Origin of the sequence: Shewanella sp. KX20019, from assembly GCF_016757755.1 — a bacterium.
GTDB lineage: Bacteria > Pseudomonadota > Gammaproteobacteria > Enterobacterales > Shewanellaceae > Shewanella.
Window position 1 is genome coordinate 3,171,928 of record NZ_CP068437.1, and the last position, 57,671, is coordinate 3,229,598.

Below are 57,671 nucleotides of genomic sequence, written 5' to 3' on the forward strand. Positions count from 1 at the left end.
TAACGCAAAATAACGCATCAACCACAGAACCAACCTCCTCCGCGTCGACCGGCCTGCCTCACTTTATGGTGCAGAACTTGGCTGTCGTTGATGCTGACTTACGCTTTATCGACAATATGACTCAAGGGAAACTGCTCTACCCACAAGTTAATCTCAATATTAAGTCCTTTGATTCTCAAAATGCCATTGAAGTATCAATGCAGTCCCAAAAGGGAGAGCAAAGTAATCACTATGCTATCCATCTTGTCGGTAATAACGGCGGAGAAATTGCGACTCAGGGTATCGTTCAATTAGAACCGCTATCAGTTGTAGGTGATATTCAATTAACCAATATCCAACTGCCGCAGTTTTGGTCATTTGTAGATAAGTTATTCATTGCCAATCTCGCGACAGGTAAACTCAGTGTTGACAGCCAATATCGACTCGAAGAAAAAGCCGATTATTTTCAAGTAACAACGAGTAATGGGGTGATAAAACTCGAAGATATCAGCCTTAAAAATAGTGATGACATTATTGCAACTCTGCCCATTTTTGCTATTGAAGGCATTAACTTTGATCTACACAAGCAAACAGTAACAGCCGAAAAAATACGTTCTCAAGGCTTGGTTGTTAACACGACGCTCGACCAAAAGGGCAGTAATCTACAAAGGCTATTACAACCAAAGCTAGCTCAAATATCAACGACGACTAACAGTACTATTGATAGCAGCAACGAAAACTTACCTTGGACAGCCATTTTAAATGCTATTGAGCTAGATAATTACCGAGTCAATCTTACCGAGAAAATAATCACCCAGGGAACCTTGTGGCAAATAAGCGATATTAAGCTGCTTACCGATAAAATTAGTGCCGACCTAGCAAGCCCGATAGATTACCAACTCTCGCTCAATATTAATCAGCAAGGGGCATTATCATCACGTGGCAGCATCGATATTAAGCAGCAAAAATCGGTGAATCAGCTAGCACTGACAGCGCTGGGCTTAAGTCAGTTCCAAAACTACCTCAGCCCCTACCTCAATATTGACTTAAAACAGGGCCAACTCTCGACCCAAGGGACTCTTCAGCTCAACAATGAAGCCGAGCAGCTTAGCTATAATGGCGCGCTCAACATTGACAACTTGCTCATTAAAGATACAGTGCAAAAGAAGACGCTGCTGAAGTGGAAAAGTGTCGATATAAACCAATTTGGCTTCGATAAAGTAGCCAATAGCATTGAAATTGATCATATTGCACTAAAGCAGCCCTATGGCCGTATCATTATCGCTGAAGACAAAAGCACCAACTTTGGTGAGTTAATGATCGGTAACAGCAAGCAAATTATTGCCACTGATATGGCCAAAAAAACGCTAGCTGAACAAAAAACATCAGCGCAATTAACCAGCGAAATAGATAAAGCTAAACCCGCTTCAATGGCGATAAGCATCAATAAAATCAGTATCGAAGATGGTTCTACCTTCTTTGCCGATAACTCATTGACCCCTAATTTCGCCGCCAGTATCGAGCAAGTAGATGGGCAAATTACTAAGCTATCATCATCGAGTAAACAGGCAGCATCAGTTGATATAAAAGGTAAGATTGATCGCTATGCTCCCGTCACATTAAAAGGCGATATTAACCCCTTGCTAGAACAACCATTTTTAGATTTAGCACTGGGTTTCAAACATGTAGAGCTCACCTCAGTAAACCCTTATTCAGGAACTTACGCTGGTTACTATATTGATAAAGGCCAATTATCGTTAGAACTTAAATACCGACTCGAGAACAACCAATTGGTAGGCGAGAATCACTTAGTGGTTGATCAACTGCAACTGGGTAAGCCAAGCAACAGCAGTCTTGCGACCACCCTACCTGTCACTCTCGCCATCGCCCTCTTACAAGATAGGCATGGCGTTATTGATTTAGGCTTGCAAGTATCGGGAGATTTAGACGAGCCAAGTTTCAGTATCGGCAGTATTGTGATGACCGCATTTACTAACATCATCACTAAAGCAGTTACCGCGCCCTTCTCGCTATTAGCCAACTTATTGGGTGGCGATGATGATGAACTCGATAAAGTGAACTTCTCAGCAGGTACCGCTGAGCTAGATGCCAGCGCCAAAAAGACCTTAGAGATGCTTGCAAAGGGTTTAGCCGATAGACCGATGCTAAAATTGAATGTGGAAGGCGCCGTTAACGTCGCTGAAGATAATCGTGCATTGGCCGAAATGCAATTACGACAGAAGCTCGCGCATTTAGCCCAAATAGAGGTTGACCAGATGCCAGTGGCATTAACCGCCAGTACATACCCAACATCAGGCGCATTATCTGATGCGCTAAAATTACTTTATGAAACTGAAATTGCCAGTCCGGCCATGGATGTAAAAATAGCAATTGCAGCCGAGCACCAAGGTGATAATGCTCTGACCGCCGAGGAGTTAGAGACCCGTTGGCATATTGCATTGTACAATTTCAGCTTAGGCGGTCAGCGGATCTCTAATGATGCATTAGGCGATCTAGCACAGCAGCGAGCCACGGCAGTGAAGACCTTCTTAGCAGACAATAAAACCGTTGCCCCTGAAAGAGTCTTTTTGCTCGATAGCAAAGTCAATCTAAATACCGGCGCTAGCCAAGCGTTAATGACGTTAACGGCCAACTAGTGCAGATAAGAACTTAACTGCAACACATATCAAATAAGGCTTCTAAGCTCAGGAACTTGAGTTTAGGGGCCTTTTTATTCGGATTATCAAAATCAACTCAAAACCAACAATAGCGAATCTAGCAGTAACTTAATAAACATTGATGACTACAAATAGACGACTATTCCTTTTCCCCTCTAGCTGAGTTAGTGTTTTACCTTATATTTAATGGACTCTTTTAATGGGATAGTGCGATGCTCCTCGCTCTTTTAAGTCAGCCTACTTCGTCAAATGCACGCTTGGTCATCAGTGAATTACTGTCAAGGCTAGCCACTGCCACCCCGAAAATTGGCTACATCGCATCAATGCCTGATCCGCAGCGCGAATATTATCAACAAAGCCAACAACTTTATGCTGAGCTCAATGTCGAGATGACGGTTTATTTAGAGCTTGAGTCAGAGTTTACTCAGCAAGCGCTTGATACCTTATTAACCTGTGATGTTATTCATCTTTCGGGAGGCGATACACAGCGATTTCTCAACGCGATAAAGCGGCGGCAACTCATTGCACCTCTCACAAAATTTGCCGTGAATGGCGGTGCAATAGTGGGGGTAAGCGCTGGCGCAATGGTGTTAACGCCGTCGATCGCCTGCGCCGTACTTTGCGGTGACCAAATAAAAGGGTCGCACGCCGAGCTAACAGCATTAAACCTGATCCCCTTTCAATTCGTACCACATTTTGAAATAGCTCAATTAAAAGATGCCAACTTTAACCAACAGCTTAAAACACTTAAAAGTGCTGCCTACCTCTGTGGTGACGATGATGCGTTGTTACTCTCAGCAGAGCAACTAGTGATATTTGGCGAACCGCGGTTAGTTAACAACTAGTGTTAAATAAACGATTTCTAATCAAGGCTGTTAACCCAGCACCGCATGGGGTAAAATCTTCGCGGATCAAAACACATTAAGGGCAGTAAATGTTTGTTATTCGTTGGGTGCTAGGCCGGATCATTTTGTTTTTTAACTTTATTTTCACTCCAAAAAAGCTTAAGCGTCCTATCGCTGAACAGCAAAAAGTAGATGATGCCACAAAGAATATGACTATCTACGAGTACAAAGCTTGTCCTTTTTGTGTGAAAGTGCGCCGCTCACTGCGCCGTCAAGGGCTTAACATTGTCACGCTTGATGCAAAACAGGAGCCCCATAAAAGTACTCTACTTACCGAGGGTGGTAAATTGCAGGTACCTTGCATGAAAGTTGAAGATGCAGGCCAAGCTATTTGGATGTATGAGTCATCAGAGATCATCGGCTTCTTAGATAAGAAGTTTGCTTAAGCGCCAAAGCGTTTAGCCAGTGAAATTAAAAAGGTAGCTTATGAGCTACCTTTTTTTGTTTGGTTATTGCCCGTTGCATTAACTAAAGCCCATATAGTGAGCAGTTATAACCATCACACAAAACACACAAAACAGCGCGACCATAAAACGCCAAATAAATTTCAGCCACAGGCCCCAATCTACTCCGCACACACCTAGAGTCGCCATCAAAGATGCTGATGTTGGCACTAACACATTGGTAAAGCCATCACCTAATTGAAATACTAGCATGACGAACTATTCCAAGTACAAAACCAACAATTGCTATTAAAGGCTGCACCAACAAGCCTCTCTTTAGAGGTTACCTACTACATCCTCCTAACCGTCAACAATCACTATGGCTATATTACTGACCGTAGCATTAGTAAATTGGGTTCCTATAATTTATTAAACCTACCTTTTAGCCCGAACTATGCTGCACTAACCTTTCAATTATTATTGATAAAACTCTACATTCAGAACGGTTACTTGGGTCATTAATACCTACGAGAGAAGTAAGTTTACTGTTAATTCATTATCAACAGTAAGATTGGAAATAATAATCACAACTATTATGATTACTTGCGCCGTAGTGAAACTTTTAATCCACTACAAGCCAAACTTAGCGAGAAAAATGTAGCTAACCCCACAAACAAATTAGCTATTTAACTCTGAAAAAAATAACTCTAGTCCTAGTAAGTCATAAATAAAAGTGCACGTAACACCATATACGTGCAACAAAGCCATAATAACAACGGCTATAGGTGCGTGATTCAGCTCACGATTATCATTATTTATTTACCAATTAAAAACTTTTAAATACCCATCAACGTTACATGTTCGTTAATTATTATCGCGAACCGCGTTCACACCTATCACCATAATTAGCAACGCAAATACAACAACTGAGTAATTTGTAGTTTATTAATTAACCCCAGGTTACCAATATTACGCACCACAAACTTAAAGGTAAACAAAATGTAATTGCATTGATAATTATTATGTATTAAGAATAACTTCCCCAGCTGACACTAAACCTAATAATTCTGTAACAAGCATGTTGCCATAGTTATTTAATTATGGTCTTATCCGCCCGAGAGGCATCTTTTTATTTACACTTGAGTTACCTTAAAAAGACATTGCTAATTAAAATAAAACATATAATTAAATATAAGTTTCAAGGGAGTAATAATATGCAGGTTAATTCATTATTGGCTAAAGCAGTCCGCTTTGCGCTAATTGGCGGTGCAGCAACTGCAGCGCTTACCGCACCAGTAGTTCTTGCCGCTGATGCCGAAATTGCTGACAACGTTGAACGAATTCAAGTTACCGGTTCTCGCATTAAAAGAACCGATATGGAAACGGCGACCCCTGTTACAGTACTAAGTGCTGATGATATGGCAAAGCAAGGTTTTAACAATGTCCAAGAAGCACTACAAAGTTTAACCTCAACCACGAGTGCAATGACAACTCAGTCGGTTCACGGTTTTACTCCTGCAGCCTCTTCAATTAGTTTACGCGGTGCAGGGGCAAACAGAACGTTAACCTTGATTAATGGTAAGCGCCTTAACCAATATCCAAAACCAGCTGGTGGCACAGATAACTTCGTTGATACTGCAAATTTACCTATGGAAGCCGTGGCCCGTATTGAAGTACTTCAATCTGGTGGCTCAGCTATCTATGGTGCTGATGCAGTTGGTGGTGTAATCAACATTATTCTGAAAAGAGATTTTGAAGGTGCTGCAATAAAGTATCGTCACGGAGATACCACTGAAGGTGGTGGAGCTAACGATAGACTGACGTTATCACTAGGTTCAAGTTCAGAACGCGGTAATGTATCAACCTTTTTAGAGTATTCAAGCGATGAACAGATAACAGCTTCTCAGCGTGAAGCATTTGGTTTGCATACTGATCTAGTACCTACAAGTAACTTTGGCTCATACAGTTCATATGGCGCAAGAATTGCGAAATATGATGACACAAAAGAAAGGTATATCACAGCTGATACATTAAATGAACAAGACTGTGGAGCGCGCGGCTTTAAATGGACAGGCAGTATTTGCGGATTTGACCGTTCAGAATACCGAGATTTATCACCTGAATCGCGTCGCTTTAGTAGTATCACAAATTTTAATTACTCATTAACTGATGACATGTCTTTTGTAGGTCGTTTAGATGTTGCTAATGCAAAATCTACAACCAACATCGAACCTTCAGCAATAGACCAAGATGATATGGGTATTTCTATTAGCGGAAATAGCATCACCCTATCAGATGGTACTCATAGCAAAACATTTGCAGATAAAAGCACTGCTTTTGGTGGTGATTTTAGTGACTTTGGGGATGGTAAATATGGCTATGTCCGCCGCCTACATGAAATAGGTAACCGAGTTACTGAGACAGAAACCAATAATTACTTTTTCAGTTCCGGTTTAGAAGGCATCCTTGCTGACGAATATGCTTGGGATGCTTCAATCAACTACGGTAGAACTGACGTAAAAGTATTTAACGGTGGTGCAACTACTTATTCAAAGCTATTCGATATGATGAGTGCTGGTGATGGTAAATCACTATATGAAAACCTAACAAATGAAGAAGCTGATGCTATTCATTACACGGGGTTTGAGCGTTCACAATCAACACAAAAGAATATTCAAGCATCTATCGCTGGCTATGCTTTTGAATTAGACGCAGGCGATGCACAGTTTGCATTCGGCGCGGAGTATACAGAACAAGATTATAAAGTTGCATCTGACGCTGAAACTATGGCTGGTAATGTTGTAGGTAAAGGTGGTTCATCAGGACAAGGCGACCGTTCATATTGGGCAACATTTGCTGAATTAGAAATACCTATCCACGAAGACGTAACCATTAACACTGCACTTCGCTATGACCGTTACAGTGATTTTGGTGGTAATTTTTCACCACAACTCACCGTTGAATACCGCCCTATGGGAGAGCTATTAGTACGTTCATCTATCAATAGTGTATTCAGAGCCCCGGATATGCATCGAGTATATGGAGATGCAACCCAGGGATTTAATAGCGTCATTGATTTCAAAAAGTGTCAGGAGATAGGCGGTACACCAGGAGAAGGTGCTGATAACTCTCCTTGTAATTCGTTACAAGTAGACACTACTGTCGGTGCAAACTCTGAATTAGAGGCTGAAACTGGCTACACTGCCAATATCGGTGCGGTTTGGGGCGGCGATCAACTAAATGCTTCTATCGATCTATGGGAATGGAAACTTGATGACATGGTGAGCAACCTTGGCGCATCAACCATCGCCCAAAAATACGATATTTATGAAGAGTATATAACTCGTGATACATCCGGCACTATCACTCATATTAATGCTCAAGCACAAAACTTGTCATACCAACAAACACGCGGTCTGGATATCACAGCCGGATATTCTTGGGACTTGGCAAATTTTGGTGATTTAAAACTAGATTTTAATGGCTCATTACTTCTGTTGTCTGAAGGTCAATCAGACCCTACCGCCGAAGTTATTGATGATTTAGAAGATGGTGGCGTTCCAGAGTACAAAGCCAACCTAATTCTTGGTTGGTTCTACGAAGACTTTGAAACAACAATTGGTGCATATCATACGGCTCGTTCTAAAGGTATTTACTATAGCGCCTATAAGCAATCAGCTGAAGATAACGATCTTGAATTTAACGGCGAGGACTATGAAGTTGCTTCACAAACTAAATGGAACCTAACTGCAGCTTACATGATTAGTGATGCCATTAGCGTCAAAGGTGGTGTTGTAAACCTATTTAATGCAGGCCCGAATTTCGATCCTACTTATGGAGCATGGCCACACTACAACCGCAGCATTTTTAATGCTCGTGGACGTGAGTGGTTTGTTGAAGGTGAAGTGAAATTCTAAGCTAATCCCGCTGGACTACACCTAGAAGTATACCCAATACTTCTTTCCAGTAAAAACGGCATCATATGATGCCGTTTTTTTGTTTAATAATAGGGTATAAGCATCTGCTAAATAGCGTTAACTAAATCCTAAATAGTGAGCAGTTATAACGATCACACTAGACACACAAAACAGCGCGACCATAAAACGCCAAATAAACTTCAGCCACTGACCCCAATCGACTCTGCACACACCTAGAGTCGCCATCAAAGATGCTGATGTTGGCACTAACACATTGGTAAAGCCATCACCTAATTGAAATGCGAGCACGGCGACTTGACGGGTAACGCCAACAATATCAGCTAAAGGCGCCATCAAAGGCATAGTCAAGGCGGCTTGACCTGAACCTGAGGTCACAAAAAAGTTAAACACCGATTGAAATAGCAACATAAACCACGCCGACATCACGCTCGGTAATTGACCGATAAACTCACCTGACGCACTCAAAATAGTGTTCAACACACTAGGATTAGCGGCATTACTGCCCCCTAACAACAGTAATATCCCTGAGGCGCACCCCACTAATACTGCGGGTTCCAACATTGTCGCAGCACCTTGCTTAAAGCTAGCTGCAACCTTATTAACACTCATATTGTTAAGCTTAAACACCACCCCGATGGTACCGACTATTATTCCCATGGTAAAAAACTGACTGGCAATTTCAGGAATAAACCACGCTTTAGCGATCACCCCCCAGATTATCCACGCTATCGTCGCTACAATCGTCAAGAGCACCAATACATCACCCACATTAAAACGGCTATCCAGCTTTGACTCACTGGCATTATCACGAAAATATTGGTCACTACTATGACTGTAAGAAAGCGTAGGCTTAGCTTTAATCTTGGCGGCATAACGCATAGTGAAAATCAGGCCCATTAGTGTGAAACCTAACCACATCACGACGCGCATGCTTGAGCCCGATAATACCGGCACATCTGCTATGCCTTGTGCAATCGCAACACTAAAAGGGTTCATCCAGGAGCTGGCAAAACCAATTTGGGTCGCCACATAGGTCACCATCACAGTGGTAATGCCGTCATAGCCCAGCCTTATCATTAATGGGCAAATAATTATCGCGAAAGCGATGGCCTCCTCTCCCATGCCAAAAACAGCGCCGCCTAAGGAAAATAGGCTGAATATCACTGGAATAAACAGGGTTTCGTTGCCACGAGTTTTATCGATTAACTTTAAGATCCCGTTATCAATGGTGCCCGTCGCCATCACGATGCCAAAAGCACCGCCGATAACGAGCATAAACATGATGACGCCAATCGCGCTGCCCCATTTGGATCCGGACACCAGCCCCTCGAACGCAAAATTAAAAAAGCCCGCACCGCCGCCTCCTTCGAATAAACTGACAGGTTGAAGGATAGGGTCACCGCTTTCATCAACTTCATATGCAAATGAGCTTGGGTCGATAACGCTACGGCTCTTCTCCACGCCATCAATAACGTAGCTAACCTCTTGGGTTTGAAACGAACCAACGGGGATAAAATAGGTCAGCAGCGCCGCAGCAAGTGCCACAAAGAAAATAATGACTAGCGTATCTGGCATCTGCCAAGATTTGTTCAGCGTATGATCACTACTGTTATTAAGCTCTGATGCGTGTGCGGGAATGGGATTGCCTTGGTTCGACGAAGAAACTGGATTCATTTTGCTGCCATATTATTGTTATATGGCAGCAAATATAAACCAATGTTGGGGCTTTATCTATGTATCTGTAGCGTAGTTATCTGTGATCGGCCAATACATATCATGCCGTTGAATGCGTTTGCGCAAAATAGCGGGATAACTGTTGGACTATTAGCATGCAAACTAATGAACATAACAAAGCCGGCACTATCGGATGGATCTGATATGGCAAGGGCGTTTGGCTGTGCAATAAGAGATAGCTAAACATGCCACTCACCATTGCAGCAAGTGCACTGTTCCCAGTGATTGCGGGCCAATACAACCCTGCGATAATCGGCCACAAAAATACTGCTTGCAAGGCACCAAACGCCGCTAAGTTAATCCAAACAATCATATCGGGTGGGCTCAATGCAAAGTAACAAGCACTCAGGGTGATAATAAGCATTACTAATCGAGTCAACCAGACTTGTTTAGACCCGGTCAGACTTGGCAACACTTTAACCACTCCATCGCGAACAATACTGCTTGCAGATTGCAGTAACATCGAGTCAACTGACGACATCACTGCAGCAATGGGTGCGGCCAGCAACGTTCCAGCTAATAACGGCGGTAATAAACCCGACATGAGCATTGGCATTATCTTATCTGGTACGCTCAAATCGGGAAACAGAGCGCGGCCAAGCACGCCACATAAATGCGGTATAAGTGTCATTAAAAAGCAGATGAGTGTCCCCCAAATAATACCGGTTTTTAGTGAGGCTTTGTCTTTAACGGCCAACAGACGCACCACGGTATGAGGCAAGCCCATAGTACCAAAACAGATTAACAGCCAAAACGACAGCATCATTGGCCAAGATAAAAAGTCATCAATGCTGTGCGGACTAAATAGCGCTGGAGTTTGCTGCGATAGTCGCTGCATCCTCTCGGCTAGTTCGGGTTGCGATAATATCACCAACAACAAAATAAACAGCCCTAACAACATGACAACACCTTGCAAGGCGTCGGTTAATACTACCGCCCGAAATCCGCCCGTTAGTGTATAGGCCAATACCGTACCGACAAAAATAGCTAAGCCAAGCTCATAGCTTATTCCCGTTACCCCTGAGAGTAACCTTGCTCCGCCAATGAATTGAACGGATATCATGGCAATGAAACCGACCACTAAGCTCACCATGGCAAAAGTACTTAACCACCGGTTTTGAAAACGCGCATCCAACCACTCAATGAGCGTTGCATGTTGATGCCGCCTTATCGCCAAAAAGCGACTCCCCAGCACACCTAAGGTTAATAGCACCACAGGCACTTGGATCAGTGCAAGCCACACCCAACCTAGGCCATATTTATAAGCAGCGCCAGAGCCACCAATAAATGAACCCGCACTGGTATAAGTGGCCACTAATGTTAACGCTAGCAGCGGCCCGCCGAGAAATGTGCCACCAATAAAAAAACGCTTAGCCTTGTCAGTATGCAGTCCATGACTCCCATCTGTTCTACGTGATTGATGAGCACTCCAAAGACGCGTCATTATTAAGCTTAGTGCTAGGTAGAGCAAAACGGGGAATAAGCTAGTCATTGGTAGCACCTAATACTCTTACTAAAACAGTAATGAGTAGCGCAGGCGCCAGGATGCAGGAAAACCAAAACCAAATAGGTAAGCTGAACCAGTAGCCTTGGTCTGCTAACAACACAGGTCCTAGGCACCATAAAACAAAATAACCAAGGGTCAATAACAATGCAGTGGTTGATAACGATCTCATGAAAGCACAGCCTGAGTTAACGATAAGATAGGGGATAATACTAAAAGCAGCTGATGCCAATTCTAATCAATATTGGCTATCGACACCAGTCGAATAGACGAGTTAGTAAACCAAGATTTTGATAAATATCAAAACCGATAACCGGATCCACCCCAAAGCGCAAAAAGTACAATGGGCTAACTTTCCTTATCAACAACTCACACTAAATTATTCAAGCAGATCTATTTCGGTGCACACTATATATAGAAAAGTGAGCAGCCTCTAAGTTCTTCTATTGGTTAGCCAACTTTACTTGTTTAGCCAAAGATCCCCGCCTAAAATCCCCTTTATAAACCATCAATTAAATTGATAGTTTCCATTTAGCGTTTTTTTGGTTAGGGAAAACAATACACATAATGAAGTACTCTCTTAAGCAGATCATGGTTTTTGATGCCGTTGCCAGTTTAGAAAGCGTCAGCGCGGCTGCAAGAAAGTTGTCTATGACACAATCGGCTGTGAGTATGTCGCTGGGACAATTAGAGAATTTGCTTGATCGGCCACTCTTCATTCGCCAAGGGAACCGGCTTACCTTAAGCCATTGGGGCAACTGGCTCAGGCCTAAGGCCCGTCGTTTATTGCAAGACGCCCAACAGATAGAATTAGGCCTTCACGAACAGCACCTTATCAGTGGAAGATTTCGAATTTGTTCGAGTCAAACAGCTGCCGAGCATCTGCTTCCTAAGCTTATCAGTAAAATTGATGCGGATTTCCCAGAGCTCCGAATTGACTTAACAGTTGAGAACACCGAAAACGTGATCGAAGGCCTGCTTAATTACGAATACGATTTTGGCATAATCGAAGGTCGAAACGATGATAGTCGACTCCATCAAGAGCAATGGTTAGATGATCACCTAGTGGTAGTTTCATCGCCACATCATCCTTACGCCAAATCCAAATCCGCAAGCTTAGCGCAACTAGAACAAGCCAAATGGGTGCTTCGCGAACAAGGTGCCGGTACTCGCCGTATATTCGAAGGCGCTATTCATGGGATTATAGAGAAACTGCATGTGTGGAAGGAGTATGAATATGTGTCAGTACTCAAAGCACTGGTTAAAAATGGCCCATATTTAAGCAGTTTGCCCTACTTAGATGTAGAAAAAGAGATTGCTAATGGGGAACTGGTTGTTCTATTAACACCAGAATTAAACATGCAGCGTCATCTGTCCTTTGTTTGGCGCAATGATTCTGGGGAAAACCCCTTAAGGGATTGCGTGATAACTGAAGCTAGACGCCTAAGCCGTCACAAAATAAATTCTAAAAATGGTCGTTAACGACTAACAGGTGCAATGCCACATTGCACCTGTTAACCAGTGCCGACTTAGAACTTATACAGGTCACATATTTTTTGGCTGATATCTTCTCGTGTGATAACCCCGCATAACACGCCCTCATCTACAACCGGGAAAACACTCGGCTTGCTGGCATTCGCCCCGCGCAGACGCTCTTCATAGCTCTTAAAGGTATTTCCTATCAACATACCACTATCACTCACAGGAAATAGCTTATTTCTATCTACCACCATTAACTCAATCAAATCAGCGACAGCATCCAATGGCGAGACAGTTAATACTTGCGTTTGCATCAAGTCACCTACTTTATAGCTAATGCCGCGAACAAACTCCTCAGACCACAAACTGCGTAATAGGTCCTGCTGTGAAATAAACCCTAGTAGCTGCTGCTTGTTGTTTACCACTGGCGCGCCGCGACTAGCGGCGTCTGACAGTTGTTTAAGCCCTTCATATACTGAGAGATCTGCAGTAAGTGTAAATGGAGTTGGATTCATCAGTTCGCTTACGTTAAGTCTTTGAATTGTTTTTGGCATTGTTTTTACTCCGGGAAAAGGTTGAGAACGGCTATTGTTCTGAATAAGTGAAGCTTGAGGATCTATTTGCTTTGCTAATGGGGTGTCTATTTGAGTATCGAGAGTCGATAAAGGAATGACTTCCGCCAGACAGCCATCCCCCTTTAAAAGTGCTTTCTTTTGGTACGCAGCTGGCTTAGCTTTTTCTATTAACCAATATCCCAAACCTACAAATAGACCACCACCAACAATATTTCCCAGCGTGACTGGAATTAGGTTATTGATAACAAAATGACTTATCGTAAGATCTGCAAATTGGTTTTGCGTCACATTCAGTGTTTCAAACCAGCTAGGATCAGAGAATTGAGCAATCACGATGCCTAACGGCACCATAAACAGGTTCGCAATGCTGTGTTCAAAGCCACTACTGACAAACATGGCAACAGGCAACATCAACAAAATTGCTTTAGTTAATGCGTCTTTACTGGCGAATGTCATCCAAACGCCAAGGCAAACCAGCATGTTACACAACATACCCAGTACAAATGCTTGCCACCAACCGTGGTGTAGCTTGTGTTGCGCAATATTAAGGGCGTTGAGTCCCCATTGCCCGCCGTCTAAATGTTGCATGCCGGCAATGACGATCATGGCCAACATCAGCATCGCTCCGACAAAGTTTCCCGCGTAAACTCGTAGCCAGCATTTAAGCAGCTCCTTAGTTGAGACTTTTCTCTGAGCCCAGGCCACACTGCTCAACACTGTACTGGTAAATAGCTCACCACCACAGATCACCACCAGCATTAAACCAAGGCTAAAAGCCAGTCCCCCAGCGAGCCTAATAAGCCCCCACGGACCACTGTTCCCAGTTGTGACCGTAATATAGAATACAAACGCCAACGCAATAAATGCACCAGCAAATATTGCCAACCCAAAGGATTGCCAAGTCGCTTTGATCACTTTTTCCGTACCGTACCCCTCAGCCTGCTGGTACAAACTCGGCATTGCAGCATTTATGGGCCCTGCTGTTTGCTCCGTTTGTCGGGTTAAAGGGATGAGGTTCGGTTGACTACGTCCAGTCATTCTTCCCCCTCGCCTTTATGTTACTAAGCTTAATACGCCCTACATTCATTAAATTCTCCTGATAGTCGATAACTGCGCTCGCTCTAACAGCAAAATTAACCCATCTTCCAAGTCAATAAAATCTGATAATAATGATGGGGCACATCATTATTAATGATACTTAAAAACAAAAAAATAGAGTTGTTAAATTTAGAAGGTGAACAGGCAAGCCATTGTAATAGAGCGAATTAATTCCAGTTTTATTCATTTTACCGTTGTTTTTTAGAGGCTGATAAAAATCAACTACAACGGAGAAGAGATTTCGCAACCGATGATTATCGATTAACAAAGGGATAAAAAAATGGCTAAGCAGCACTATCAATTCACTTGATTCGAGTTAATTGATAGTGCACATATAAGTGATTTGGCTACAACAGTGACCTACTTAAGCACTTCCGCTGCGGCAAACAAAAAGACCCAGATCACACTAAGCTTTAAGTTTGGTGTGACAATCGCCCCATTATTGTGATCAGGGATGCAACAGCAAAGCAGAAGTTTACTAGTGGTCATAAATGAAACGTTTTTATCGCGTTTATTGATCTAGACACTAAGGCAAATTACATGCCTATTATTAGATTATTTAGTCATCACTGTATAAGTTGTTAAGTTGATCTCAAATTATCTAAACAGCACATTCAATAACTTTGATACTTGATGTTGTACCTTAGTGACTATGTTAATATCTTTAAGGTAAATTGGTCAGACCAATTTACGAAAGGTAATGGAATACTACTGCAACCGGCACTTAGCGGCAGAAATGGCTAATAATTTACGGTTACAGAAGCGTTAACAATGGCTTGAAGTCGACTACACTTATTGCGACACAAGTTGTTAATTCACAGGGAACACCCAAAAGCTGTCACGAATTCCGATGAATCACCTAAATTCTTTTCGGAGAATGAGAAATTATGCCTGAAACAGTAAAGAATGAAGTAGAGGGCTCTGATCAGAGCTATCAAGCACTTCACCGCCCAGCATCTGAGTTCAATACCCGTGAGGAGTATTTGGATAACGAGCTGAAAATCATGAAGCCAAAACGTTGGGGACTCAACCTCCCTGGTAGAGACTTTAGATTCGAATGGGAAGACTTAGTCCCTGCCATCGCGGGTACCATAGGTATCACTGTGATGTATTCAGCGGTCATGGCTGCTTGGGCCTCTGGACTATCTGAACGTTGGGAACATGTAAACTTGGGGGCAGAGTTTGCAATCCAAGTAGTGCGTGTTGAGATGCTAATTCCCGCCCTGCTCTTTTGTATTATTAGTTCCGGATTCATTAATCCTCGAGCAAACCTCGGCGGTAACCATGGACCAATGATCCCGCTGATTGGCGCTATCGCACTAGCAGGCGCACATCCACTCGCATTAGCCATATTGCTCGGAATATTCGGCCTCCTTCTAAGCTACTTTAAAGGGGGGTCAAAGTTAGTCAACTTGACCAGCAGTGGTGTGGCCGGCGGCTTGCTTGTTTTCTTAGGCTTTATGGGTGCCAAAAGTCAAATAACATCATTATTTGACTGGGCTGGCGGCCTTGAAGCCAAGCATGCTCTGGACTACAGCTTAGGTTATGTTGCTTTCTTTATTTTACTCGCTAACGTCATTATCTACGCTTACCTCGCAAAAATAGGTAAACGCTGGTTAGCGATCCCACTGTGTTCTATTGCAGCTATTGTTCTGGCTTTTGCACTTGGCGCTGGGCTCGACCTTAAGTTTATCACCGAGCCTGGTATCCCGAATTTAAACCCTATGTACTGGTGGGGTTCAACTGAATATGGCTGGCAGTTAGGCTTACCTAACCTCGAGCATTTCATTGCATCACTACCATTCGCTATTCTTGCTGTGGCGATGTGGTCGCCAGATTTTCTGGGACACCGTATTTTCCAAGAACTTAACTATCCAAAGGGTTCTGAGAAAGTATTGATGGATGTTGATGACACAATGACAACCTGTTCACTTCGCCAAATAGTCGGAACGGCAGTCGGTGGCGGTAACATCACCTCATCATGGGGAACCTACATGATCCCTGCTGCTATTGCTAAACGTCCTATTCCAGCAGGTGCTATTTTGCTCGGTATTATGTGTATCGCGGTAGCCGTTATTGGCTACCCTATGGATGTCACGGTTTGGCGTCCGGTAATGTCGATTGCACTTTTAGTTGGCGTGTTTTTACCACTGCTTGAAGCGGGTATGCAGATGGTAAAAGACACTAAAAACAGTCAGGCAGCGGGTATATGTATCTTCGCCGCTTTCGTGGCAAACCCAGTGTTAGCATGGGCACTAACCATGTTCCTAGACAACAATGGTCTAATTGGTGACAAAGAGCGCGCCAAATCACTATCAGTCACTGACCGCATAGTGATCCCTGGATTAGCTTTTGTTATCTGCCTAGCAGCCATGCTAGCGGTAGGTATGATCACCGGTATCCCAGCACTGCTTTAAAATTTGATGACGAAGAGAGACCCGCGCTCTCTTCGTCATTTTCTCATCTATAATTCTTATCAATATTAATGCGCCTAGAATTGAACTAGTGCAACACCTCTGAAACGAACACCTTCGAGTAGGATGGGATAATTCCACCTGCGAAAATCAGACCAACAGTTAAATACCTGACATAGCGGAAGGATGCAAACATTAAATTGTTCAAAAAATGCTACCTTGTTAACAGTTTTAGGATTTATGGACGAATTCCACTTTGATAAAGGTGCAGCACAATGTCTGCTATGCTAATATACGACTGGTTAATTGGTCTTACCAATTTGCTCAAGTTGATATCCATAGCATTAAGATGTTAACGATTGAGAAAGTCCAAACTAATTACAGCGAAGTGTACTCACTTCCACGCGCTTCTTAATGAAAGAGTTGAAGAGGCGTTTAAAACATAGCTATTGGTGTATAAGGCAGAGCCGGTACCCAATAACCTTTATCCCAAACAAAAGGTAAAAGTACGATGACCGAAAAAACTGAACAGTTTGCAAACGCGTGGGATGGTTTCACGTCAGGCGATTGGAAAACTGAAGTCAATGTGCGTGATTTTATTCAAGCTAACTACACTCCCTATGAAGGCGATGAGTCTTTCTTAGCTGAAGCGACTGAAGCGACGACTGAACTTTGGGATAAAGTGATGGTTGGCGTTAAGCAAGAAAACCGCACTCACGCTCCTGTTGATTTTGATACCGACAAAGTATCAACAATCACTTCTCACGAAGCGGGCTATATCACTAAAGATTTAGAAACGATTGTAGGTCTGCAAACAGAAGCACCACTTAAGCGTGCAATGTTACCCAACGGTGGCATTCGCATGGTTGAAGGTTCTTGCGCCGCTTATGGCCGTGAGCTTGATCCAAACATCAAATATGTTTACTCAGAGTTACGTAAAACACACAACCAAGGTGTTTTCGACATCTATACCCCTGAAATTATGGGCTGTCGTAAGTCTGGAGTTTTAACCGGTTTACCTGATGCTTACGGCCGTGGTCGTATCATTGGTGATTACCGTCGTATCGCGCTATATGGTATTGACTACCTTATGCAAGATAAGTTTGCTCAATTCGGTTCACTTCAAGCTGACTTCGAAACCGGTGAAAACTTGTCTTACACTATGCAACTTCGTGAAGAGATTGCAGAGCAGCATAAAGCGCTTGGTCAAATGAAGAAGATGGCAGCAAGCTATGGCTTCGACATCTCAAAGCCTGCGACTAACGCTAAAGAAGCAATCCAGTGGACATACTTCGGTTACCTTGCTGCAGTTAAGAGCCAAAATGGCGCAGCAATGTCGCTTGGTCGTACTTCTAGCTTCCTAGATATCTTTATCGAACGCGATATCGCCGCTGGCGTATTAACAGAGCAAGAAGCACAAGAGATGGTCGACCATTTCGTAATGAAGTTACGCATGGTTCGTTTCCTACGTACTCCAGAATACGATGAACTATTCTCAGGCGACCCAATTTGGGCAACGGAATCAATTGCGGGTATGGGTCTTGATGGCCGTACACTTGTAACTAAATCTAGCTTCCGTTTCTTACACACCTTATACAACATGGGCCCTAGCCCAGAGCCAAACATTACGGTTCTATGGTCAGAGCAACTACCGCTGAACTTCAAAAAGTATGCGGCTAAAGTGTCAATCGATACCAGCTCTATCCAGTATGAAAACGATGATCTAATGCGTCCAGATTTCGAATCTGACGATTATGCAATCGCATGTTGTGTTAGCCCTATGGTTGTAGGTAAGCACATGCAGTTCTTCGGTGCTCGTGCCAACCTTGCTAAGACGATGCTTTATGCAATCAACGGTGGTGTTGATGAAAAGCTAAAGACTCAAATAGGTCCTAAGTTAGCACCAATCACTGATGAAGTTTTAGATTTTGATGACGTTATGGGTCGTTTAGACACCATGATGGACTGGCTTGCAACGCAATATGTATCTGCATTGAACGCCATCCACTTCATGCATGACAAGTACTCTTACGAAGCAGCCCTAATGGCACTTCATGACAGAGATGTTCGTCGTACTATGGCATGTGGTATCGCAGGTCTTTCAATTGCTGCTGATTCACTATCTGCAATTAAGTTCGGCACAGTTAAACCAATTCGTGACGAAAACGGTATTGCTATCGATTTCGACATCAGTGGTGACTACCCTAAATTTGGTAACAACGATGCACGTGTTGATGATTTAGCCACTGAGCTAGTTGAACGCTTCATGGCTAAGATCCGTAGCATGAAGATGTACCGTGATGCAATTCCAACTCAGTCTATCTTAACCATTACCTCTAACGTGGTTTACGGCAAGAAGACAGGTAATACACCTGATGGCCGTCAAGCTGGTGCACCTTTTGCTCCAGGCGCAAACCCAATGCATGGTCGTGATGAGAAAGGAGCGATTGCTTCTTTAACATCAGTTGCTAAACTACCATTTGCTCATGCACAAGATGGCATATCTTACACTTTCTCTATTGTTCCTAACGCGTTAGGTAAAGATGAAGATGGTCGTAAAGCCAACCTTGCAGCACTAATGGATGGTTATTTCGCCCATAACGATAGCCGCGAAGGTGGTCAACACCTCAACGTTAACGTGATGAACCGTGAAATGCTTGAAGATGCCGTGGTAAATCCAGACAAGTATCCTCAACTAACCATCCGTGTTTCTGGTTATGCAGTACGCTTTAACTCGCTAACACCTGAGCAACAGCAAGACGTGATTACCCGTACCTTCACTAAAGGTCTGTAAGCAACGTTATAGATAAAGTGTCGATTAGGCTGGCGTAGCACATAGTTGCACCAGCCTCTCAAGGAGCAGAAATGGCAGTAACAGGTCGGATTCATTCTTTAGAGTCCTTTGGTACCGTAGACGGACCAGGCATAAGGTTTATCACCTTTATGCAAGGTTGTTTAATGCGTTGTCAGTACTGCCATAACCGCGACACATGGGATCTACACGGCGGCAAAGAGATAAAAGTCGATGAGTTAATGAGTCAAATCATCAGCTATCGACCTTTTCTTGAAGCCAGCGGTGGTGGCGTCACAGCCAGTGGCGGTGAAGCTGTATTGCAAGCAGAGTTCGTCGCCGAACTTTTTCAAGCCTGCAAAAAAGAGGGTATTCATACCTGCTTAGACACCAATGGTTTTGTGCGTAAATATACGCCTGTCATTGATGAGTTACTCGATAACACCGATCTGGTGTTACTCGATATAAAACAGATAAACGACGAAAAGCACATTGACTTAACCAAGGTCAGTAACCAACGTACGTTGCAGTTTGCCGAGCATTTGCACAAACGTGGTCAAAAGACTTGGATTCGTTATGTGGTTGTCGGTGGATTCACTGACGACATTCCATCGGCACAGGCATTGGCCGAATTTATCAAGCCAATGACCAATGTCGAGAAAGTGGAACTACTGCCCTACCACGAGTTAGGCAAACACAAATGGCAAGCGATGGGCGAAGAGTATCAACTCAACAAAATCTCTCCTCCAAGCGCTGACACCATGGAACAGATAAAGCAAGTCTTCATCAATATGGGGATTAACGCTATTTACTAAGTGTTGTTAAGAGATTACAGCTAAAGCTCTTCCCAGTAACTTGCATCCAAACATTCGAATGCCGCCTTTAAAATAAGCGCCATATCGAAGTAGCAAGCTTTAGCACCTAAGGGGCGACAATTGACCCCCATTTGCGCCAGTTTTGTCGATAACTGATTGCCCCAGTCGAGTAACGATAACGGCAATGGGTGAGCGGAGCGCCAGCCTAACCAGAGTAGACCTTGGATAGGTAGGCTAATAAAGAACAACGCAATGGTGATTGCCTGAGGCAGGTGATCCCAACCGTGCAGGTATAACTGACTTGCACCCGCCAATACTGCCAACAGCGGCATTAATGGCAAAGCAATTTGAGTCGCGCGCATAACGCGATACTCAGGAAAGTAAAAACTAAGTTGTCTAACCATAGGCCATGTCTTCATATAACGACGGCCTTCACCTAAGGTTTTGAGAACGAAAATGCTCAAAAATGGCACCTATAAGAATCAATAACAAGCCTAACTTTAGCACAAACACTCAGCTTGCCCCAAGGCTCTATGTCTGGGAAGCAACAGATTTTCGCTCTTTTACAGGGCACACTTTACGACTTCGGCCTATAGTTGCCGTAGAAGTTATTGTTATTCAGTGAATCAAACGATTTCATTACTTATTGCGAAAGGTTTAAACATGTCAAACAAACTGGTATTGGTGCTTAACTGTGGTAGTTCATCTCTTAAGTTTGCGGTTATTGATGCGCTCACTGGTGATGACCAAATTTCTGGTCTAGCCGAGTGTTTTGGGCTTGAAGACTCTCGAATTAAATGGAAAGTAAACGGTGCTAAGCACGATGCTAGCCTAGGTGCATTTACTGCACACAGAGAAGCTGTTGAGTATATCGTTAACAAAATTTTGGTCGCTCATCCGCTAATTGCCGAACAGATCCAAGCCATTGGTCATCGCGTTGTACATGGTGGAGAAAAGTTTACTCACTCAGTCATTATCGATGAAAGTGTGGTTCAAGGTATTGAAGATTGTGCCACATTGGCGCCGTTGCATAATCCAGCCCACCTTATTGGTATACGAGCAGCGCAAGCATCGTTTCCTGAGCTACCTCAAGTCGCAGTATTTGATACCGCTTTCCACCAAACAATGCCAGAGAAAGCCTTTATCTATGCCCTTCCGTATAAGCTTTATAGAGAAAACTCTATCCGTCGTTATGGCATGCACGGTACAAGTCACCTATTCATCAGCCGCGAAACGGCAGCCGCACTAGGTAAAGATGAAGCCGATACCAATGTTATTTGCGCACACCTTGGTAATGGCGCGTCAGTAACAGCAATTAAAGGTGGTAAGAGCGTAGATACCTCAATGGGGCTGACGCCACTAGAAGGTCTAGTGATGGGTACCCGTTGTGGTGACATTGACCCATCAATTATCTACCATTTAGTTAATCGTCTTGGCTATACACTTGAAGAAGTGAACAACCTGATGAACAAACAAAGTGGTCTTTTGGGAATATCTGAGCTAACTAACGATTGTCGTGGCATCGAAGAGGGATATGAAAAAGGTCACAAGGGGGCAACACTAGCGCTTGAGATTTTCTGTTATCGCTTAGCAAAATATATCGCTTCTTATACCGTGCCTTTAGAGCGTCTTGATGCACTAGTATTTACTGGCGGCATTGGTGAGAACTCTGATGTTATTCGTGAAAAAGTGCTTAACTCATTGGCTATTTTCAACTTTAAAGTCGACAAAGAGCGTAACACAGCGGCACGTTTTGGTAAGCAAGGTAAAATTACCCAAGACGAAGGTCCTGTTGCTATGGTGATCCCAACTAATGAAGAGTGGGTTATCGCACAAGACGCTGTGGCACTCATTAAATAGTAAAACCTATCTATTGCGAGCTGCTAACTAAATAAGTTAGTGGCTCAAAACAATATTTCTACTGCCATACTTTTGTGGCTTTCTCGAGTTTTAAGAGGTATTTATGTCTCGCAACATTATGCTCATCCCTATAGGGACCGGTGTAGGGTTAACATCTATTAGTTTAGGTATGGTTCGTGCGCTTGAGCGTCATGGTGTTAAGGTTCGCTTTTTTAAGCCAATAGCCCAACAGCGCCCAACCGATCGTGGACCTGAACGTTCAACCACTATTTTAAGCAAATCACCGACAGTTAACCCACTCGAACCATTCGATATGGATCATGCTGAGAACCTTATTCGTGCAGATCAAACTGACGTGTTAATGGAGCAGATTATCGCTCGTGCAACAGAATGCACAGACGATACTGAAACCATTATTGTCGAAGGATTAGTGCAAACCCGCAACCATCCTTTCTCAAGCGACGTGAACCATGCGATTGCTAAAGCATTAGATGCAGATGTGATTTTTGTAGCGACTCCAGGCAATGAAAGTGCGACAGCGCTGATGAATCGCTTAGAGATCTCACATAATTCATGGGGTGGGAGTAAGAACAAACGCCTCATTGGTGCCATTATCAACAAAGTTGGTGCCCCGGTTGATGACGAAGGTCGTGCTCGCCCAGACCTGTCTGAAGTGTTCGATCATGACGATATTCAGCGCCCCGATCCGGCAAGCATGTTCCAACTTCCAGGCAAGAGTAAACTGCGTATTTTAGGCACAGTGCCTTACAACCTTGATCTGGTAGCACCGCGTGCATCTGATCTTGCTAAGCACTTAAGCGCCAAAATTATCAACGCTGGTGAAATGAACACTCGCCGCATGCGCAAAGTGACATTTTGTGCCCGTAGTATTCCCAATATGGTTACCCATATTAAAACCGACTCGCTACTCGTCACCTCAGGCGATCGCAGTGATGTCATCGTTTCAGCCTGTCTTGCTTCAATGAATGGCATCAAAGTTGGCGCACTATTGCTAACAGGTGGATACGAGCCAGAGCCACAAATTATGGAGCTTTGTGAACAAGCATTCGAAACCGGCTTACCCGTATTCCTTATTGACACCAATACGTGGCAAACCTCGCTGAACATTCAACGTTTCGATCACGAAGTGCCAGTAGATGATGCCGTTCGTATTGAACAGGTTCAAGAGTTTATTGCTGGCCATATTGATCAAAACTGGGTCGAAAGCGTCACTAAAAACTCTCCACGTGAGCACCGTTTATCGCCACCAGCATTCCGTTACAAGTTAACAGAGCTCGCTCGTGCTGCACGTAAAACGGTTGTTCTACCAGAAGGTGATGAACCGAGAACAATTGAAGCCGCCAGCATTTGTGCTTCACGTGGTATTGCACGTTGCGTGCTACTGGGTAATCGCGAAGAGATTGAGCGTATTGCCACTCAGCAAGGCGTCACCTTAGGTGACGGTGTCGAGATCATTGAGCCAGAATCTGCTCGTGGTCGTTATGTCGAGGCTATGGTTGAGCTACGTCGTAATAAAGGTTTGACTGAAGTTGTTGCTAAAGAGCAGTTAGAAGACAACATGGTACTCGGTACTATGATGCTAGCTCAAGGCGAAGTCGATGGTATTGTGTCTGGTGCAGTCAACACCACCGCAAATACGATTCGCCCGCCGCTACAGTTGATCAAAACCGCACCCGGCTCAAATTTGGTCTCCTCTATATTCTTCATGTTGATGCCAGATCAAGTCTTGGTCTATGGTGATTGTGCGATTAACCCGGATCCAAATGCAGAGCAATTGGCCGACATCGCAATTCAATCTGCAGAGTCTGCAATTGCGTTTGGTATTGAACCACGGGTTGCGATGATCAGTTACTCAACAGGTAGCTCAGGTACAGGTTCTGATGTTGATAAAGTACGTGAAGCGACGCGTATTGCCAAAGAGAAACGTCCAGACTTAGTCATTGATGGACCTTTACAGTATGACGCTGCTGTTATGCCAAACGTTGCTCGCTCTAAAGCACCAAACAGCCCTGTAGCGGGTCAAGCGACGGTATTTGTATTCCCAGACCTCAACACTGGTAATACAACGTACAAGGCGGTTCAGCGAAGCGCTGACCTGATTTCAATTGGCCCGATGCTGCAAGGTATGCGAAAGCCAGTAAACGATCTATCACGCGGCGCCTTAGTCGATGATATTGTTTACACGATTGCCTTAACAGCCATCCAAGCTGCGCAAAACGAAAGCTAATTACACCAATACTAAAAAAGCCTGCTTATGCAGGCTTTTTTTTGCTTTAAATTCAATCGAATTGCGATCGATGCGATCTCATTAGCAGTTAATTAGACTTATGAAGCAACAACCGGTAGGTCGAATTGTGTACATCGACAAAATGCATCAAAAATTAACCAGTCCAATTAAGGCTGATATATTAATAACTTAAGTAACCAATAAAAAGTCTTCAACACACTTGTCCACAGATTCTGTGGATAACCTTTATAAGTTATCTATACAGATATGCCTGAGATCTTTATTGAGGTCAAGCTTTGGGTGCGATCAAACAGTAAAATCTTGCGTTAAGGCTGTAGAATCGTGATACTGCTAAAAAATACTAATAATCATTATCTATGTTGAAATACTTTATTCTTATCATTGCACTGTTCACTGTTTCTGCCTGTGACTATACGGATAGTAAGCTAATAGCCGATCCATCCGTCCCCTCTATGCGCACGCCTGAACTCTCTTCAATTGGATTCTTAAACGCTATCTACGTAGAACGGGATGTAGAGAAAGCAAAACTGTTTGTTGATGATTCAATGAAAGAGATCCTTTCACACTATTACATTGCCGCTTCAGTGCAACGCCATGTGCTCAACTTGTCATTGACTGACGTTGAAATGGAAGTTGACGAAGTCGATATTGATTTCTTTCGCAAATCGACTGAGGACGTCACTGTCATAGTCAAAATTAAAGGCCTGCGTGGTGGACAGTTTTGGGTTGATGACAGAACCTTGCGCTTGAATAAGCACAAGGGAAAATGGATTATTGTCGAAGTCGTGCCAGAAAAGAGAAACGTTAACGGTTAGGTGCTAGGCTTGAGTATTAGAGGTACTAGGTTCTACGGTAAAACCAGAAAAGAGCAAGGCGACGGCATAAATGCCGACCCACTTTAAAAGAAGGTGCTAACAAAGCCTAAAATCAACATCAAAAGCCAAAGGGTGTTTTCTGTTGATTTCCTAGCAGGACGTAGTCCGTTCTAGCAGTGAGCAGGCAAACGTCCTAGTATCTAGGACCTTCTCAGCTTTCAGACAGGTTCTAGCAAAGACGGTAAAATCTTAGGCGAACAGCCTACGGCTATACGGGAAATAACTGCGTCACTACGTAACTGCTTCGCTTACGGTAAAACGAGAAAAGAACAAAGCGACGGCATAAATGCCGACCCACTTTAAAAGAAGGTGCTAACAAAGCCTAAAATCAACATCAAAAGCCAAAGGGTGTTTTCTGTTGATTTCCTAGCAGGACGTAGTCCGTTCTAGCAGTGAGCAGGCGAACGTCCTAGTATCTAGGACCTTCTCAGCTTTCAGACAGGTTATAAAGTGTTAATTCTACAAATAAAAATAGCAACCTGTTGGTTGCTATTTCATCTAGATAAAACCTATAAAAGATAGGTTTATTCTGCGATTTTCCCTAATCCAAAAATGCTTCTTCATCCATTTCAACTGGTAGAGACTCTAACATCTCATCTTGTAGTTGATAATATGCGCCTTCATATTCTTGAATTTCCATAACGACTCCGGATCTTTGATTTAGGTGTAGGGTACAAAAGCATGTCATCAATAATGTGACATTTTGCCTCTCTTAAAACATGCCAACTATGCCGTGTTTCTAGTTTCGATTATAACAGGGTTAAACTGCGACTTACAAAAAACTTTCACCTTTAATCGGCAAAAACAGCAAAACAACCGTCTTTAGCCGCTATTCCGTTAGAAAAACTGAAAGACTTTCACTTTTTTATTCAATATCGCGCTAAAAAACACTTTTTATGTGCACAAACAATATATTTAACTGCCACAACTGCTGCTATCAATAATAGATAGCATCGCTGATGCTAAACAGTTACGTGCGCTAATTAGAGGTAAATTATAATGAATGCATTAATTGACTATGAAGCAGGACAGCTCGTTGAGTTATTTGATCAGGGGGATGATTTGTCGATATACATGTTTATGGAAAAGATGAGCATCCCTCTTGACGTACAAGGTACGCTTGTTAATGAGATCTCCGCACTAAAACAAAGAGAACGGCATAGTATCGCTAAGATCATTGAGTCTCATGGGCAATCAGCAATAAGCGAACGACTCAATTATTAGGACGCGGGATGAAAAAAGGCCAAACACGGTTGTGTTTGGCCTTTTGACGCGATTTAACTCATCCTTAATTCGCGATATCTGTTACCGACAATGTCTCTTGTCGATAGCGCAGTACTTTTAGTGCTTTATTCGGATCGATATCTTCAAACACTGCAGGGTTGTCCATCTGCTCATAGAACTTCAAACTAGGACTGTAGCTAGCAACTTGCTCTTTTAGGAAATCAATACTCAATTCAGGCGCATTTAGACATAATAGAATGTCGCCTTCAGTAGCCAGAAGATCAGGCAAGCGTTTTAACAGGCGTGCATAATCTTTTGTCGCGACAAAACTGCCCTTTTGGTTACTCGGTGGATCTGCAATGATGAGATCGTAAGGACCAAGTTTGGTTAGCTTACCCCATGACTTAAAAATGTCATGACCCAGAAAGCGAGCCCCTGAACCCAAGTTATTTAACATGTGATTTTGCTTACCGATCGATAGTGAGCCCTTGCTCATATCAATATTAACCACCTCTGTCGCATTGCCCTGCAACGCAGCAACAGAAAAACCGCAGGTATAAGCAAACAAATTTAGCACTTTCTTTCCACAGCTATGCTCCCGCACCCACTGTCGGCCATTAGACATATCCAAGAACAAACCATGATTCTGTCCACGTAGTAAATGAACTTGAAACTGAGCGCCATTCTCTACAACAATGTGCTTTTCAGGCACCTCGCCTTTAATGATATCAGTGTGTGTTTCACCGCCACGGCGATACTGAAAAACAAGGTTTATCGCTTTAGCGCCATTTAGCTCACACCAACGCTGTTCAATTGCCTCAGTGATGACTGAAAGTTCATCCTCATTGAGTGGCTTAAAACTGGTTAATAACACCACTGGTGCATACCAATCTAAGCATAGGTGCTCAGCTCCTTGGTATCGTCCTCCACGACCATGAAATAATCGACTAACATCGTTACCAAAGGTAACGTCTTTTATTGCTTCAATAAATAACTGCATCTAACTCACTTTTTACTTTTTTCAATCTTTATTTCATCTACGGGATCATCTTTATTTTCAGCAATATCATCACCGAGCAACACCGCTAACCAACGTCCGCCTTCGCTTGACTCTAAAGCTATCTTTACAATCATTGTCAGTGGTACTGATAACAGCATACCGACGGAGCCTAATAGCCAGCCCCAAAATATTAACGATAAGAATACCACTAGCGTAGACAAGCCGAGACCACGTCCCATGTATCGTGGTTCAACCACGTTACCCATAATCGTGTTGGTTCCTAGATACAACAAAGCGACGGCACCAGCTGCGCCCGGTCCAATTTGTATGAAGGCAAGCAATACAGAAGGGATCGCGGCAATAATAGAACCAATATTTGGGATATAGTTAAACAGAAACGCAATCACCCCCCACAGCAGAGCATAATCCACACCAATGATATATAAGCCAACTCCGACAATGAATCCGGTACCGAGGCTCACCAAGGTTTTAATCACCATGTATTGGTTAACTGAATTTAAAAAACGGTCAACTTGCTGTAAACGCATATCGGGATCATCAAGTGCAACATGCATCTTTCTTGAAAACCCATTCGATTCGAACAACATAAACACCACGGTTAAAATGATTAAAAATAGGTTAGCCATGACGCTACCCACACCGGTCAGCATATTCGTCGTCATTGACAATGCAACGCCAGGATCGAAGTAAGCAAGCATTTGCTCTTTAGTGACTTGAATATTGAGCGCAGCTAACTTGTCAACAACCCAAGAGAACTGTTCAATTAATTGGTCCCGATAAAAAGGTAACTGCTGGGAGAATTCATTAATGGAGGTACCAACAATAGACGCCAACCATAAGCCCATTAGCACAATAAACACCATTAGCAGTAATACAGCCACTCCTCTTGGGGCACGGTGGCGAGTGAGCCAACTAATCATCGGATTACAGATCACAGCAATAAATACCGATAACACAAACGGCACGACAATCGGACTTGCCGTTTTTATTCCGGCGAGGATCACCACAATAAATGCTGAGATGGCAAAACCTCTAAATGCGACACCTTGATTTTCAAATCGGGGCATTAAAAAATCCTTGTTGATTTATAATAATATCGCGGTTCTGAAGTTTCGACTGCAAACAACCATCACGCGACTAAACAGTAACAATATGCCAAACGTTACTATCAGCTTAGCCATCCTAGGCGAGTTAATAATATGGGCAATAATGACAAGATAAATGATTTTGTGAATTATCGCATGATTTTATAAAAATCACCGCTTTAGTTTAAGCTGCTTAAGTTTATGGGTTATCAATGTTTATTGCTAACGTGGCGCAGCTTAATACCCACTTCCCTCAGCAACCACGGTTCAAAAAACAGCGGCAATGAAACACTCTATTACCAAAGTGCACAAAACGATAGATCCAATTTATCCTAACTAACGTAAACTCTATTAAGAGCCCATAAAAACAAAAGCCTATGAATATACTGATTACCGGTGCCAGTGGATTTATTGGCACACAGCTTGTGAAACGTTTAAGCCATCATCAACTCACGTTGCTCACTAGGCACCCTGAACATACCGCAGAGCGCTTAGGCGAGCATCATCACTACCTGAGCTCTTTAGATGGATTGACAAATCTAGACAGCTTTGATGCCGTCATTAACCTCGCTGGTGAACCAATAGCAGGAAAAAGATGGTCTGACGCGCAGAAAAAAAACATATGTCATAGCCGCTGGTCAATCACCGCTAAGCTGGCCCAACTCAGCTCCGCCAGTGACAATCCACCGAGTGTCTTTATTAGCGCCTCTGCCGTCGGCTACTATGGTAGCCAAGGCTCGCAACATATTGACGAGGCAAGTCAACTTAGCCCCGAGAGCAAAGCAGAGTTTACTCATCAAGTGTGTCAAAAGTGGGAGCAAGAGGCGCAAAATGCAGCAAGCGAAACCACACGAGTATGTATTATCCGTATTGGTTTAGTGCTCGGTGCACAAGGTGGCGCTCTAGCCAAGATGTTACCCGCTTTTAAATTGGGCCTCGGAGGCCCTATTGCCAGCGGTCAACAAGGAATGAGTTGGGTCCATCTAGATGACTTAATTGCTTTAATTGAATTCCTGCTCATAAACCCACACACAAGTGGAGTCTATAATGGCTGCACACCTACGCCTGTCAGTAACAAAGAGTTCACTAAAGCATTAGCTTCGGCATTAAACCGCCCAGCGTGTATTCCAGCGCCTGCATTTGGACTAAAACTGGCATTAGGTGAGATGTCGACCCTGTTAATCGACGGGCAATATGTGGTGCCTAAAAGGACATTACAAGAAGGCTTTACGTTTAAGTACTCAACAATCGACAGTGCGTTAAACGCCCTATTTAAATGACAATTAAAATAAACGAAAAGCGGCAAGAGAGGATCTCTCTTGCCGCTTTACTTTCCGACAATTTAATGTGCTTTAAGCAATTCACTGCATGATTTATTTAGCAGCTGACGACAACGCCACAGCCCAAGCAGGGCAACCACTAAACCGCCACATAATGGCGCGATGCCCCACCAAGGCCAATGCATGTAAACATTGAGTTCAAACACCTGAGTTTTCAGTAAATACAGGGTAAACTCAGCAACGATAACCGCTAATACGCCGGCGATGGTACCTAACAGTGCAAATTCGAGTCCCGTCGCCGCTCTAAGTAACCAACCCGATGCGCCAAAGGTCCTCAGTACAGCAAGCTCTCGTTGTCTGCTCGCCATTCCAGCCTCGGTCTGCGCTATCATCACTAACGCACTGGCAAGTAACACCAGCACCAATACTAAGGTTAATGACAAAGAGACTTGATCGATGATCTGACGTAACTGTTTCACCATTGCACCGACATCGATAATAGATACCGTTGGGAACTGTTTAATCAATGACAAAATAACCGAGCGTTGTGACTCTTCTAAGTGAAAGCTAGACATTGAGGTATAAGCAAACGGCGCTAGGGCTTCTTTTGTGAAGATCATAAAGAAGTTTGGCTGCAGTGTTTCCCAATGAACAGCGCGAATACTGGCGACTTTTACCGTTAAACGCTGGTTGTCTATGGTATAGGTTAAGCTATCACCTAGGACTAGTTCTAATCGTTCGGCAACTCCGGACTCCACTGAGACATCAAAAGTATCTTGGTTGAACTGACCAGAAATAATTTCGTTATTATCAGGCATGCTGTCACGATAAGTTAGATTTAATTCGCGCGAGATCCCAACTCGTCCCTCATCACCAGCTTTCTTTTGCTCGGAAGATATTAACGGCTCGCCATTAATCGCGCTCAAGCGGCCTCTAATCACTGGATAGATAACTGGAGGAACTTTCACATGCGGTTTCAAGAAATCTGCGATTGCTGCTGTTTCTTCCGGTGCAATATTGACTAGAAAGTAATTGGGCGCATTTTCCGGTAACTGCTTTTGCCACTCGTTAAGAATATCTTGTCTGAGTGCAAAAATGGTCAACAATAGGACTAGCGCACTACTAAACCCAACCAGCTGCACCGCATTTTGTCGCGCCCGGCGTCGAAGTCCGGCTAACGCAAGCTGCAGTGGATTAGTCGTCTTCATGCCGACGCTATGACCCAAACGGATCATAAAGAAGCCTAAAACACTCAGCAAAGTCCCTAACAATAAGACTGCGGCAACCACAGTCAGTGTTAGCGCCAGGCTTTGTGAATACAAATATCCCAATATCGCCATCGCCGTTAAGCTAAGCAGCAGATGCAGCCACATACCGAGCTGCAACCCTTCCAGATGTCCCTGCAATACTCTAAGCGGTGGAATAGATAGCAACCGCATCAATGGGTAGGCTGAAAACATAAAGGCGCTGATAAAACCAGTGCCTATGCCAAGCAGTATTGGCCGACTTATTGGTGGGCTGTAAGCGGCTATTTCAGCGGGCAGAAATGCAGTGATCAGGCGGTCGAGCCCGAAGCCACCGATTAAGCCAAATACCACACCAACAGCAGTAACAAGCAGAAGATGGGTGCCAAATAAAATTCTTATCTGTTTTGCTGAAGCGCCAAATGTCTTCAACATGGCCACCACATCATAGTGACGCTGACAATATCGCTGCGCAGCAATACCGATGGCAGCACAGGCAAGTGCAATGCCCAGTAAACTTGCGAGTAATAAAAATCGTTCAGCACGCTTTACCGCACTGGCTATGGGCGAATCACCTGATTGCACATCAACCCAGCGCTGGCTGGTATTAAGTAATGGCTTAGCTTGTACTTCAAATGCATCAAGTTTTGCGGCATCACCTGCAAACTGGTAAAGATAAGTCACTCGACTACCAGGCTGGATCACCTGTGTTTTAACCACATCCTCAATACGCATCAACACCACAGGAGATGAAGCAAAAGGGTTAAATCCTGCGTCGGGTAAACGGACTATTTCATTGGATAAGTTAAAATTGGCATTACCAATCTCAATCTGCGCTGGATAGCCCAGCAAGCCGCCTAATCGGGTTTCAAACCAGATGTTATCTGCGTTCGGTAACCCTTGAGCAACACCAGAGCTGAGCTCTATATTGCCTTTAAGCGGATAGCCTTGTTCAACCGCTCTTACCGTCACCAGTTGGAATTCATCTCCGGCATATACCATGGAGTTAAACTGCATGCTGGTAACGCGAGCAAGGCCAATATCGTCAGCGATGGCTAACACCTCAGGATCGATCTCTTTAGGGGAGTTAATAATCCTATCAGCTGCGATGAACTTTGACGCTTGGCCGTTGATTGCCAGTTGTAGTCGTTCACTGACGGACGCAAGTCCTGTGACTGAAAGTACTGCTAAGGTGATAGCTAGAATGATCAATAGCAGTTGCCCCTGTGACAACTCTCTTTTAAATAGCCTCCATGCAAGTTTTAGCTCCATGAACTTGCCTCTTTGTCCACGGTATTATCAGCCCGTTCAGCCGCAGTATTCTCAGCTGATTTTTCGGCCACATCCTCGCTAACTTTTTCACTTAAGTTGCCTGAATCCATGATGAATTGTCGCTGACACCGGCTTGCTAAAATCATGTCATGTGTCACCAATATCAGTGTGGTGTCACTCTCACGGTTGAGTTCAAACAACATATCAGCAATTTTATCGCTATTGGCTGAATCTAGATTACCTGTGGGCTCATCGGCAAACAGTACTTTGGGCTCACAGATAAAGGCACGAGCAATTGCAACCCGTTGCTGCTCTCCGCCAGACAGTTGATTTGGAAAGTGGTTCAGCCTATGACTCAATCCAACCCGCTGTAACATCGCCTGAGACTTTTCTTTGGCATTGGCAATACCAGCAAGTTCTGCAGGTAACATAACGTTTTCCAAGGCGTTTAATGTATCAACCAACATAAAGGATTGAAAAATAAAACTCACCTTCTTTTTACGCAGTGCAGCTTTAGATTCTTCGTTTAATGTCTCAAGCGGCACTCCATCAAGCAAAATGGAACCTTGGCTTGGAGAATCAAGCGCCGCAAGTAAACCAAGCAAAGTTGACTTACCCGAACCTGATGGCCCAAGTATCGCAACACTCTCACCCTGCTTGACATCCATATTAATGCCGTTGAGGATAGTCAACTCTCCCTCTTGAGTATTAACCGATTTAATTAGGTGGCTTACCGTTATGGCGCTATTTTCAGACATAAAAACCTTCTTTAACCTTAAAAACCGACGATGTGGTTTTGCTATATTATTTTTATTCAGCAGTTTTCCGCTGAGTGCTGCCCCTATATTAATCCTAGGTGACAGCTTAAGTGCAAGTTATGGAATGCCAGAAAATGAAGGGTGGGTGCATCTATTGCGGTCAAAGATGCCTGAACACACCATCATTAATGGCTCTGTAAGCGGTGAAACCTCCGCTGGTGGATTACGTAGACTGCCCGCCCTGCTTGAATCTGCGAGCCCTGAAGTCCTGTTAGTTGAACTTGGAGGCAATGACGGGCTGAGAGGTTTCCCTCCTAAACAGTTGAAAAATAATCTTACAAAAATCATCGAACTTGCAAAAACAAAACAGATAAAAGTGCTGCTCAGTGAGATCATGGTACCGCCTAACTACGGTCCACGCTATGCATCTCAGATCAGCCAAGTCTATAAAGAGCTCGCTGTGGAGCACGATATCACCCTTATGCCATTTTTCATGGAGGCCATTGTAATAGACAGTAGCTTGATGCAACGAGATGGGATCCATCCGAATGCAAAAGCCCAGCCGCAAATTGCTGAATTTATGCAACCCTGGATCCAACGAACACTTTAAGGAAAACACCAATAATGAACATAGTGCTTGAAGCTCGACTAGCAACTTTGTAGATTATTGATAGGCTCATCTAGCCTATTTAATTTCAGGACAAGTAAGCTTCAGGGAGAGTGTAATGATAAAAATATTTAGCGGCAGTATATTAATTGCAAGCAGCTTTACTATTGGCTGCTTTAGCCACGCTGCTTTAGCTGCTGAAACTGCCAACCCTATAACACCAGCGCCAATAACCCCTGAGCAAATATCCCTCCCTGTAGACCTTAAGTACGATTGGTTGCAACTCACTTCATTAGAGTTACTCAAAGGCGAAATCGTTAACCTCTACGACGACAAACTCGAGTTCGATAGTGATGAACTCGATAGCGTATTTATCGATTGGGAAGATGTAAAAATGCTGCAAAGTAGCGGTATAGTCAGTATTGGGTTTACCGATCTCAGCACCAAAACGGGTCGGCTACTCGTCAAAGATGGCAAGTCCTATATCAATGGTGAAGAGTTTGATAATAGCGAGATAATGACCATTATCGCTGGCGAACAAACCGAAGCTAACTATTGGTCGAGTAAAATCACTTTAGGCGCCAACTTTCGAAAAGGTAATACAGACCAGATAGACTACAACACACTCGCCAAGACCCGGCGACGCACAACGGAATCACGATTCAATCTAGACTATATCGGCAACTTCTCAGAAACTGACGGTGAAAACCGTATTAATAACCACCGGATCAACAGTAACTTTGACTGGTTCATCTCCAAACAGTTTTATCTTAGACCTGTATTTGCTGAAGTCTATATCGACCCATTTTTGAACATAGATTATCGCATCACAATCGGTTCTGGTCTGGGTTACAACTTCATCGATAATGCGAAAACAGAGTGGAGTGTCAGTGGTGGCCCCGCATACACCTATACACGATTTGATACGGTTGAAGCCGATGAAAGTGAAGATGATGGCAGTGCTGCACTGGTCATTGAAAGCCTTTATGAAACGGAAATAACCGGAGACATCGATTTTAATGCGCTATATCGCTTACAGTACGGTAATGAAACTTCCGGCGGTTATACCCATCATGCGATTGCAACGTTAGAGATAGAGCTGACCGATATGTTTGATCTTGACCTGTCATTCGTTTGGGACAGAACCAATAACCCGCAACCTGACGCAAACAAACTAACACCTGAACCTAACGATTATCAGTTTATCATTGGTTTTGGTATCGATATTTAAGAACATACCTTAAAAACGTCAGATAGAACGCTGACATGGCCGATTTAGGCTTCATTAGTAATGAAGCATTATTAACCTTGTTTAGCGTAGAGGCTGTTGACCTCTTCCCAAACATCAATGTTCTCACCTTTAGAGCTTCGTAAGAATAAATACTACAATGTTGATCGCCACTAGCATTTAACATTAATTAAACAGTGTGTTACACGGTTTAATATTATGAATAAAAATCACAATCAGTTGCAACAACATAACTGTTTGAATGGGAGTATCTTCATACATATTTTCAATAACTAACAACAAGCAGAACGTTTAACAGAGCGCACAAGGTCAATCGTTCAATCAATGTTAACAACTTGTCGTCCCAATTTCACATTGCTTATCTGGTACGTCAGTGCAATCTAGAACACGAATAATAAAAATAAATTCTGGAGACGCTATGTTCAACAACAAACCTTCTTGGCTAATGCCGACATTAATCGCTACCGCAGTTGCAATAAGTTTGGGGGCTTGCTCATCTGACGATGACGATACAACAACAGAAATAGAGACACCGCCCGTTGTCACTCCTGAACCAGAAGGGCCAACGTTCCCTGAAGGTGCAATAATGATCGAGGACGGTGAAAACCTCACTATTCGTATCCAAGAAGCGCTTATCGATGCGCAAAGTAACGATGTGATCGTTCTGCCAAAAGGGACATTTGAGATCGAATCAACACTTTTATTTGATGGTGATGTCGACGGTGATGGTAGTTACGCTAAAAATATAACCATAATGGGCTACGGTCAGAATGAGACCATTCTGGATTTCTCAAAATCTAACTCTGGCGACGGTATCTTTGTTCAAAATGCGGTCAATATAATCATTCAAGATCTGTCTGTGAATGAAGCTAAAAATAACGGTATCAAGCTTAAGAATACTAACGGCATTATATTACGTCGCCTCGCTACTGTTTGGGAGGGTGAACTAGATGAAGGTAATGGAGCTTATGGCCTCTATCCAGTCGAGTGTGAAAACATTCTTATTGAAGACACTTATGTACGCGGTAGTGCTGATGCGGGTATTTATGTCGGTCAATCGCAATACATAGTTGTTAGACGTAATATAGCCAAAGAAAACGTTGCCGGTATTGAGATTGAAAACTCAAAATATGCTGATGTGTATGACAACGAAGCCATGGGTAATACTGGTGGTATCCTTGTTTTCGACCTGCCGATTAACAACCATAGATATGGTTCCAGTGTCAGGATTTTCAATAACAAAGTCTACGATAACAATACTAAAAACTTTGCTAACGCTTCAGCCAACCCTGCAGGTGTTCATATTGTGCCGCCGGGCACAGGTATGATTATTCTATCTACTGATGACGTTGAAATCTTTAACAACGAAATCACCGGTCACGATACCATGGGTGTGGCAATCACCAGTTTCTTTATTGCTGAGCCTGACATGTCGGCTTTTGTCGCTAACTATGGCCAGCCAGGCCAACCAATTGAAGATGGCTGGCGACCGACACCACGTAATATTTATCTGCACGATAACGTCATCAGCGGGTATGGCCAAAAGCCAAACGGCTACCTAATTGATGATATAATTAAAGGATACCTTTTTACCCACGGTGCATTTCCAGGAGTTTTATATGATGGCCTCGGCGAAATGCTATCCAATAATGGTACCGCTGCTTACTTAGGCCTTCAAGAGTTGCCTTTTTCTACAGACGGCAGTGATAACGTTTGTGCAAGCGATAATGGTGATGTGTCATTTGGTCGCTTATACGCTAACGATAATACTGATCCAGCCAACCCTGAAGTGCTTTATGAGAAAACTCAAAATAAGCTGATGAACTGTGCTCAGGTGAGCTTACCCGTTCATACCGTGACCTTTGGTGATCAAATTTTCGGTTGCGGCGTTGATGACAATACCGAAGGTTGTGATGGTGGTATTCTCGTCGGTGGTGGCGGTAGCATTGGCGAAGATGAAGGCGGCCTGGTAGGAGATGGTGACTTAAGTCTTTGTAAGGCCGAAAGCACTAATGCCTCTTGGGACGCACTGCTGAAAGCAAACTGTCCAAACCTTTCAGACTACAACTTGTTTGCCGATGCAACAAATCCAGGCAACGCCCCCAACTCTGGTGGCCTACCTTATGATTTAAATACGCCACTGTTTACTGATTACTCAAGTAAATACCGCTACGTATTTGTGCCTGAAGGTAAAAAAGCTGATTTCTCGGCTATGGAGTCAATGGACTTCCCTGTCGGCACGGTCTTAGTGAAGACATTTGCACTTCCTGCTGATACGAGTAAGCGTGGCTTATCGAATGAAGACTTGGTCGAAACACGTTTATTAATCCATCGTGAGAGTGGTTGGACTGCACTGCCTTATGTGTGGAACGCTGAAAAAGTGGATGCTGTACTCGCGAAAGCGGGCGCAATTCAAGGGAAAAAGGTTGTCCACAATGGCGACACCATGGACTTTGATTATGTCGTGCCGAGCATGAACCAGTGTAAACAGTGTCACCAATTTAAGCCTGATGCAGATAGTCCTGCGAAATTTGTCCCTATTGGACCCAAAGCACGCCAACTTAACAGAGATTATGCCTACAGTGATGGCAGCATGAATCAGTTGTTAAAATGGCAGTCCGCTGGCATTTTACAAGGTGTTCCAGAGGTGGCTACGATCGACACCGTACCGGCTTACAATGATGGTGATGAGACCAGCGTTGCCGAGCTTAGTGATGACGCATTGATGAAAACAGCCAAAGGTTATTTAGACATTAACTGCGCTCATTGTCATCGCCCAGAAGGTAATGCCTCTAATACAGGTCTAAAGCTCGAATATTGGAGAGATTACGCTGAAGACGCTGGCTATTCGCACGGTACATGTAAGTCACCCGTTGCCTATGGGGGCGGTTCACTTGGCTTTGACGTTGTCCCTGGCAGCCCAGAAGAATCAATCTTGCACTTCCGTATGGACAGTAATGATCCTGGTGACAGAATGCCAGAAATTGGTAGAAGTCTCTCTCACGCTGAAGGCGTTGCATTAATCAACGAGTGGATTAAGCGCCTGCCTAGTGCATCTTGCTCAGGTTAATTTAGCAGACTAAAAAGGCCGGGATGTTCCCGGCTTTTTTATCATAATCACTTAATTGCCAATACCCGTTCCTCAAAAAATCAACCACTGTCTAGGTGAGTTATGCATAATCTAGTTATCCTCTGTCTAATGCTACTTCTTAGCGCCTGTGGCGGCTCCAGCGACACAAAAGAACTCGCTAACGAAGAAGCACCACAGTCCCCCACTGAACCAACAACGGATCCTGATCCATCACAGTCAGCATGTGACGCCACGACCAGTGAGGTAAACTGGAACGCCTTAATGACTGAAGATTGCCAGCAATTATCACAATATGGATTGTTTATAGATCCCAGTATTCCGACTATTGACCCTATCGCTCCGGGGATCAGCTATCAGCTTGCTACGCAATTGTTCTCCAACTACGCTAGTAAACACCGCTTCATATTTGTTCCTCCTGGGGAGAAAATAGCATATCACTCAAGTGACACCTTCGAGATGCCAATCGGCACTGTTCTTGTCAAAACGTTCTCGTTACCCTTTGATACACAAGTGCTTGGCGCAAGTAATGAAGTGCTCATTGAAACTCGATTACTAATCCATAGAGAAGCGGGCTGGACCACCCTGCCCTATATTTGGAAAAACAACCAAGCAACACTACAACAAGCAGGCATGGATATTCCCCACAGTTTGAACCATCAAGGTAACCAAGAAACTTTCGATTATCACGTCCCAAGTCGCGCAGAATGTAAAATTTGCCATCAATCAACGTTTGCCAGTGACGATCAAACAGTTCGTATTCGCCCGATAGGGATTAAAGCGCATCTACTCAATCTCGATATTAATCATCAAGGCCAGTCCAGTAATCAACTATTGCATTGGCAACAACTCAATATGCTCTCTGGATTACCTAAACTTAGCGAAGTTGGCAAAACCGCTGACATACTTGACCAAAGCGCATCCCTGACAACGAGGGCAAAAGGCTATTTGGATATCAACTGCGCTCATTGTCACAATTCTGACGGGTTTGCCAGTATTTCAGGGCTACGCCTTGGTTTTTATGTCGACCATACTAGCTATCAATACGGTATTTGTAAGCAACCGCCGGGCTGGGATGGTGGTGCCAAAGGCTTGTCTTACGACATTATTCCTAGCGATGGAGAGCACTCTATTTTGGTTTATCGCCAAGAGCTTAATGAGCCCAAAGATAGAATGCCGCCGATAGGGAGAGCCATTACCCACACCGAAGCTGTGACCGTGATTAAAGACTGGATTGATGCTATGGCACCCGAGCTGGGCAATTGCCAGCACTAAGAACGGAGTAAAGAGTAAAGAGTAAAGAGTAATCGAAAGCGAATGCTCCACCATATAGCAAGAGCCATTACCCACACTGAAGCTGTGACCGTGATTAAAGACTGGATTGATGCTATGGCACCTGAACTTGGCAATTGCCAGCACTAGGTAAGGAGTTAGGAGTTAAGAGTTAGGAGTCATCGAAAGCGAATGCTCCATCATATAGGGAGAGCCATTACCCACACTGAAGCTGTGACCGTGATTAAAGACTGGATTGATGCTATGGCACCTGAACTTGGTAATTGCCAGCAGTAAGTAAAGAGTAAGGAGTTAAGAGTAAGGAGTAAGGAGTAATCGAGTTTGAGTAAGCGCTTAATCTTTATTAGTCGCCTTACTTTCCCCCTGATGTAGACGATGAAAATGACCCGGAGGATGGCCAATCCAGTGCTTAAAACTCTGCCTAAAATGGCTAATATCTCCAAAGCCCATTAAGTCGGAGATGGCTTCGATAGAATGTTCACTGGATAAAATAAGATTCACCGCCATTTGGCAGCGAACCTGATCAATCAACTTTTGGTAATTAGTGCCTGCTGCTGAAAGTCGACGCCTCAGTGTACGTGTACTGATCTCTTGCGTTACCGCCATCGACTCCATACTCGGTAATTGGGGAGCGCATTCTCTTAATACAGCTAGCACGTCGGTAATATACGACTGAGCCAGACTTATCTCTGGCGTCAAATCGACATTTTCAAATGAAAAGGTTATCGGCAGCATTAAAAATTTCTGCTCTATAGACCACTCAAAAAATTGCCCATCAAACTGAATATTCGCCCCCGTTCGAGACGCTAAAAATTCAGTTTGTCGCTTAGGTTCGGCCAATATAATCTCTTTAGCTTGAACCTTTTCGCCCGTCAGCTCCTCGGCAAAGGTCATAAGCGAACCGATACTGTGCTGAAACTGACAACTATATTTATCGGTCTCCAACTTATTAGTATTAAGCCATCTGACTTTCAGCGCGCCCTCTTCATTTCTAAGGAATATATCAGAAAAACTTCCGACCAATTCGGGATGTGCGATAACAAATTCGAGGCATTCACCTAGGGTGTTAAACTTGGCTAAATAGCTGAGTAAGAAACCTAAATCAGCAACTTTGTAATCGCTCGCTGCTTTTACTCCAACTTCTGCATCGTTACTGACATTTTGTAGGTAGGTCATTGCATAATCGACTTGCCATACATAAACAAACTGGCTGTGTACTAGCTCAGTCTCTGTCACACCGATATCTCGGCACAATTGCGCTGCAGCCGAGCGACCAAAGTGCTTTTTTAAGTAATTAACCAAATTCCTCAATTCATACGCGGGGTAGGATTGATCGCCAACCATTAGATGAGGTTTATAACTGCAGACTTGGTGCATTTTACTCCACTAATATAATGACTGGTTAACTATATTTTTAGCGGATCTAAATACGAATTAATAGTCTTAAGGGATAATTAGTGACAAAAAAACCTGCCTCAGCAGGTTTTCTCTATTAACGTTCAGCGTGGATTACTTGTGCGGCTGATCTTTCTCTGCAAATTTATTAAAAATTGCATTAAACGAAAGCGAGGCGCCATGAGCAATTTTATCTGCAAGTTTTTTCTTCAGCTGGTAAGTCACCTTCACTACAGTGCGCTCATTTGCAAGCTTCATTATCACATCATCACTGGTAGAAACTTCATCGATTAAACCAAGCTCAATGGCTTGCTGGCCATACCAATGCTCACCCGTAGCGACTTTTTCAATATCAAGCTCTGGACGGTACTTAGAGATAAACTCTTTAAACAGTACATGCGTCTCTTCAAGCTCTTTTTGAAACTTTTCACGCCCTTCATCGGTATTCTCACCAAAAATGGTCAGCGTACGTTTGAAGTCCCCTGCCGTATGTTGCTCGTAATCAATATCATGCTTTTTAAGCAGACGATTAAAGTTCGGTACTTGAGCTACCACACCAATAGAACCGACAATAGCGAAAGGAGCTGCATAGACCTTATTAGCCACACACGCCATCATGTAGCCACCGCTGGCAGCCACTTTATCGACACAGATAGATAATGGAATTTCAGCTTGTCTCAAACGATCAAGCTGGCTTGAAGCAAGTCCATAGCCATGTACCATGCCGCCGCCACTTTCGACGTTGACGATAACTTCATCACCTTTGTCTGCGATAGTCAAAATAGCGCTGATCTCTTCACGCAGTGACGCTACTTCGCTGGCATCGATGCTACCTTTAAAATCGATAACATAGACTTTAGGGTCTAGTTCAGGCTCCTTATTGTCTTTTTGTGCTTTCTCTAGCGCTTTTTCGTCAGCCTTTAGCTGCTTCTCATAGGCCTTAAATGCTTTTTTAGACAGCAACTCCTCTTTAAGGTCATGCTTCAACGATTTCAAGTCATCGCTGATATTGGTAATTTTGAGCTCACCCTTGTCTGTTTTATGCTTTATCGTTGATGCTAATACCACAATCACAACAGCCAAAATCGATACTACAATCGTTACCGCTTTTGCAAAAAATAACCCGTACTCGTACAGAAATTCCAAAATATTCTCCAACCTAATCGATTTTTTGATTTTGTTAATTGCCGCTATTCTAACAGCTATTTGGTAATAAAAAATGCCAATAAAAAACCCAGCATAAGCTGGGTCTTTTTTGATTAAAAAGCAATCTACTTTACATACAAGGTTGGACTACAGCTGCTGCAGCATCAGGGCCTACAACCAAACCAAGATAGATAGTCGGGCTCACGGCATCCGGCAAACCAGCACTATAAGAGAAAAATGCTGCTTGAGTCTGCATCTCAACAGTCACCACATCTTCTAAGCCATCAGTAACACCTTCAACAGGTGATGGAGAGATAATAGAGCTATGGTGTCCTTTAGTAAATCTCACAACACCAGAGCCTACTGTTGTCGTATCGACACACTCAAGACCAAGATTTTCAATGAGCGGCTCAGTACCAGATACTGGATATCCAGGAACACGGTTAGGCAACACCTGATCAGGCAAGCTGTTAGCGCCATCACCGACGATTTCAATCAGGTGTAGTGGCAAGCCTGTCGCTTTAAGCATCGCGGCATGGTTAATTGGGTCTGCACTATCGACTGCCGTTTGAACCGCAAAAGCAAAGGTTGGTAAAAACGCATCATATACCATTTTGACTAATGCATCGTATTCCGGCGTACCGGGCTCATAACCGAGATCTTCATTCGCTTCTTCAACCAGCGCCATAAAGGTTTCGCTGGTAATAATGTTGTCAAACAACATTGGACCAAACGTGGCTGAGCCTATGAAAGTACCCGCAAACCCTCCTGTAGGCGCAACTAATGATGCAGCATTCAGTTTATAAACATAACTGAGATCAGCCCCTGTTGGATGCGTTAGCCCCGTATTTGCATAAGTGGCAAAGTCAGTACCTACGATTGCTCCTAAACTTAAACCTTGTGCACTAATCTGGTTATTGTCAAATACCTGTGGGGCGCCAGCTGCTGCCAATTGTCCAGCATAGCCAGTTAGTGCAGCACGTACGGCTAAATGATCGAAAGTTGCTTGACGGAAGTTATCACGTACCGTCAGTGTACTTGCTATGTTAATAAACGCTAAAGGATCACCTAATGAAAACAGTGTCTCGTCTCCCACAACTGCGCCGTAGCTAGGATCAGATGCTGAAACAGTATACGCACCAGGAACCACTAAATCTTTACCAAATGAGCGGGCACCATGAAGTGGCATATCAATCGCAACAGTGGCAACGCCCATCTCTCCATATGTACCAGCATAGGCAAATGCCATCTCCTTACCGCCACCCAAACCATGCAAAGCGATCGTTGTTGGCCAACCTGTAGCGGGTGCTGGCGCGAAGTTAGGTACCGTCATCTGCACAGGTACAACTTCATAGTTTTTAATTTGCGGGATCGGGTTAAACTTGGTTAGATGCCTCGCCTTATCAGCAGCTGTGCCGTCATCCAAGAACCATAGTTTGCCAGCCAATTGCGCTGGGTCGCTCAATGCAGCAACTGGATCTTCGATGCCATGCACTGTTGCTTGTGTAAAGTAGTTCTCTTGGCTCAGCGTGCCCGCTTGCAGCGCGGTCAGTACTGACACTGGGCTATCATAAGCCGCTGTCCACCAGCCGCTAATTGAAATATTGCCTTCCGCATCGAAACAGTTTGTTGATGAGCATTCACTGTATACCGGCAGTTTTAATGAAGCACTCCAAACATTAACTTTACTCGCACCGCCATAGGCTGGGTGCTCTGGCGGCATCATCAACACTTGCGCCAACGTATAACCACTGTCAGTAGGCGGAGTTACAAACTCAGGCATATAACCAGGCTGGCCTGCAATTAATAGTTTTGACACTTCATAAACATCAGCAACAGATTGCGTGGTAAATAGTCCTGAATAACTAACGGATTCAGCATCCGGGCCACCCGCAGCTGCCATCCCCTTCTCGTAACTGTTTACCGCGGCTTGCAGTAAAAGCTGTGAAGGTGTTTCTAGTGGCTTAGTTTCAATATCTAACTTCAGCAATATGTAGGTAGATGAAGGTGCGATTGCACGTCCTGCTGAATCTTGGATCAGGTTGGTGGTGGCATATATGTAAGACTGTTTCGCTTTAAGTGGTTTAAGCGGCACGATAACTATTTTATTACCTGAGGTTGTCGTAACGAAATCAACACCAAACTGCAGCTCTTCACCGATTTTACAGGCTGAAATATCAGGCGCGCTGCTACATTCTGGATCAGAAGAAAGTGAACCGCCCACTGTTGCTTCGAACATTCTTACCGCACCGGGTTGTTCAACCGATGCTTTACTTAAGGTCAATACAGTACCGTCGCTGTCCATCGCTGGAGCAACTTCAATACTTATAGGCGCTGTGGTAGACCAACCATCTAATGCACCCAAGGCTATGCTTGGATCGGTATAATCCCCGTTTGCTTCGCTTGGCTTGGTTGGATCGTCATCTTGTGGGATATTAATGGTACCATCAAGAGTTCCACTAAAAAGGATATCGTTAGGTAGCGGTAATTCACCGTTGCCGGGATCGAAAACAATGACAGACTGAGGGACCAATGGTTCCGTCTTATCTACTAATTCGTTATAACTGTCTTCACTACAAGCAGTGAGACCCAATGCAGATGTGATTGCGACACCCAAAAAGAGCTTTTTCATCTTTTTTCCCCAAATCTTGTTGTAATAATTTTGTTTTTACTAGGAAATTGGTCACAATAGTCAGCAAAGTATGACCAATAGGGCTTATTGTTAGCCCTTAACTCAACTCAAGTTAACGTAAAAGCATTGACTTAGCTACATTTTTGTCACAAACGATTGATGAATAATCGATCAATAATTAATCGTTTGTTTTAAACAGCTGTTTACCATATCAGCGACTCTAGAAGTGACGGGCGTTTGAGCTCAGAGGAAGTATTAACTCATGTTGGAATATCAAGCTGCAAAAGATTTACTTAATGGCAAAGTTATATTAGTCACAGGTGCTGGTGACGGCATCGGAAAAACAGCGGCGCTAACATACGCTCAGCACGGCGCCACAGTCATTCTGTTAGGTAAAACGGTAAAAAAGCTAGAAGCAGTATATGACCAGATTGAACAAGCTGGTTATCCAAAACCTGCTATTGTTCCGCTCGATCTGAAAGGCGCTACCGAGCAAAACTACCTCGATATGGCTGAAACTATTGAACAGCAATTCGGACAATTAGATGGATTATTGCATAACGCCGGCATGTTAGGCGTGTTAGGTCCGTTTGAACATATCACTATGAGCTCTGTGGAAGAGGTGTTTAAAGTTAATGTGATTGCTGAAATTATGTTAACTAAAGCCTTACTGCCAGTCATGCGTAAATCAGCAAGCGCGTCGCTTATCTTCACCTCAAGCAGTGTTGGCCGCCAAGCCCGCTCATTTTGGGGAGAGTATGCAATGTCGAAATTTGCGACCGAGGGCATGATGCAGGCAATCGCTCATGAATACGAAGGCAGTAACATTCGTACTAACAGTATTAACCCAGGTGCGACTCGCACCGGTATGCGTGCTAATGCCTACCCAGCTGAAAATCCACAACTGCTTAAAAAGCCTGAAGAGATTATGCCTACTTATCTGTATTTAATGGGCAAAGACTCAAGCGACGTTAATGGCCAACAGCTTAACGCACAGTAATAACTTACTTATCTCAGGACGGGACACACAGTAGGATCAAAAAAGGCCGCTAAAATAGCGGCCTTTTTATTGCTATCACTATCTACGAGCGACTACGGCTAGGTTTATTTGCTGATGCAGTCGATTTATGCTTTTTCACTGCACGGCGGATCTTGGCACCACGGACTTTAGCACGAGCAACACTGTGTTTATCAGTGCCGAGTATGCTACGAGTTTCGTCTTCCATACCCGCAGTTTTACGCAAGTAGTTAACGTCTTCCATCGGTAACTCAATCCAACCGCCACGTGGCAAAGATTTAGGTAGCTCAATCATGCCATAGCGAATACGGATAAGTCTGCTCACCTGAACCTCTTGAGATTCCCATAAACGACGCACTTCGCGGTTACGACCTTCAGCTAAGCTGACGTGCCACCACTTGTTCATGCCTTCGCCGCCAGCTGCTTTGACTTTATCAAAACTAGCAGGACCATCTTCCAAGGTGACACCCATGCGTAAACGCTGGATACAAGCATCATTAACTTCACCAAACGTACGTACAGCGTATTCACGCTCTACTTCATTTGATGGGTGCATAAGACGGTTCGCTAACTCACCGTCAGAGGTAAATAGTAATAAACCTGAGGTGTTAATATCCAAACGTCCAACCGCAACCCAGCGTGAATCGCGAGTTTTTGGCAAGCGGTCGAATACCGTAGGGCGACCTTCTGGGTCTTTACGACTACAAATTTCACCTTCAGGCTTGTGATAAGCAATAACACGACAAATCACATCTTCTTCAGATTTTATGGAAATAGTACGACCATCAATGCGCACTTTGACATCAGATTCAATGCGATCACCAAGGCTTGCTATTTCACCGTCAACACTAACTCGGCCTGCAGCAATCCATGCCTCCATCTCACGACGGGAGCCATGGCCTGCTCGGGCCAAGACTTTCTGCAATTTTTCACTCATTAGTAGACTCTTCTGTTTTTTCGGCAACACTTTTCACTGTCGAGAAAAGTGCGTCCAATGATTCGGGATCTGACAACGACGGGAGTTCCGTGATGCTGTCCAAACCGAAATATGATAGAAACTCTGTGGTTGTGGCATAAAGCGCTGGTCTTCCCGGCACTTCTTTATGACCCACAACTTTAATCCAGTTCCTATCGTTTAAACTCTTAATGATATGGCTGCTAATTGCCACACCTCGAACAAACTCAATATCACCACGGGTGACAGGTTGTCGATAGGCAATAACTGCCAATGTTTCTATGGTGGCACGAGAATATTTAGCAGCCTTCTCCTGCCACAATGGTTGCAAGTACGGGCTTAGCTCTGCAAGAGTTTGAAATCTATACCCTCCTGCAACCTTAACTAGCTGTACTCCACGCCCTTCATAATCAAGCTGCAGCTCATCAATAGAGGCCTTTATCTTCGCTCTAGAAACAGTAAACTCTGCAAGTACGGTTTCTTTAAGCGCTTTGATCGTCATTGGCTTAGCCAACACGAAAAGGCTCGCTTCTATTAACTGCTTTAGCTGCTCGGGATTAATCTGTGCCAACGATTTAGATCCTTAGTACGCTCTAACATGTATAGTCGAAAAAGGTTCAGCTTGTACCAGTTCAACCAACAATTCCTTCACCAGTTCCATTAATGCCAAGAAGCTCACCACAACACCACTTCGCCCCTCTTCAAAATCAAACAATGCTTCGAAAGGCAAGTAAGTTTGCGCGTTCAGCTTTGCCAAAATTTGCGTCATACGTTCCCGAGTAGATAATACTTCTCGAACAACATGATGGCTTTCAGTGGCCTCAATACGCTTAAGTACTGATGAAAACGCGCGTGCGACTTCGGTAAGTGACACTTCAGGTGGTAATAACTCTGGCTTTATATTGGCAGCTGGAACCGCTTTTGCTTGAAATAAGTCGCGCCCCATTCTCGGCAGCACATCTAACTTTTCTTGCGCCTCTTTTATCACTTCATACGCTTTTAATTGACGTATTAACTGAGCGCGAGGGTCTTCTTCATCCTCAAGCTCAATCTCAGGTTTAGGCAGTAATAGCCGAGATTTAATCTCTGCTAATGTTGCAGCCATAACCAAATAATCCGCCGCTAACTCAACTTTGGCGCCTTGTAGTAGACGCACGTACTCAAGGTACTGCTGGGTTACCGCAAATATAGGCAGATCAACCACATCGAGTTTTTGTTTGCGAATAAGGTATAACAGCAGGTCTAACGGCCCTTCAAAGGACTCAAGAAATACCTCTAACGCTTCGGGCGGAATAAAAAGATCCTTCGGCATCACCTTTACAGGCTCACCTCGCACCACGGCTAAAGGTAATTTTTGTACAATTGCCCCCATCCGTCACACCCACTCTTTCGCAAACGCGCGATTATACCCGTAAATAACGACTGTTTAAAGCGATACTCACCTTAAGTTACCTTAGAGCACAGCTTATTGGAATGGGGTCACATCTCCAGCGCCTTCGCGGATAATGTCAATGTCACCCTCTGACATATCAATGACAGTTGTTGGCTTCTCACCTAAGTAACCACCATGGATAATCAAGTCTACCTGATGCTCAAGAATGTCACGAATATGCTCAGGATCTGACTCGGTAAACTCTTCACCCGGTAGAATTAAACTGGTAGACATCAATGGTGCATCAAGCGCCTCTAATAGCGCCAACGCAATGACGTTATCTGGTACACGAATACCTATGGTTTTCTTCTTTGGATTTTGCAGACGTTTAGGCACCTCTTTTGATGCTTTAAAGATAAACGTATAAGGCCCGGGCGTATTATGTTTTAACACGCGATACGCTTGATTATCCACCCGAGCATAAGTTGCAAGCTCTGACTGATCACGACACATTAGTGAAAAATTGTGGTCGTTATCGATTTGCCTAATACGCGCAATTCTACTCATTGCATCTTTATCACCTAACAAGCAGCCCAGCGCATAGCCTGAATCTGTTGGATAGACAATGACGCCGCCCTTTTGAATCACGTTGACGGCTTGACTGATTAAGCGTGCTTGAGGGTTGTCCTCATGCACATAAAAAAACTGACTCATGGTGCTTCCTTCCATTTTTCTGACTGCCAAACCCAATGTACACCTTGGGGTTGGAACATATTTTTGCCCAGCTCTATCCAGCTTCCTGGAAAATGAAAATCACTTCCTAGTGAGCACATCAAGTTATTGAGTACACTTAACGCAATCAAATTACTGCGATCATCAATAGTCTGTTGACCCAATACCACTTCAATCGCATCGCCATTGGCTTCTTTAAACTCCCGCACTAAGCGTTTTAACCATTTAGCTGACAGTTTGTAACCACTTGGATGGGCTAAAACGGCAACGCCGCCCGCCTGATGGATAATGGCAATAGCACTGGCCATATCCCCCCAATTATTAGGTGCATAACCTGTCTTCCCGCGAGCTAAGTACTTCTTAAAGACATTGGCTGTCGTCGTGGCATAGCCTTGCTCCGCTAACCAACGTGCATAATGACCGCGACTAATTGCAGCGTCACCAGCATAAAATTTAGCACCATCATATGCGCCTTCGATGCCTGCTTTTGTGAGTCGCTCGCCTATCTCAAACGCTCGAGCAGCTCTTAGTTCGCGTTGATGTGCTAAAAACTCAACCATAGCTGGATCCTCAATATTAATATTGAGTGCCACAATGTGAATATCGAAACTGTTCCAACAGGTGGAGATCTCAACACCGTTGATTAATTCTAATGGCGTTTCATGGCTTTGATTGTATTGGTGTGCTTCTTGTAGGCCATCGGTGGTGTCATGGTCAGTGATAGCAAACACTTGCACACCTTTACTGATAGCACGTTCTATTAATTCTGAAGGGGTGAGTTGACCATCTGATGCCGTCGTATGACTGTGCAGATCAACCAATTTTATTTCATCAATGTTTTCATCTTTCATCCCCATATAATACGTGAGTTTACAAATTAAAGGGGATTTAAATAGCCTAAATGTAATCAAATTGATTATTTGGGTGTTTTAGATAGTAATGACTCTCGGACTAAAACGGCACTCGTGAATCATACGTTTTGTTCATCAAAAAACGCATCTTTAATGCACTAACTCACCTTGATACCTAGCGGGGCAACTCCCCGAGTCTTGCGGTGTTAGTGTACGGTTTGTTAAATAGGTAAATATTTTTCAAAATAATGCCAAAATCAACACCCTTTCGCTCCTCATCTCGCCTTTACCGTTAAATTTTCATTATCTTTTCTCAAAAAGAGGAATATTCAATTGACAGCCTTTGTCTGCAAATGTTTTTATATAGCCACGACAACAAACTAGATTGATAATTTAATGACACAGTTTACAACTTTCCAAAACATTAATTGGTGGTGGCACTTCCCAAACTAGCGGGTGGTGTGAAAATCTGTGCTCAATCAGTTTGAGACTAGATTCAACAAGAAAGCCCGCACACATTGCGGGCTTTCTTGTATCTAAACGGCAGTAATAGCGTTAGATACAGTTCCCCAAGTGGCAGGCTCTTGATTTCTCATTATAAAGATAACGTTAAAAGAGATATGACAATGAACACAATTGCTAAAGTGGTGACTCAAAAGGAAGCGCTTGCTTATCATGACGATCCGTTGCGCTTATACCAGCATGTGACCAACGATGCACCGCACACCATGTTGCTTGAGTCTGCAGATATTGAGAGCAAAGACCACCTTAAAAGTATGATTTTGACCCATGCAGCAATGAAGATCCGCTGCGATGGCTATAAACTCTGTTTTGAGGCATTTACTCAAAACGGCCAAAAACTGTTACAACCTATAAAGCAGTTTTTAAGTGCCAATTTTGCCACAACGGAGTTTACCGAATCATCGACAAACTCGTTAACGGTAAAATTGCAAAAAGAGTCTAGCCAACTTGATGAGGATGCTCGCTTAAAGGCAACCTCTCCACTTGATGGCTTAAGAATGCTGGTCAAACATATACATTGCAATGAGGCGCCTGCGTTTGAAGACCTATTTTTGGGCGGCGTATTATCCTACGATCTGATTGATACTGTGGAGCCGTTACCTCAAGTACCAGAAGGCGACAATAGCTGCCCAGACTATCTATTCTATCTCGCCGAAACCTTGATTCTGGTTGATCACCAACAGCAAACTGCCGACATCATCACCCACCAGTTTGACACCTTTAGCGAGGTAGATAAGCTAGATGTTCAAACAACACTTGCAAATCGAATGGCGGAGCTGCAGCAAACCTGTAGATCCCTCGACCCTATTGCTGAGCTAAAAACCGTTAATGCTGAGACTCAGGTAAACATCTCTGATAGTGAGTTTAAACAAACGGTTAATGATCTAAAGCAGCACATCATTGCCGGTGATATTTTCCAAGTGGTGCCATCTCGTAGCTTTAGCCTGCCCTGCCCTAATACACTCGGTGCGTATCGAGCCCTAAGGCTCACCAACCCAAGCCCCTACATGTTTTACTTTAGAGGGGAAGGATTCACCCTCTTTGGCGCTTCACCTGAAAGTGCACTTAAATATGAGGCCTGTACCAATCAAGTTGAGATCTATCCCATTGCAGGTACGCGTAAGCGCGGTAAGACTGCCGATGGTGAGATTGATTTTGATCTAGATAGCCGTAATGAGCTGGAACTGCGTCTCGATAAAAAAGAGCTGTCTGAGCACATCATGCTCGTCGATTTGGCACGTAACGATGTTGCTAGAATAAGCCAAAGTGGCACTCGAAGAGTACCGGAGCTATTAAAAGTTGACCGTTACTCCCATGTTATGCATCTCGTTAGCCGAGTCACAGGTCAGCTGCGAACCGACCTTGACGCCTTACATGCCTATCAAGCCTGTATGAATATGGGCACCTTAACAGGCGCGCCCAAAGTCAGTGCAGCGCAACTTATTCGCGGCGCAGAAAAAACCCGTCGTGGCAGTTACGGCGGCGCCGTAGGTTACCTCAATGGGCTTGGTGATATGGATACCTGTATCGTTATTCGCTCCGCTTTTGTCAAAGACGGCACTGCTTATATCCAAGCTGGTGCGGGCGTTGTGTATGACTCAGATCCACAAGCCGAAGCCGATGAAACAAGACAAAAGGCACAAGCCGTCATTTCAGCCATCAAGATGGGAGGTGGACTATGAAGATCTATCTACTCGATAACTTTGACTCATTCACCTATAACCTAGTGGACCAATTTAGAAGCCTAGGCTATGAAGTGGTTATTTATAGAAATGACGTCGACGCCGATTTTATCGCAGCCAAGTTACTGAATGAAACACAACCAACCGCATTGGTGTTATCACCAGGTCCTGGCGCGCCCCATGAAGCGGGTTCACTAATGGCATTAATTGGCAAAGTTGCCGGCAAGCTGCCAATGTTAGGCATCTGCTTAGGGCATCAAGCACTGATTGAACATTATGGCGGCAAGGTCGAGCGAGCACAGCAAGTGGTACACGGTAAAGCCAGCCCAACAGTGCACAACGGTAAAGATATCTTTGCCAACCTGCCCTCACCTTTGCCCGTTGCTCGCTATCACAGTTTAGTGGCAACTCAGGTGCCTGACTGCTTAGAAGTTATTGCTACCACTGAAGATATGCCGATGGCCATCATTCATCAACAAGATAAGGCCGTAGGATTTCAATTCCACCCAGAATCAATACTCACCACGCTTGGCAGCCAGTTGTTAGTGCAGTCGTTAAATTACCTTGCACAATCAATAATTCAAACCAATACCAAACTTGACGGAAAAGGATAATACAGTCATGACCACAACACCTGAAAATGCCCGACTGCTTGAATCACTTTATCGTGGTGAATGCCTTAGCCGTCAAGAAGCTAAAATACTGTTTAGCAGTATCATTCAAGGCGAAATGAACGAAGTCACCATGGCGGGGATGTTAGTTGCGATGAAAATGCGCGGCGAAACCATTGATGAAATATCAGGCGCAGCAGATGCGTTAAGAGCCGCCGCAAAAAACTTTCCGACACCAAGTGAGAGCACGGTAGCACAAGGTATTGTGGATATTGTCGGTACCGGCGGCGATGGCCATAACACCATCAATATCTCGACTACCGCCGCTTTTGTTGCCGCAGCCGCCGGTGCAAAAGTCGCTAAACATGGCAATCGCAGCGTTTCAAGTAAATCTGGCTCGTCAGATCTTTTAGCTCAGTTCGGCATCGATTTGACCATGGCGCCTGAAACCGCCCGTGATTGTTTAGATAACTTAGGCCTTTGCTTTTTGTTTGCGCCCCATTATCACGGCGGCGTCGCCCATGCTGTACCAGTTCGACAAGCACTTAAAACTCGAACCCTGTTCAATGTACTTGGACCACTGATTAACCCATCACACCCTGACTTTATGTTGCTCGGTGTGTATAGCGCCGAACTGGTGGCTCCCATCGCACAAGTCGTTAAAGCCCTTGGCATAAAACGCGCAATGGTCGTTCACGGTAGCGGATTAGACGAAGTAGCACTACACGGTAACACCTTGGTAAATGAGCTCAATGAAGGCACTATTACTGAGTATTACCTTACCCCAAGCGAACTTGGCGTAGAAACAGCGCAGTTAATCGACCTTGAGGGCGGTGCACCAGAAGACAACGCCGCATTTACCCGGGCGATTTTGCAAGGCAAAGGCTCAACGGCACACATTAACGCAGTTGCGATTAACGCTGGTTGCGCCCTGTACATCTCAGGTGTTGCAGACTCACCAAAAGCTGGCACAGCATTGGCGTTAGCCACCATTGAAAGCGGTAAAGCCTACCAACTGCTGACAGCGCTGGCTGATGCAAGCCAAGCGGAAGGAGCTTAGTGTGAGCCAACATTCTAATACAAGCACTAATACCAGTACCAATCACGAGACTGATTTAAGAGAAGCATCAATGGCCAACAGCACGACTGCAACAGAGAGCAATGTATTAACCAAAATTGTTGATACCAAGCCTGAACATATTGCGGCTTTAAAACTACGTTTTCCTGAGGCGAGTTTAATGCCGAAGCAATCAGACCGCAGCCTGTTTGATGCACTTAAAGCGCCTAATGCGGGCTTTATTTTAGAGTGCAAGAAAGCCAGCCCATCGAAAGGGCTTATTCGAGATGTGTTTGATGTGGACGCCATTGCCGATGTTTATGACCGCTACGCCGCTGGGATCTCAGTATTAACTGACGAGCTTTTTTTCCAAGGCGACATGGACTACATACCTCGCGTCCGCGCCCGTGTGCGTCAGCCTATCTTGTGCAAAGACTTTTTCGTTGATGAATACCAGATCAAACTCGCCGCCCATCAGGGCGCCGATGCGATATTGTTAATGCTATCGGTACTCGATGATGCTCGCTATCAAGCGCTGGCTGCCGAAGCTGCCAAGTATCAGTTAGATATTTTAACTGAGGTGAGTAACGAAGCTGAACTGTCGCGCGCCATTACATTGAATGCTGCGATAATTGGTATTAACAACCGTAACCTACGTGACTTATCAACCGATTTAGCCACCACAGAAGCGTTAGCACCGCTAATTCCAGCTGATCGCGTGGTGATTAGTGAGTCAGGGATCTACAATAATGCCCAAGTACGCCGTTTGGCGCCGTTGGTCGACGGATTTCTTGTCGGCAGCTCATTGATGGCGGAAGATGACTTAGATTTGGCCTGCAGAACCTTAACCTTTGGTCATAATAAAGTTTGCGGTTTAAGCCGTATTGAAGATTTGATTGAAGCCGCCAAAAAGGGTGCAATTTATGGTGGATTAATTTTCGCTGAAAAATCACCTCGAGCCGTAACGCCAGCGCAGGCCGTTGAGCTTATAACTCAGTTAGCAACATCAGCTTATAAACTTAATCTAGTCGGTGTTTTTGTAAATGAGTCTAGCGATAGAATCACAGCACTTGCAAGTCAGCTTGGACTATATGCGGTGCAACTGCATGGACAAGAGACCGCACTTGAAATTGATACGCTTCGAGATGCACTGGCAGAGTTAAAAATAGATTGCCAAATTTGGAAAGCGGTTGCCGTTAAATGCGACGGTAGTGATACTAAGCTTGAGGCTCCGAGCAATGCCGATCGCATCCTATTCGATAGTAAAAGTGACGGTCAGTTTGGCGGCACCGGACAAGCTTTTGATTGGCAACAAGCAATTCCTAATCGCAACCTGGCGATGTTAGCGGGAGGCTTAAGCACCAATAACGCCAAACTTGCCGCTAGCCAAGGCTTTTATGGGCTCGACTTTAACAGTGGCCTCGAGCAAAGCCCTGGGGTCAAAGATCATCACAAAATCGCCGAAACATTTAAGCATCTGCGTCAGTACTAGTATGAGAATCCCCCTGCACGCCAGCAACATAAACGCTGGACTGCAGTAAGAAATGAAAGATAAAGGAACAGATTATGAGTAAGTTAAACCCCTATTTTGGGGAATATGGCGGCATGTACGTACCGCAAATTTTGATGCCAGCCCTCAAGCAACTAGAAACCGCCTTTATCGAAGCGCAAGAAGATGAAGCGTTTCAAAAAGAGTTTACCGACCTACTGAAGAACTACGCAGGTCGCCCAACTGCACTGACGTTAACTAAAAATCTTAGCCCTAATCCATTGGCTAAAATTTACCTCAAACGTGAAGACCTGCTTCACGGCGGCGCGCACAAGACTAACCAGGTGTTAGGCCAAGCACTGCTGGCAAAGCGTATGGGTAAGAAAGAGATCATCGCCGAAACCGGCGCGGGTCAGCATGGCGTAGCAACTGCCCTCGCCTGTGCATTGCTTAACTTAAAGTGCAAAGTCTACATGGGCGCGAAAGACATCGAACGTCAATCGCCCAACGTCTTTAGAATGAAGCTAATGGGCGCCGAAGTTATTCCGGTCACCTCAGGTTCTGGCACCCTAAAAGATGCCTGCAATGAAGCGATGCGCGACTGGTCTGGTAGTTATGACAAAGCGCACTACTTATTAGGTACCGCTGCAGGTCCGCACCCGTTCCCAACCATAGTGCGCGAATTTCAGCGCATGATTGGCGCCGAGACTAAAAAGCAGATCCTTGAGCGTGAAGGACGTTTACCCGATGCGGTTATCGCTTGTGTCGGTGGTGGTTCAAATGCCATCGGTATGTTTGCCGACTTTATCGATGATGAAGAGGTAGCACTAATCGGTGTTGAGCCTGCAGGTAAAGGTATTGATACTCCAATGCATGGCGCGCCATTAAAGCACGGTAAAACCGGTATTTTCTTTGGTATGAAAGCGCCACTAATGCAAGACAGTGAAGGCCAAATTGAAGAGTCATACTCAGTATCGGCCGGCCTTGATTTCCCATCAGTTGGCCCACAGCACGCACACCTAGCCGCAACAGGCCGTGCCACCTACGAGTCAGCCACCGATGATGAAGCATTAGAGACGTTCCAGTTATTGGCTCGCAGCGAAGGCATTATTCCTGCACTGGAATCTGCCCATGCTATTGCCTATGCCGTTAAACTCGCAAAAGCCGCCACCAAAGAAACCCTGTTAGTGGTCAATCTTTCGGGTCGAGGCGACAAAGATATCTTTACCGTAGCCGACATATTAGCAACCCAAGAAAAAGAAAAAATAGCGAAGGAGAGTGGCAATGAGTAATCGTTATCAAACCGCATTTGCAGCCCTTGATAAAAAGAATCAAGGCGCATTCGTGCCATTTGTCACTTTAGGCGATCCTTCACCTGAGTTGTCGCTCAAGATCATCGATACTTTGGTTGAAAACGGCGCTGATGCGCTTGAACTAGGGTTTCCATTTTCAGATCCGTTAGCCGATGGCCCGGTGATCCAAGGGGCAAACCTACGTTCGCTCGCGGCTGGCACTACGCCAACTCAGTGTTTTGAAATGCTAAGTGCAATTCGCGCTAAATATCCAGAGTTACCGATTGGCTTGCTGCTTTACGCTAACCTGGTATTCGCTAATGGCATTGATGCTTTTTACGCCAAAGCGCAAGCCGCTGGCGTCGACTCGGTACTCATTGCCGATGTGCCGGTAGAAGAAGCTGAGCCGTTTATTGCATCTGCAAAAGCTCATGACGTGGCACCCATTTTTATCGCGCCGCCCAATGCCGACAGTGAAACATTAAAGCTAGTAAGTGAAAAAGGCGAAGGCTATACCTACCTATTATCTCGTGCCGGCGTCACCGGCACAGAGTCGAAGGCCGGTATGCCTATCAGCGATATTTTGAACCGTCTTAAAGAGTTCAAAGGTGCGCCACCACTACTTGGTTTTGGTATTGCAGAGCCCGCGCAAGTTAAAGCGGCGATTGATGCGGGCGCCGCAGGTGCGATTTCAGGTTCTGCCGTAGTCAAAATCATCGATGCAAATAAAGGCAATGAAGCCAACTTGCTCAGCGCACTGGCTGAATTTACTCGTAATATGAAGGCTGCAACAGCTCGTTAATCGCCATGGGAGATCAGTCTTCCCTCGTCAAACCTAAGAGCGCGACAGACTAATAGCTGCCGCGCTTTTTTATTGTTTTTTGTTGCCAATTGTACCTAAGTAACCCTGCTATTAACTAGAGAGCATCCATAGGGCTACTTGTTCCCGCATAGTGTTGCCCTAAAACATGCGTGTAGATTTGAGTCGTATTGAGGTCGTTATGCCCTAGTAACTCCTGCACAGTACGTATATCAGTGCCAGTTTGAAGTAAATGAGTGGCGAACGAGTGCCTAAAGGTATGGCAATTTATTTTTTTCATTATATTACTTACTCTAACCGATTTTTGAAGCGCTTTTCTTATAGCGCTATCATGGCGGTGATGTCTACAAGGAACTCTCGTCACAGGATGTTCACAGATATGGGTTGATAGAAACAAAAACATCCATGCAGATTGACGAAATGCATTCGGATATTTTTTCCCTAAAGAATAAGGTAGTGATGGACCGAAGCCACTTTTGTTATCCTGTTTCTGTAATTGAATGGATTGTTCAATATGATTAGTGAGTTTACTACAGCAAGATTGGCTCAATAGTGTCTGTCTGTCCTTGTTGCCTTTTCCGTCTCGAATGGTCAAAGAGAGATTATCTATATTGATATCTTGAAGTCTTAACCTCAAACATTCATTAACACGCATACCACTACCGTAGAGCATCTCTAC

General features: G+C 44.2%; 41 protein-coding genes, 1 pseudogene and 1 other annotated feature (2 of these 43 only partly in view). Of the genes and pseudogenes, 24 read left to right on the plus strand and 18 right to left on the minus strand.

The genetic code is table 11. The features are described 5' to 3' along the window. From JK628_RS13930 to JK628_RS13940, 3 genes are all read left to right on the plus strand, one after another. Nucleotides 1-2,636, plus strand: the 3' portion of a protein-coding gene (locus JK628_RS13930; RefSeq protein WP_237524022.1) for a DUF748 domain-containing protein. The gene continues 481 nt to the left of window position 1, outside the view; the window shows 2,636 of its 3,117 coding nt (coding positions 482-3,117); its start codon lies off the left edge, out of view; it ends in the stop codon at nt 2,634-2,636. Between the two features lie 233 nt (nt 2,637-2,869). Then, a complete protein-coding gene (locus JK628_RS13935; protein ID WP_202285229.1) occupies nt 2,870-3,502 on the plus strand; it encodes a Type 1 glutamine amidotransferase-like domain-containing protein in 633 nt (210 codons plus the stop codon). 89 nt (nt 3,503-3,591) lie between these two features. Continuing rightward, on the plus strand, nt 3,592-3,948 hold the full coding sequence (locus tag JK628_RS13940; protein WP_202285230.1) for a glutathione S-transferase N-terminal domain-containing protein: 357 nt from the start codon (nt 3,592-3,594) through the stop codon (nt 3,946-3,948). Nucleotides 3,949-4,026: 78 nt separating this feature from the next. Here the strand turns inward: JK628_RS13940 and JK628_RS13945 are convergent. Further along, nucleotides 4,027-4,218: pseudogene (locus JK628_RS13945) on the minus strand (putative basic amino acid antiporter YfcC); the annotation flags it as partial. A 941-nt stretch (nt 4,219-5,159) separates the two neighbouring features. Here JK628_RS13945 and JK628_RS13950 point away from each other — a divergent pair. After that, nucleotides 5,160-7,862 (plus strand): TonB-dependent receptor plug domain-containing protein, encoded by a 2,703-nt coding sequence (locus JK628_RS13950; protein ID WP_202285232.1) that lies wholly within the window; start codon nt 5,160-5,162, stop codon nt 7,860-7,862. 117 nt (nt 7,863-7,979) lie between these two features. Here JK628_RS13950 and yfcC read toward each other — a convergent pair whose 3' ends face one another. After that, the gene (yfcC, locus tag JK628_RS13955) at nt 7,980-9,458 is read right to left on the minus strand and encodes a putative basic amino acid antiporter YfcC (RefSeq protein WP_237524229.1); all 1,479 of its coding nucleotides are present in this window, start codon (nt 9,456-9,458) and stop codon (nt 7,980-7,982) included. Between the two features lie 199 nt (nt 9,459-9,657). Next, a complete protein-coding gene (gene panF / locus JK628_RS13960) occupies nt 9,658-11,109 on the minus strand; it encodes a sodium/pantothenate symporter (protein ID WP_202285234.1) in 1,452 nt (483 codons plus the stop codon). A gap of 579 nt (nt 11,110-11,688) precedes the next feature. Here panF and JK628_RS13965 point away from each other — a divergent pair. After that, complete coding sequence (locus tag JK628_RS13965) at nt 11,689-12,603, plus strand: LysR family transcriptional regulator (protein WP_202285235.1); 915 nt, start codon at nt 11,689-11,691, stop codon at nt 12,601-12,603. A 47-nt stretch (nt 12,604-12,650) separates the two neighbouring features. On the opposite strand, the gene focA is transcribed toward JK628_RS13965, so the two are convergent. Continuing rightward, nucleotides 12,651-14,213: a formate transporter FocA gene (gene focA / locus JK628_RS13970; RefSeq protein ID WP_202285236.1), complete on the minus strand. Its 1,563-nt coding sequence runs from the start codon at nt 14,211-14,213 to the stop codon at nt 12,651-12,653. A 947-nt stretch (nt 14,214-15,160) separates the two neighbouring features. Between focA and JK628_RS13975 the strand changes: the two genes are divergently transcribed. The 3 genes from JK628_RS13975 to pflA all read left to right on the plus strand — a co-directional run bounded on the left by JK628_RS13975 (nt 15,161) and on the right by pflA (nt 20,293). Then, complete coding sequence (locus tag JK628_RS13975; protein ID WP_202285237.1) at nt 15,161-16,690, plus strand: DUF3360 family protein; 1,530 nt, start codon at nt 15,161-15,163, stop codon at nt 16,688-16,690. Nucleotides 16,691-17,198: 508 nt separating this feature from the next. After that, a complete protein-coding gene (gene pflB / locus JK628_RS13980) occupies nt 17,199-19,481 on the plus strand; it encodes a formate C-acetyltransferase (protein WP_202285238.1) in 2,283 nt (760 codons plus the stop codon). A gap of 71 nt (nt 19,482-19,552) precedes the next feature. Next, entirely contained in the window at nt 19,553-20,293 is a 741-nt protein-coding gene (gene pflA / locus JK628_RS13985) for a pyruvate formate lyase 1-activating protein (RefSeq protein ID WP_202285239.1), read from the plus strand. Between the two features lie 20 nt (nt 20,294-20,313). On the opposite strand, the gene yfbV is transcribed toward pflA, so the two are convergent. Continuing rightward, nucleotides 20,314-20,757, minus strand: a complete 444-nt coding sequence (yfbV, locus tag JK628_RS13990; RefSeq protein WP_202285240.1) for a terminus macrodomain insulation protein YfbV — start codon at nt 20,755-20,757, stop codon at nt 20,314-20,316. 199 nt (nt 20,758-20,956) lie between these two features. On the opposite strand from yfbV, the gene ackA reads away from it, so the two are divergent. The 4 genes from ackA (at nt 20,957) to JK628_RS14010 (ending at nt 26,521) form a co-directional block, all read left to right on the plus strand. Then, nucleotides 20,957-22,153 (plus strand): acetate kinase, encoded by a 1,197-nt coding sequence (gene ackA / locus JK628_RS13995; protein WP_202285241.1) that lies wholly within the window; start codon nt 20,957-20,959, stop codon nt 22,151-22,153. A 103-nt stretch (nt 22,154-22,256) separates the two neighbouring features. Beyond that, nucleotides 22,257-24,401: a phosphate acetyltransferase gene (gene pta / locus JK628_RS14000; protein ID WP_202285242.1), complete on the plus strand. Its 2,145-nt coding sequence runs from the start codon at nt 22,257-22,259 to the stop codon at nt 24,399-24,401. Nucleotides 24,402-24,778: 377 nt separating this feature from the next. After that, nucleotides 24,779-25,237: a hypothetical protein gene (locus JK628_RS14005; RefSeq protein ID WP_237524023.1), complete on the plus strand. Its 459-nt coding sequence runs from the start codon at nt 24,779-24,781 to the stop codon at nt 25,235-25,237. Nucleotides 25,238-26,296: 1,059 nt separating this feature from the next. Further along, complete coding sequence (locus JK628_RS14010; protein WP_202285243.1) at nt 26,297-26,521, plus strand: hypothetical protein; 225 nt, start codon at nt 26,297-26,299, stop codon at nt 26,519-26,521. A 64-nt stretch (nt 26,522-26,585) separates the two neighbouring features. Here JK628_RS14010 and JK628_RS14015 read toward each other — a convergent pair whose 3' ends face one another. After that, nucleotides 26,586-27,521, minus strand: coding sequence for a class I SAM-dependent methyltransferase (locus tag JK628_RS14015; protein ID WP_202285244.1), 936 nt, complete (start codon nt 27,519-27,521; stop codon nt 26,586-26,588). Nucleotides 27,522-27,526: 5 nt separating this feature from the next. After that, complete coding sequence (locus tag JK628_RS14020; protein WP_202285245.1) at nt 27,527-28,609, minus strand: AI-2E family transporter; 1,083 nt, start codon at nt 28,607-28,609, stop codon at nt 27,527-27,529. Nucleotides 28,610-29,004: 395 nt separating this feature from the next. Between JK628_RS14020 and JK628_RS14025 the strand changes: the two genes are divergently transcribed. After that, complete coding sequence (locus tag JK628_RS14025) at nt 29,005-29,907, plus strand: TIGR01777 family oxidoreductase (protein WP_202285246.1); 903 nt, start codon at nt 29,005-29,007, stop codon at nt 29,905-29,907. A gap of 62 nt (nt 29,908-29,969) precedes the next feature. Here the strand turns inward: JK628_RS14025 and JK628_RS14030 are convergent, their stop codons facing one another. Continuing rightward, on the minus strand, nt 29,970-32,423 hold the full coding sequence (locus JK628_RS14030) for an ABC transporter permease (protein ID WP_202285247.1): 2,454 nt from the start codon (nt 32,421-32,423) through the stop codon (nt 29,970-29,972). After that, a complete protein-coding gene (locus JK628_RS14035; protein WP_202285248.1) occupies nt 32,414-33,181 on the minus strand; it encodes an ABC transporter ATP-binding protein in 768 nt (255 codons plus the stop codon). The genes JK628_RS14030 and JK628_RS14035 overlap by 10 nt, the downstream gene beginning before the upstream one ends. Between JK628_RS14035 and JK628_RS14040 the strand changes: the two genes are divergently transcribed. From JK628_RS14040 to JK628_RS14055, 4 genes are all read left to right on the plus strand, one after another. After that, nucleotides 33,162-33,791, plus strand: a complete 630-nt coding sequence (locus JK628_RS14040; protein WP_202285249.1) for an arylesterase — start codon at nt 33,162-33,164, stop codon at nt 33,789-33,791. The genes JK628_RS14035 and JK628_RS14040 overlap by 20 nt on opposite strands. A 115-nt stretch (nt 33,792-33,906) precedes the next feature. Further along, nucleotides 33,907-35,019 (plus strand): DUF481 domain-containing protein, encoded by a 1,113-nt coding sequence (locus JK628_RS14045; RefSeq protein WP_202285250.1) that lies wholly within the window; start codon nt 33,907-33,909, stop codon nt 35,017-35,019. A gap of 436 nt (nt 35,020-35,455) precedes the next feature. Beyond that, complete coding sequence (locus JK628_RS14050; RefSeq protein ID WP_202285251.1) at nt 35,456-38,107, plus strand: parallel beta-helix domain-containing protein; 2,652 nt, start codon at nt 35,456-35,458, stop codon at nt 38,105-38,107. A gap of 102 nt (nt 38,108-38,209) precedes the next feature. Further along, nucleotides 38,210-39,400 carry an SO2930 family diheme c-type cytochrome gene (locus JK628_RS14055; RefSeq protein ID WP_202285252.1) on the plus strand — a complete coding sequence of 397 codons (1,191 nt, stop codon included), beginning with the start codon at nt 38,210-38,212 and terminating at the stop codon, nt 39,398-39,400. Nucleotides 39,401-39,751: 351 nt separating this feature from the next. Here JK628_RS14055 and JK628_RS14060 read toward each other — a convergent pair whose 3' ends face one another. The 3 genes from JK628_RS14060 to JK628_RS14070 all read right to left on the minus strand — a co-directional run bounded on the left by JK628_RS14060 (nt 39,752) and on the right by JK628_RS14070 (nt 44,591). Further along, a complete protein-coding gene (locus JK628_RS14060; protein WP_202285253.1) occupies nt 39,752-40,795 on the minus strand; it encodes a helix-turn-helix domain-containing protein in 1,044 nt (347 codons plus the stop codon). A gap of 132 nt (nt 40,796-40,927) precedes the next feature. After that, nucleotides 40,928-41,959, minus strand: a complete 1,032-nt coding sequence (gene sohB / locus JK628_RS14065) for a protease SohB (protein ID WP_202285254.1) — start codon at nt 41,957-41,959, stop codon at nt 40,928-40,930. Between the two features lie 130 nt (nt 41,960-42,089). Next, nucleotides 42,090-44,591 carry a VolA/Pla-1 family phospholipase gene (locus JK628_RS14070; protein WP_202285255.1) on the minus strand — a complete coding sequence of 834 codons (2,502 nt, stop codon included), beginning with the start codon at nt 44,589-44,591 and terminating at the stop codon, nt 42,090-42,092. A 262-nt stretch (nt 44,592-44,853) separates the two neighbouring features. On the opposite strand from JK628_RS14070, the gene JK628_RS14075 reads away from it, so the two are divergent. Continuing rightward, the gene (locus tag JK628_RS14075; RefSeq protein ID WP_202285256.1) at nt 44,854-45,591 is read left to right on the plus strand and encodes a YciK family oxidoreductase; all 738 of its coding nucleotides are present in this window, start codon (nt 44,854-44,856) and stop codon (nt 45,589-45,591) included. Nucleotides 45,592-45,673: 82 nt separating this feature from the next. Here JK628_RS14075 and rluB read toward each other — a convergent pair whose 3' ends face one another. From rluB to rnm, 5 genes are all read right to left on the minus strand, one after another. Then, nucleotides 45,674-46,546, minus strand: coding sequence for a 23S rRNA pseudouridine(2605) synthase RluB (gene rluB / locus JK628_RS14080; RefSeq protein ID WP_202285257.1), 873 nt, complete (start codon nt 46,544-46,546; stop codon nt 45,674-45,676). Further along, nucleotides 46,539-47,135 (minus strand): SMC-Scp complex subunit ScpB, encoded by a 597-nt coding sequence (scpB, locus tag JK628_RS14085; RefSeq protein ID WP_202285258.1) that lies wholly within the window; start codon nt 47,133-47,135, stop codon nt 46,539-46,541. Before scpB ends, rluB begins: the two co-directional genes overlap by 8 nt. A 12-nt stretch (nt 47,136-47,147) precedes the next feature. Continuing rightward, nucleotides 47,148-47,936: a segregation and condensation protein A gene (locus tag JK628_RS14090; RefSeq protein ID WP_202285259.1), complete on the minus strand. Its 789-nt coding sequence runs from the start codon at nt 47,934-47,936 to the stop codon at nt 47,148-47,150. A 93-nt stretch (nt 47,937-48,029) separates the two neighbouring features. Then, entirely contained in the window at nt 48,030-48,650 is a 621-nt protein-coding gene (locus JK628_RS14095) for an L-threonylcarbamoyladenylate synthase (RefSeq protein WP_202285260.1), read from the minus strand. Continuing rightward, complete coding sequence (gene rnm, locus JK628_RS14100; RefSeq protein WP_443019968.1) at nt 48,647-49,525, minus strand: RNase RNM; 879 nt, start codon at nt 49,523-49,525, stop codon at nt 48,647-48,649. The genes JK628_RS14095 and rnm overlap by 4 nt, the downstream gene beginning before the upstream one ends. 417 nt (nt 49,526-49,942) lie before the next feature. Then, nucleotides 49,943-50,053: a sequence feature (Trp leader region), on the plus strand. A gap of 86 nt (nt 50,054-50,139) precedes the next feature. Between rnm and JK628_RS14105 the strand changes: the two genes are divergently transcribed. From JK628_RS14105 to trpA, 6 genes are all read left to right on the plus strand, one after another. Next, nucleotides 50,140-51,723 (plus strand): anthranilate synthase component 1, encoded by a 1,584-nt coding sequence (locus JK628_RS14105; protein WP_202285262.1) that lies wholly within the window; start codon nt 50,140-50,142, stop codon nt 51,721-51,723. Beyond that, complete coding sequence (locus JK628_RS14110; RefSeq protein ID WP_202285263.1) at nt 51,720-52,337, plus strand: aminodeoxychorismate/anthranilate synthase component II; 618 nt, start codon at nt 51,720-51,722, stop codon at nt 52,335-52,337. Before JK628_RS14105 ends, JK628_RS14110 begins: the two co-directional genes overlap by 4 nt. Nucleotides 52,338-52,344: 7 nt before the next feature. Beyond that, nucleotides 52,345-53,394, plus strand: a complete 1,050-nt coding sequence (gene trpD / locus JK628_RS14115) for an anthranilate phosphoribosyltransferase (protein WP_202285264.1) — start codon at nt 52,345-52,347, stop codon at nt 53,392-53,394. 70 nt (nt 53,395-53,464) lie between these two features. Then, nucleotides 53,465-54,883 (plus strand): bifunctional indole-3-glycerol-phosphate synthase TrpC/phosphoribosylanthranilate isomerase TrpF, encoded by a 1,419-nt coding sequence (gene trpCF, locus JK628_RS14120; RefSeq protein WP_202289828.1) that lies wholly within the window; start codon nt 53,465-53,467, stop codon nt 54,881-54,883. A gap of 74 nt (nt 54,884-54,957) precedes the next feature. Then, nucleotides 54,958-56,172 (plus strand): tryptophan synthase subunit beta, encoded by a 1,215-nt coding sequence (gene trpB / locus JK628_RS14125; RefSeq protein WP_202285265.1) that lies wholly within the window; start codon nt 54,958-54,960, stop codon nt 56,170-56,172. Beyond that, the gene (gene trpA / locus JK628_RS14130) at nt 56,165-56,974 is read left to right on the plus strand and encodes a tryptophan synthase subunit alpha (protein ID WP_202285266.1); all 810 of its coding nucleotides are present in this window, start codon (nt 56,165-56,167) and stop codon (nt 56,972-56,974) included. Before trpB ends, trpA begins: the two co-directional genes overlap by 8 nt. A 115-nt stretch (nt 56,975-57,089) precedes the next feature. On the opposite strand, the gene JK628_RS14135 is transcribed toward trpA, so the two are convergent. Beyond that, nucleotides 57,090-57,671, minus strand: the 3' portion of a protein-coding gene (locus tag JK628_RS14135) for an integron integrase (protein WP_202285267.1). It continues 378 nt past the right edge of the window; 582 of the gene's 960 nt are visible here — the last part of the coding sequence; the start codon falls outside the window, past its right edge; it ends in the stop codon at nt 57,090-57,092.

Bases quoted from the DNA above. Each gene is read 5' to 3' on its own strand.
- JK628_RS13935 (WP_202285229.1), top strand. From the start codon at position 2,870: ATGCTCCTCGCTCTTTTAAGTCAGCCTACTTCGTCAAATGCACGCTTG.
- JK628_RS13940 (WP_202285230.1), top strand. From the start codon at position 3,592: ATGTTTGTTATTCGTTGGGTGCTAGGCCGGATCATTTTGTTTTTTAAC.
- JK628_RS13950 (WP_202285232.1), top strand. From the start codon at position 5,160: ATGCAGGTTAATTCATTATTGGCTAAAGCAGTCCGCTTTGCGCTAATT.
- yfcC (WP_237524229.1), bottom strand. From the start codon at position 9,458: ATGCCAGATACGCTAGTCATTATTTTCTTTGTGGCACTTGCTGCGGCG.
- panF (WP_202285234.1), bottom strand. From the start codon at position 11,109: ATGACTAGCTTATTCCCCGTTTTGCTCTACCTAGCACTAAGCTTAATA.
- JK628_RS13965 (WP_202285235.1), top strand. From the start codon at position 11,689: ATGAAGTACTCTCTTAAGCAGATCATGGTTTTTGATGCCGTTGCCAGT.
- focA (WP_202285236.1), bottom strand. From the start codon at position 14,213: ATGACTGGACGTAGTCAACCGAACCTCATCCCTTTAACCCGACAAACG.
- JK628_RS13975 (WP_202285237.1), top strand. From the start codon at position 15,161: ATGCCTGAAACAGTAAAGAATGAAGTAGAGGGCTCTGATCAGAGCTAT.
- pflB (WP_202285238.1), top strand. From the start codon at position 17,199: ATGACCGAAAAAACTGAACAGTTTGCAAACGCGTGGGATGGTTTCACG.
- pflA (WP_202285239.1), top strand. From the start codon at position 19,553: ATGGCAGTAACAGGTCGGATTCATTCTTTAGAGTCCTTTGGTACCGTA.
- ackA (WP_202285241.1), top strand. From the start codon at position 20,957: ATGTCAAACAAACTGGTATTGGTGCTTAACTGTGGTAGTTCATCTCTT.
- pta (WP_202285242.1), top strand. From the start codon at position 22,257: ATGTCTCGCAACATTATGCTCATCCCTATAGGGACCGGTGTAGGGTTA.
- JK628_RS14005 (WP_237524023.1), top strand. From the start codon at position 24,779: ATGTTGAAATACTTTATTCTTATCATTGCACTGTTCACTGTTTCTGCC.
- JK628_RS14010 (WP_202285243.1), top strand. From the start codon at position 26,297: ATGAATGCATTAATTGACTATGAAGCAGGACAGCTCGTTGAGTTATTT.
- JK628_RS14015 (WP_202285244.1), bottom strand. From the start codon at position 27,521: ATGCAGTTATTTATTGAAGCAATAAAAGACGTTACCTTTGGTAACGAT.
- JK628_RS14020 (WP_202285245.1), bottom strand. From the start codon at position 28,609: ATGCCCCGATTTGAAAATCAAGGTGTCGCATTTAGAGGTTTTGCCATC.
- JK628_RS14025 (WP_202285246.1), top strand. From the start codon at position 29,005: ATGAATATACTGATTACCGGTGCCAGTGGATTTATTGGCACACAGCTT.
- JK628_RS14030 (WP_202285247.1), bottom strand. From the start codon at position 32,423: ATGGAGCTAAAACTTGCATGGAGGCTATTTAAAAGAGAGTTGTCACAG.
- JK628_RS14040 (WP_202285249.1), top strand. From the start codon at position 33,162: ATGGCGCTATTTTCAGACATAAAAACCTTCTTTAACCTTAAAAACCGA.
- JK628_RS14035 (WP_202285248.1), bottom strand. From the start codon at position 33,181: ATGTCTGAAAATAGCGCCATAACGGTAAGCCACCTAATTAAATCGGTT.
- JK628_RS14045 (WP_202285250.1), top strand. From the start codon at position 33,907: ATGATAAAAATATTTAGCGGCAGTATATTAATTGCAAGCAGCTTTACT.
- JK628_RS14050 (WP_202285251.1), top strand. From the start codon at position 35,456: ATGTTCAACAACAAACCTTCTTGGCTAATGCCGACATTAATCGCTACC.
- JK628_RS14055 (WP_202285252.1), top strand. From the start codon at position 38,210: ATGCATAATCTAGTTATCCTCTGTCTAATGCTACTTCTTAGCGCCTGT.
- JK628_RS14060 (WP_202285253.1), bottom strand. From the start codon at position 40,795: ATGCACCAAGTCTGCAGTTATAAACCTCATCTAATGGTTGGCGATCAA.
- JK628_RS14070 (WP_202285255.1), bottom strand. From the start codon at position 44,591: ATGAAAAAGCTCTTTTTGGGTGTCGCAATCACATCTGCATTGGGTCTC.
- JK628_RS14075 (WP_202285256.1), top strand. From the start codon at position 44,854: ATGTTGGAATATCAAGCTGCAAAAGATTTACTTAATGGCAAAGTTATA.
- rluB (WP_202285257.1), bottom strand. From the start codon at position 46,546: ATGAGTGAAAAATTGCAGAAAGTCTTGGCCCGAGCAGGCCATGGCTCC.
- JK628_RS14090 (WP_202285259.1), bottom strand. From the start codon at position 47,936: ATGGGGGCAATTGTACAAAAATTACCTTTAGCCGTGGTGCGAGGTGAG.
- JK628_RS14095 (WP_202285260.1), bottom strand. From the start codon at position 48,650: ATGAGTCAGTTTTTTTATGTGCATGAGGACAACCCTCAAGCACGCTTA.
- rnm (WP_443019968.1), bottom strand. From the start codon at position 49,525: ATGGGGATGAAAGATGAAAACATTGATGAAATAAAATTGGTTGATCTG.
- JK628_RS14105 (WP_202285262.1), top strand. From the start codon at position 50,140: ATGACAATGAACACAATTGCTAAAGTGGTGACTCAAAAGGAAGCGCTT.
- JK628_RS14110 (WP_202285263.1), top strand. From the start codon at position 51,720: ATGAAGATCTATCTACTCGATAACTTTGACTCATTCACCTATAACCTA.
- trpD (WP_202285264.1), top strand. From the start codon at position 52,345: ATGACCACAACACCTGAAAATGCCCGACTGCTTGAATCACTTTATCGT.
- trpCF (WP_202289828.1), top strand. From the start codon at position 53,465: ATGGCCAACAGCACGACTGCAACAGAGAGCAATGTATTAACCAAAATT.
- trpB (WP_202285265.1), top strand. From the start codon at position 54,958: ATGAGTAAGTTAAACCCCTATTTTGGGGAATATGGCGGCATGTACGTA.
- trpA (WP_202285266.1), top strand. From the start codon at position 56,165: ATGAGTAATCGTTATCAAACCGCATTTGCAGCCCTTGATAAAAAGAAT.